The sequence below is a fragment of the Mycobacterium sp. genome, from assembly GCF_049647605.1.
Lineage (GTDB): Bacteria > Actinomycetota > Actinomycetes > Mycobacteriales > Mycobacteriaceae > Mycobacterium.
On record NZ_JBARXZ010000017.1, the window covers coordinates 1 to 56,308 of the forward strand.

A 56,308-nucleotide genomic window follows, 5' to 3' on the forward strand; every position below is an offset into this window, starting at 1 on the left:
GACGCCGAACGCTGCGCCGAGTACCCGATCTGGCTGCACACCTACAATCACCACCGCGGCCACACCGCACTCGGAGGCAAAACACCCGCTAGCTGTGTACCTAACCTCTCAAGTCAGTACAGCTAGATCGCGGCGAACAGTGCCGGATCGGCAACGATCACATTGGCCGGGACATCGCCGGACTGGGTCGCGGTGAAAGGCATCTCGAACCACTTGCCTTGGTTGCCGCAGTCGTTGGACGTGAACATATACCTCTCGGCACCTCGAAGGGTGCCATCTGGTAGCGGTTCGAGTGTTCGCCTCACCTCGATGGTCTCCTCCGGGGTGGGCGTAGACCCACATGTAATCCGGACTTGAGCGGCAGGGTAAACCCACCGTCCGTCGACAAACCGGAGAACAGCCGCCGCACCGGCGGCCTCCGTAGGGTTGGCGTCATCGAGGAGGGCTGCGGTGGCCACACATCCCGACGCCGTGCACATGGACCGGAAAGCCCACCAATTAACTGACGATTCGATGTCGCCGCTCAGCGGATAGTTCGAGCTGGTTTCGGCGCCTTCGTGGTCGAGCCGGTAGGTACCGGTTAGGGACGGGCCCGCCACCTCCCGTGGGGGCGGTGTGTGCTCACCAGCACCCGGGTCAGGCATTGCTAGGCCGACCGGCGCATCACCGGTGCGCACGGCCGCGTACGGGATCTCCGTGACGGCCCCCTGCAGGCCGCATTCACTGCTCACCACTGTGGCCCTCCACCGCCCGCTCAAGGACCCGTTGCTTTGGGGCTGCATCCACCAGGTGATCGAGCTGGTGTCGGTGCCCGTCTCATACCGATCAGCGATGATGAAACACTCTTCCCTTTCGTCATTGCGTTGGCGCTGCGGATCAGACACCCACCGGCCGTCCACGTATCGCATCGTCGTTCTGGCACCACTACGGTGGGGGATCTGCTGATTGTCGGCATCCAACTGCACACCAGACGCTGCACATTCAGCCTCATTGCAGCGAGTCTGAAACGCCCACCACCGCTCGGCCTGTTCGTCCGGCCCCGGGTTGGGGGAACCCTGCACAGTCTGCTGGCCGAAGTCGAAGTTCAACCGGTACGTGCCATCGAGTGTCACCCCGACTGGCAACGTCGCCACCGCCAATGTGTCTACAGTGTCCTCGATGGAGGTCGGCTGTATCAACCAAATAGTCCCCGCTGTGGCCACCGTGACCGCCGTGGCCGCAGCGCCGGCAATCACGCCACGACGTCGCCTCCGGTGTCGAAGCGATCCCGAAACGCCTGGAACATGCACTGCCGCGGGTGATCCGACCAACGTTGCACCCTGATCAACCACACCAGCACCAGACCGCAGGGCGTCTGCGAACTCCTCACAACTCGGATACCGATCCGCCGGCGACTTCGACAGCGCCCTCGTCAATACTGCATCCAGACCAGTGAGTTCCGGCCGCAGCGCGCTGATCTTGGGTGGCTGAGCGCTCAAATGCTGGCTAATCACTCCAACCGGATTCGAGTTCTCGAACACCGGGATTCCTGCGAGCAGGTGATACGCAGTCGCCGCCAACGCATACTGATCTGCCCGGCCATCAAGGTGTTCACCCATCAGCTGCTCAGGCGCCGCATACGCTACCGTGCCCACCGTCAAGTTCGTGGCCGTCAAACCACCGGGATCTGCGATTGGGCGGGCAATCCCGAAGTCAGACAGCAGGATTCTGCCGCGACCACTGTCGGGTTCTGACAGGAGAATGTTGGTCGGTTTCACGTCGCGGTGCAACAACCCGCGACCGTGGGCGTAATCGAGGGCTTCGGCGATCGTCGAGATGATCTCCACTGCCTCGGCGGCGGGCATGCCCGCCGGATACCGGTCACGCAACAGTCGCCCCGCATCGGCGCCCACCACGAGTTCCATCGCGATCCACAGTCGGCTCTCGAATTCTCCGCGGTCGTGCACACCCACGATGTGGGGGTGCCACAAGCTCGCCGCGAGGTCACCTTCGCGGGCAAAGCGCTCTCGGAACTCACGATCGCCGCTCAGCGACGCTGGCAGCACCTTCAATGCGTCGTGTCGCGGCAGGCGTGGATGCTGGACCCGATACACCTCGCCCATCCCGCCGGACCCCAATTTCTCGACGACCGTATATCCAGCAAAGACCGTCCCCGATGAGAGCGACATGGTTCGCATCGTAGATGACATCGCCCTTGTGGCACCGCCCCAACCCGCTGTGGCCAACTCCCGGCCGGACGGGCCAGATCATTGCTTACCGCAGCCGATGTGGGCCGGTCGGTCACTTCCGTACATCACCGCGACTAAAGCGGCCGTTCGTCTTGTGTGAATCCCTTTGTAGCTACCGTCGGTTGTGTGGATCTGCGGTAACTCGTCCGATGGCACGCACGCGGGGCTATCGTCGAGATCACCCAGATCGTTGGGATGCCTGACTTATAGAACTCATGCCGCTCGCCAGAGTTGGCCCAGAAGCACGGTGACGGTACCTGCGTGATGGGTGTGGCAGGCGATGAGGCACCGCGTGCCACGTGACGACACCGCGACGCGGGGCCAGGATGTTGCCGCCCGGTGTCTGGCACGATCGGTCGTCGTGCCGCTACCTCAGCTGGCTTGCATGGATGATGCCGACAGCGGGTGGAACCTCTATAAGCGCGAACATGCTGTGCGAGTGACACTTTCAAAGAGGTGAGGTCAGTGACAGCATGGTGATCGGAGTTGATGCCCACAAGAAGACACATGCCCTTGTGGCGGTCGATGGACTGGGACGCAAACTGGGAGAAAAAACAGTTGCCACAACCACCGCTGCTCACCGCGCGTCGGTGCGGTGGGCACGCATGTAGTTCGGCCCAGACCTAGTTTGGGGTGTCGAGGACTGCCGATCGCTGACCAGTCGACTTGAACACGACTTGGTGGCCGAGGAATTTTCGGCGGTTAGGGTACCTCCACATCTAATGAGCAGAACACGGGCCCCCTCGCGCGAGCGCGGCAAATCTGACCCGATTGATACCCTCGCGGTAGCTCGCGCCGTCCAGGGCGAACCTAACCTGCCGACCGCCAATTACGACCCCATTTCGATGGAACTACGGCTCCTGGTGGACCGCCGCGGCGACGTCGTTGCCACACGCACCCCTGAGATCAATCGACTACTAGTGCGGCAGGCGCTAGCCCGGCGACGTGAAAGAAGCCGCGGATATGCGGACAACCGCCGGAGGCAGTTGTGTGTTAATAATGAAGAGACATTAACAATGGTCCGCTCTCGACCTGAGGAGTGCTGATGGGCACCTACGATGAGGCCGCGCGTCCGGCAGCCCCAAATGTGGTCATGATCGTGCTGGACGACCTCGGCTTCGCCCAATTAGGCTGCTACGGGTCAGACATCCAGACACCGGCCATCGATCGTCTCGCTCGCAATGGACTCCGGTACAACCGCTTCCACGTCACCGGCCTGTGCTCACCGACACGAGCCTCATTGCTCACCGGCCGAAACCACCACTCGGTGGGGATGGGCTTCCTTGCCGACATCCCGACTGCCCACCCGGGCTATACCGGCAAGATTCCGGCCGCAGCGCCGACACTGCCGCGCTTGCTGCGGGATTCCGGCTGGAGCACGATGGCGGTCGGTAAGTGGCATCTCGCGCCGCGCGGCGAACGGACGAGTGCCGGCCCGTTCACCCGCTGGCCGCTGGGACTCGGGTTCGAGCGCTACTACGGCTTTCTGCTCGGCGACGCCAATCACTGGGACCCGCAACTGGTACGAGACAACACCTATCTCGACGGACCTGATGTGCGCCCAACCGGCTACCACTTGACCGAGGATCTCACCGATGAGGCGATCAGGATGGTGGTCAGCCAACAGCAGTCAGCACCCGGCAAGCCATTCTTCCTCTACTTTGCCACCGGGGCTATGCACTCACCACATCATGTGCACAAGAGCTGGGCCGACTCCTACGCGGGACAGTTCGACATCGGTTGGGACGCCTGGCGAGACGAGGTGTTCGCACGCCAGCTCGCCGAGGGCGTGGTGCCCGCAGGCACCACGCTCACCGAGCGACCCGATTGGGTGCCGGCTTGGACCACCCTCACCGCAGACGAACGCGCCGTGTACGCGCGGATGCACGAGGTATATGCAGGCTTTCTGAGTCATACCGACAGCCAGATCGATCGATTGATCCGAACGCTGGAGGACCTCGACGTCATGGACAACACGCTCGTTCTCATCATGTCCGACAATGGGGCCAGCGCAGAAGGGGGCGTTGCGGGAACCAGCAACGAACACCGATTCACGCATCGGGTGCCAGAGACAGCGGCCGACAACCTCCATCTCCTACCGGACTGGGGTGGCACGGCGGGATATCCGCACTATGCGTGGGGCTGGGCGTGGGCCGGCAATACACCTTTTCGACTGTGGAAGCGGTATGCGTGGCTGGGCGGTACCCGCGTTCCGCTGATCGTGCACTGGCCGCGCGGGATCGGCGATGGAGGCGCTGTGCGTTCACAGTTCGCGCACGCCATCGACGTCATGCCAACAGTCTTGGAGGCCTGCGGGGTTCGGCAGCATTCGCCTTCTGCCGAAGCTTCCGACAGCACCGTTCACGGGGCGAGCCTGTTGCCGACATTCAACGACGCGGCGGCGCCTGCGCCCCGATCGACTCAGTACTTCGAAGTCGTGGGTTCCCGGTCGATGATTGCCGATGGCTGGAAGGCCACGACGGATCACGTGGCCCAAGGTGTGATGGACGAGGAGGCGCTGCTGGAGGGTAGCCGGGACTTCGCCGCTGATCGATGGTCGCTGTTTCGGGCCGACGACTTCTCCGAAGCTCACGACGTGTCGGCGAATCATCCCGACGTGGTGGCGCGATTGACCGCCCTGTGGGCAGCCGAGGCCGCCCGCTATGACGTGCTCCCCCTGACTGATTCGTTGGTGGCACGAGCGGCGGAAATGGTATGGCCCGAATTCCCGCCTGGGCAGCGCGTGGTGTTGCGGCCTTCGGGCGGTCCGGTCGCCGATGAAGCACTGCCCTTGCTGTACAGCCGGCTGTTCGCTGATGTCGACGTCCCGTCCGGGGGTGCCAACGGTGTGTTGTTTGCAATCGGCAACTGGACCGGAGGGCTGGCGGCATTCGTCATCGAGTCCAGGCTGCACGTTGCTGTCGCAGCCCCGGGCGGCAACATCCGGGTGCGAGCCGATCGGCTGCTGGTGGAAGGACGCCACACCGCGGGCTGTCGGTTACACCGCCTCGACGGCGAGACCCGAGTGGAAGCGGTGATCGACGACATCGTTGTCGGCTCTGCGGTGGCCCCGGTGACGCTGCCCCATGTCTGGCAGCATGGCGGGACATCTTTGCTCTTGGGTCGAGACCGCGGCCTGCCGGTGTGCGAAGACTATCGACCACCCTTTGTGTGGAACGGTGGATTGCATGCGGTGACAGTGGAATCCGACCTGGAGTCGCTGCCAGACCAGGAACTACTCAGGGCCGCCCTCAAGTCTGACTGAAGCGACTCTTCACTGACGCAAAGCCTCCAGGGTTTCCGCCGAGGCGGGCGCACGGATGATCGCAGTGAGCGAATCGATGAGGTCGGACACGAACATCGCCGTGGGCGGCGCGTCGGTTGCGGTTGCCCGTTGTCGCTGGTGGTCGGCCACCGCATTCAGGGAACTTATGTAGACGAAACGAAGCCTCGCCTGGGCGACGGCTTCCGGGAGATGTGAAAGATGCTCCCAGATAAGCTGATTGAGACTTTGCCCGTGCTCGGTCAACGAAGGATCGGCCAAGATCCAGGCATACCCGCCTGGTTCGCCATATCCGTGAAACAGCAGTTGAGTAACCAGCTCGACATGTCGCTCCCCCCGCTCAGCACTACTCACCTGAGGGAGGATCAAGGCGGTAAGGAGGCGTCTGAGCTCTGCCGGGTGATCACCCGACACCGCCTGGTCGAGTATCCGTCCCCGGTCTTCGTTGATTCGTTCGAGACGATCTTCGAGTATGGCCTTGATCAGGTCGTCTTTGGAGCCGAAGTGGTAGTTCACCACCGCGGCGTTGCTTTGTCCGGCGGCGAGTCTGATTTCGTTGAGGCTCACCGCTGCGATCCCCCGGTCGGCGAACATCGCCTCCGCCACGGTGATGAGCTTGAGGCGTGTCGCTTCTCCGCTGCTGTTGCGGCCGCGCTTGCGCGCCTGTTCCCGAATGCGGTCCGACTCCGAGGGCATTGCCTGATGGTACGCATTTCCCAAGGTCCGTATATAATGAGTTCTCATTAGTTAATCGACGACAAGAAAGCTTGGGTGCGCAATGCAGGTGGAGCTGGCGTCCTTGGCACTGGTCATCGCTGTGTCGCCGGCCTCGGTGGTTCCAGCGATCCTGATGCTGCACACGCCCCGCCCGCTGGCTGCGGGATGGGCGTTTGCCGTCGGCTGGATGCTTTCTGTGGCGGCCACGACCTGGCTATTTGTCGGAATCGCCGGGCAATTGCCTGATGTCGGCGGTCCGCCGCCACAATGGATCCGACCCGCAACGATGGTGCTGGCGGTGCTCCTGATCATCGCCGGCATCGTCATCTGGATGCGCCGGGGACGCAGTGAACGTACGCCGGCCTGGCTGCGGGCACTGGACTCCGTCACCGCGTGGCGGGCACTGGCAGCCGCGCCGTTACTGGCGGCCATGAATCCCAAAGTGCTCTCCGCCTGCGCTGCAGCAGGTTTCAGCATCGGGGCCACCGCGCAGACCAGTCTGGCCCAGTGGGGTGACGTCACAGTTTTTGCGCTGCTCGCCAGCGCGACAGTGATACTGCCGGTGCTGAGCTATTCCATCTGGCGCGAGCGCATGAACGAACCCCTACGACGGCTCAAAGTCGCGCTGGAGCGCCATAATGCCGCCATCCTGGCGGTGGTTCTTTGTGCCGTGGGGCTGATGTTGTTGCTGCAAGCAGTGTGATGGCCCTGTCCCTGACGATGTGAAGGAAAGCCCATGTCGGTAACCAATTCTCACCGTCCAAGCCGACGGCTACTCACTCTCCAAAAGCTCATGCTGTTGGCGGCCTCGCGGTCTGGCGGTGTTCAGGATGTCGGGAAGACGCGCAGAATCACCCGATTGATGGAGTCGCGCCAGCGACGGGCGCGTGGAGTCCGGGAGTCCACCGATTCGGTGGCCGGCGTCCCTGTTCGGTGGTTCCGCCCGGACCGGGCGGACGCGGGCCTCATCTTCCACGTGCACGGCGGGGCCTTTGTCGCCGGTAGTTCCTTGGCGGCCCGTGCCCACACTGGGCTGGCTCGTTGCCACGGCGCGGAACTGGTGAGCGTCGACTACCGACTTGCGCCGGAGCATCCGTTCCCCGCGGCGCTGGATGACGTGTGGACGGTCTACTCGGAGGTGGCGCGCGACCGTCCTACCGTCATTGTCGGGGAGTCCGCCGGAGGTGGTCTGGCCCTGTCGCTGGCAAGGCGAGTGTTGGACCAGGGTGGTCACGCGCCGAAAGGTCTCGTAACCATGTTTCCCTGGGCAGACCTCACCAACAGTTCCGAAAGCTTCGTGCGGAATGAACATCGAGATCTGCTCTCCCGCAAAGGCCTTTCGCGCAGTGCAGTGGCCTATGCCGGTGACTGTGATCTGAGGATGCCTCTGGTGTCGCCACTCTACGGCTCCTTCGCCGACTTTCCCCCCACGCTGATCGTCGTCGGTACCCACGACTGTTTACTCGATGACTCCCGCGCCGTCTCGACTCGTATGCGTGCCGACGGAGTCGACACCACACTCATCGAAATACCCGGCGGATTTCATGGTTTCATCCTGTTGCCTGCTCCGGAATCACGAGAAGCGAGGCAGCAGATGTCGTCGTTCATAGGCTCAGCCCTAGGCGGCCGATGATTGGCACGCTGAGTAATGCCATCAGTGCATCTGAGCCGTCAGGCGCGATGCTACCGTCGCGCCCTATAGGCTCACGGCGTGCACAACGTGATCCAGGCCAGCGCTGCGTCGGCGGCGGCATTGACAGTGGGGCTGTCGGCCTATGCAGCGTTGATCTTCACCGGCATCGCGGTGGGGATCTACGACGCCCGCCGGCACCGCCGGGGCCGGGCGACCGCCGCGGCGGTCATGGTCGGGGTGCTGACCATATGCGGGCTGGTCATCGCGATCGTCAGCAGTGTCGTGTGAACCGTCACAATACGACGGATGTGAACACCCTACGGTTGTTGTGGCCCAATGGTTCTGAAAGCGCGTCCCGCGGACGGCGGCCGCGGACCACTCCAGGACGGTTGCCGCCCCAGCAGCAATGTTCATCTGGACAATTGCTGGGTGGGTCACCCGACTGCTCGGGGGACACCACCTGGGTGCACACTATGATGTGGCCCTTTCTGCAACAGTCTTCAAAGTCGAACTTGGCGTCTCCGATGTCGATCACGGTTACTACGCCGATCACACGCTGACCGTGGCCCGTCATCCCAGTGAGACCGATGAGCGGATGGTGGTGCGGTTGTTGGCGTTTGGGCTGCGCGCACACCGACTCAGCGACGTCGACGGTGAGTTGGCGTTCGGGGCGGGCCTGTCCACCCCTGGCGTACCGGACTTGCGGCTCGCCGACTACACCGGCCGGATCCTGGAGTGGATCAACGTCGGTCAGCCCGACGAACGCGCCATGGGCAAGGCGGCCAGCCAGGCCGACCAGGTACTGCTGTTCCCGTTCGCCGCCGGCGTGGCCACCTGGTGGCGCGCCGTTGGCCCCAAAGTGGCGGGGCTGCCGAACCTGTCGGTGGTGCAGATACCGCACGCACCGATACAGCAACTGGCTCAGACTGTCGATCGCCGGGTCTCGGCGCAGGTGATGGTGATCGAAGGTCAGGTGACGATGACCGTAGGCGGAGTCGACGTCACCTTCACGCCCGAGCCATTGGCGTGAACATCTGAGCCCGAGGTGAAAGTCGATGGCCTTGGCGCCATGGACGCTGACGTCATCATTGGCGGGGCGGGCCTGGCCGGAGCGGGTTACCGGTAAAGCGCTTTGAGCGGCCCTTGCCCGCCCTACCGTTCCATCGCCCCGATCAACGCTTCTGAGATCACGCCGGTTGCCTTCCTCAGCGCGGGAATGGCGCGAGCAATCGCATCCTTGCCGAAACGAGCCGAGGGGCCGGAAATGCCGATTGCCATGGGAGTCGGAGCACCTGGCACCGCCATCGCGACGGAGCGAACTCCGATCTCGAATTCCTCGTCGTCGATCGCATACCCGTCGGCGCGCACCCGCTCGACTTTCGCGAACACCGCGGAAAGGGTGGACGCACTGTTCTTGGTCGGTGCCGGAAGGCCAGACTGCGTGACCAACTTCAAAATGCGTGCATCGTCCAACTCGCCCAACACGGCCTTGCCCACACCGGACGTGTGAAGACTGACGCGCTTGCCGACGTCATTGTTCGTCCGCGTCAGCTTCGAGGACAAGACCTGCCCGGTGTAGATGACCATGTCACCGTCCAGCACTGCGAGACTCGCCGTCTCCGACAGTTCTTCGGCCAATGACGTCAGCACCGGACCGGCGACCGCGCCCAACTGACGATTCGCAACTTCACCAAGCCGAATCAGTCTCGGCCCCAAAGCATATCGGCGATTGGGCAGTTGGCGCACATATCCGATTCCGACCAGCGTGCGCAAGAGGCGGTGAATCGTCGGCGGCGGCAACGGAGACTCCGCCGACAACTCCGTCAGCGAGCACTCCCCTCCGGCACGTCCGATCAATTCCATCAACTCAAACGCGCGCTCGACCGACTGCACGCCGCCCGACTTCTCCGCCATGCGATCCACTCCCGGCCGACTACTTTCGTTCCATCCAACATCCTCGAAATCAGTTCCGCAATACGGAAGAAACGTCCGGGGAATACGCGCACAACGGTGTGTGCGTAGTACCCTCGCGCTAAACTCCACGATGTGGAATTCTGTCTTGACGGAAAGTTCCAGACCGGGAAGGGACACCAGTGACACGACGCCTCGACGATGCGGTGCTTGCCGACGTCGACCGCCGCCTCTCGGCTGCCGACGCTCACCTGATGTCCAGATACCCCGGCGACAACGGCCGTCGGCAGCCGATCCACACCGTCTACATCCCGGGCAACCGGTATTCGGCGACGATGCCCGCCGATTGGGGCTGCACCGCTCTCGCCGCCGCGCAGAACGCCGGCGGACTCGACGCCGTGGCCGCACTCGTCGGCGCGAGCAGTGGAACCGACTGCGAACCCGACACTCTCGCAGCCCTCGTCGAGAACAAGCTGACCACAGAGCCGATCGAAGACCTCCGCATCGACTTCGAGGACGGCTACGGCACCTTCGACGACGCGACCGAGGACGCCGATGTCGCACAGGCGATCGCCGCATTGCGGATCGCGCTCGACGCAGGTACCTCGACGCCGTTCGTCGGGACCCGCTTCAAATGCTTCGAAGTAGGCACCCGTGCGCGGGGACTGCGCACACTCGACATGTTCATCAGCGGACTCGTCGACTCCGGCGGCCTCCCCGACGGCCTCACGCTCACCCTCCCCAAGGTGACGTCCGTCGACCAGGTCGAGGCGATGGTTGTGGTCGCGGGTGCCCTCGAAGGTGCGAACGGATTGCCGGCCGGCCGCATCCGCTTCGAAGTTCAGGTCGAGACAGCGCAGGCCATTCTCGGCGCCGACGGCCGCGCACCCGTTGCCCAATTCATCCACGCCGGCCAGGGCCGCGTCAGCTCGCTGCACTACGGCACCTACGACTACTCGGCGTCTCTCGGGATCGCCGCCGCCTACCAGTCGATGGAACACCCGGCGGCAGACCATGCCAAGAACGTCATGCAACTGGCCGTCGCAGGCACCGGCGTCCACATGTCTGACGGCTCGACCAACATCCTCCCGGTCGGCGACCCTGACAACGTCGCCACGGCGTGGAAGCTGCACGCGCGCTTGGTCCGCCGCCACCTGGAACGTGGCATTTATCAGGGCTGGGACATGCATCCAGCCCAACTGGTCACCCGCTATCTGGCAACCTACGCGTTCTACCGTGGCGCCTTCGCGCCCGCAGCGACACGCCTGCGCAACTATGTCCACCGGCTCGACTCGACAGTCATGGACGAGCCCGCCACTGCCCGCGCGCTCGCCAACGTGATGTATCGCGGCAGCGTGTGCGGCGCCCTCACCGTCGACGAGATCGAGACAGCCCTCGATCTGCCCATGTCCACCGCGCGCGATATCGCGCTCGGCCGCCCAACCAGGAGCCACCAGTGACCACTGCGTCGTACTACACGCCCCGCGGCGGCCTGCCCCCGCAGACCGATCTGCTGACCGACCGCGCCATCGTCACCGAGGCCTACACGGTGATCCCGCGCGGCGTCCTCTCTGACATCGTCACCTCGGTGCTTCCCGAGTGGACCGATACCCGCGCCTGGATCATCAACCGACCCGTCGCCGGTGGTGCGACGACGTATTACCAGGCGATCGTCGAGGTCAAGCCGGGCGGCGGGGCGCAGCGGCCCGAGCCGCAACCCGAGGTGCAAAGCTTCCTGTTCGTCACCTCCGGTGCGCTCACCGTCGACGCGGCAGGCCAGACGCAGACACTCACCGAGGGCGGTTTCGCCTACCTGCCGGCAGGTACCGACTGGTCGGCCCGCAACAACGGTGATGCCGATGCCACCTTCGTCTGGATCCGCAAGCGGTACGAGGCCATCGCGGGCCACACGGCATCGGTCAAGTTCGGCAACGAGCAGGACATCGCACCGTCAGCCATGCCCGGGACCGACGGCAAGTGGCGCACGACGCGCATGCTCGACCCGCAGGACCTCGCGTACGACATGCACGTCAACATCGTCACCTTCGAGCCCGGCGGGACCATTCCGTTCGCCGAGACCCACGTGATGGAACATGGCCTGCTGATGCTCGAGGGCAAGGCCGTCTATCACCTCAACGGAGACTGGGTGGAGGTTCAGGAGGGCGATTTCCTCTCGCTGCGCGCCTTCTGCCCGCAGGCGTGCTATGCGGGCGGACCGTCGAACTTCCGTTACCTGCTGTACAAGGACGTCAACCGCCAGATCATGCTCTGAGACCTGTGGCGACGAAGCGACCGGGCATCTCAATGGTGCCCGGTCGCTTCTGTCCGCGGTCTGGGTGATCGCGGCGGCCTACAACTGAAACGGCCAGCCGATGACCTTCTTCTTGCGCGGTGTCGCGTAGGTACGCACCTTCGAAGTGGACAAGCCCATCCGGACCAGACCTTCGGCGATGGTGACCGCCGCGCGGACGCCGTCGACGATGGGGACGCCGGTTGCGGCCGTCACCTTCTCCTCGAGTTCGGCCATCCCGCCGCAGCCGAGACAGATCACTTCGGCGTGATCGTTCTCCACGGCTTCCCGTGCTTGATGGACGATCGCTTCGACCGCTCGATCTGGATCCGACTCGAGTTCGAGCACCCCGAGGCCGGACGCCCGCACCGACGCGCACCGGGCGTCGAGTCCCGCCAACTTGAGACGGTCTTCGATCAGCGGGACGGTGCGGTCCAGGGTGGTGACCACCGAGTACTTGTGTCCGAGATACATCGCCGTCGACGCGGCCGCTTCGGTGATGTCGACTACTGGGACGTCGAGCAATTCCTGCAGACCCTCGCGACCGTGTTCGCCGTAGCCGGCCTGGATCACCGCGTCGTACGGCTCGGGATACGAGGCGATCGCGTCCATGACGGCGATCGCCGCGAGATAGCTCTCGAAGTTTCCTTCGCACGAGTCCGCACCGAAACGCGGTGTGATACCGACGATCTCGGTACCCGGTGACGCGACACCGCGCGCCGACTCGGCGATCGCATCGGTCATCGACGCGGTGGTGTTGACGTTGGCTACCAGGATTCTCATCGCGCTCCCCTAGTGTGTGCTGGCCACGGCGATGGGCTCGCCGGAGACATCGTTGAACGGTCCACGGCGGTCTGCGACCACCAAATACACGATCGCACCGAGGCCAGCGCCGATGAACCAGGAGAATTCCGAGACGATGGCGAACGCCGGAACGAATGCCAGCAGCAGTGCCACCACCGCGGTAATGACGAGGGCGACTACGGCCCGCACATTGACACCCTTCGAATACTGGTATTCGCCGTCCACATCGGTCGTGAACAGGGCCAGAACGTTGATCTTGGAACGACGCACCAGCCAGTAGTCGGCCATGATGATGCCGAACAGCGGACCGAGAATGGCACCGAGCCCGCCGAGGAAGTAGTTGATGACGGCAGGGGTGTTGTACAGGTTCCACGGCAGGATCACCAAGCCGATGACGGCCGAGACAAATGCCGCGCGACGGAAGTTCAGGTGCTTCGGGAACAGGTTGTTCAGCGCATAGATCGGAGCGACGAAGTTCGCCATCAGGTTCACAGCGATGGTCAGGATCAGCAGGGCGAGCGCCGCTAGCACCAACAGCAGGGTGTTCGGCACTTCCTGAACGATGTCGGCGGGCGCTTCGATGATGCGTCCGTCGATGCGGAACTGGGCGCCGGCCAGGGTGATGACGATGCCGCCGAACACCAGCATGTTGAGCGGGATACCCCAGAAGTTGCCTTTCACGATGGCCCGCTTCGACGTGGCGTTACGGGTGAAATCGCAGAAGTTGAGGACAAACGTGCCGTAGATCGCGACCCACAGGCTGGCGCCGCCGATGATCTTCAACCACATGTCGATACCGGTCAGCGAGTCGGGCGTCGTCCACGCGATGGCCCAGTCGGCGCTGTTGAGCATCCAGATCGCGAGCGCGATCATGGTGAACAGAATGACCGGGCCGGCGAATGCCTCGTATTTGCGGATCATCTCCATGCCGTAGCTGACGATGACCACCTGGATCACCCAGAGCGCGATGAACGAGATCCAGCCGAGGGTGGACAACCCCAGGAAGCTGTTGGAGTCGAGGGTGGCGGCGGACGGGGCGAGCGCAATGATCATGATGCGCAGCACCACGGACGCAAGGTAGGTCTGGATGCCGAACCAGGCGATCGCGACCGCGCCGCGGATGAGGGCTGGGATCTGCGCACCGTGGGTACCGAACGAGATGCGGCTCATCACCGGGAACGGGACACCCGTCTTCTCCCCCATGAATCCGGACAGGTTGAGCAGGAGGAAGAGGAAGACGCCGCCGAGCCCGAGCGCCAGCAGAATCTGCCACCCGCCCAGACCGAGGGCGAACAGCCCGATGGCGAACGAGTAGTTGCCCAGGCTGTGTACATCGTTGGCCCACAGGGTGAAGATGTTGTATGCGCCCCAACGTCGGCCTTCGCGCTTGGTGGGCGCGAGATCTGCGTTGTACAACGACGGACTCACATCGGCGAACGCAGTTGCATCGTCACGATTGGAGTCGCCGATGAGCCCGGTGGACTCTGTGCTCATGGATACGCCTGTCACGGTCGGAGCGCCGACGCCGACGCGCCGCCGCTAATATTCCACTATGCGGAAATTAGATTCCACGGATTTGATAAGTAAGTCTCATTCCGACGCCACATGTCAAGGTTTTGGCGTGATTGACTGTGCCTACCCTCACATCTACTGTCGGCCATAGCGTGGAGTTCTAGTTCCACGATGAGGAATGACCAGGGACTAACGGAGAGCTCACCATGACCGCTGACGCCCCCGCGCAGTCGAACCAACCCGATTTCGATCTGGTGGTCCGAGGCGAACGCACGCTGACGACGGCGGGAATCGTCGCCCGCGAGATCGGTATCCGTGACGGTCGCGTCGTCGCGATCGAGCCGCTGGGCAGTGGCCTCACGGGCACCGAGATCATCGAACTCACCGACGAGCAGGTGATGATCCCTGGTTTGGTCGATACGCACGTGCATGTCAACGAGCCGGGCCGCACCGAGTGGGAGGGGTTCGACTCCGCTACCCGTGCGGCGGCGGCCGGCGGTGTGACCACGCTGATCGACATGCCGCTCAACTCGATTCCGCCAACGGTCAACGTCGAGGCACTCGAAGCCAAGCGCGCGGCGGCATCGGGCAAGACGCACATCGACGTCGGTTTCTGGGGTGGCGCGATCCCCGGCAACACCGACGATCTGCGCGGTCTGCACGACGATGGCGTGTTCGGCTTCAAATGTTTCCTGCTGCACTCCGGCGTCGACGAGTTCCCACATCTGGACGCCGATGAGATGGAAAAGGACATGGCCGTGCTGGCCGGCTTCGACTCCATGATGATCGTGCACGCCGAGGACTCCCGCGCTATCGACCGTGCGCCCTCGGCCGAGGGCACCAAGTACGAACGCTTTCTCGCCTCGCGGCCGCGCGGCGCTGAGAACGTGGCGATCGCCGAGGTCATCGAGCGCGCTCGGTGGACCGGTGCCCGTGCGCACATCCTGCACCTGTCGTCCTCGGACGCGCTGCCCATGCTCGCGACCGCCAAGCGCGACGGCGTCAGGATCACCGTCGAGACCTGCCCGCACTACCTGACGCTGCTGGCCGAGGAGATCCCGAACGGCGCGACCGCGTTCAAGTGCTGCCCGCCGATCCGCGAGGCGTCGAATCGGGAACTGTTGTGGCAGGGCCTGCTCGACGGCACGATCGACTGCATCGTCTCTGACCACTCCCCGTCGACCGTCGATCTGAAGGACGTCGAGAACGGTGACTTCGGCATCGCCTGGGGTGGCGTCGCATCACTGCAGCTCGGCCTGTCGTTGATCTGGACCGAGGCCAAGCGCCGCGGGATCAAACTCACGCAGGTGATCGAGTGGATGGCGGCCAACCCCGCCGCACTCGCCGGTTTGAACAACAAGGGCAAGATCGCCCTCGGCTACGACGCCGACTTCGCGATCTTCGAGCCGGAGTCCGCACAGGTCGTCGACGTGCACAAGCTGCATCACAAGAACCCGATCAGCCCGTACGACGGGCGCGCGCTTGCCGGTGTCGTGACGAGTACCTGGTTGCGCGGCAAGAAGATCGACTTCCAGACCCCACAGGGCCGGATGCTGCGCCGCGGCGGCGTGTAACGCACCTACTGGTGGTCGGCAGAACACCACGTCGGCACCGCCGTCGCGCAGAAAGGGAGCCTGCGCTGTCGTCGATGCGAAGATCGGCGTCTCGATCTGACCGGCATCGTGTACGTCGGAACGCACAATTGATCTATGGAACCCATCACTGAAGTCCACGACTACCCGTTGGTGCCGGTCGGTCGCGGACACATCGAACCGGCACCGCGGCGAGTACGGGGATTCATCGCCGGGCAGGTGGTCTTCGACACCACCAACGCAAAGTATGTGTGGGAGAACGCGTTCTATCCCGCCTACTACGTCCCGATCGCCGACGTCCACCGGGAACTGCTGGTCGACGAGGACCATCAACAGAAGGCCCAGTTCGGCCCGTCTCGGTTGTATTCACTGAACGCCGGTGGGCGGATCCAGCCGTCCGTGGTGCGCGTGTTCGACGACGACGGTGCCGGGCCGGCCGCCGGGTTGGCACGCTTCGAGTGGGACGCCATCGAGTGGTACGAGGAGGACGAGCCGATCGTCGGGCATCCCCGCAACCCGTACGTGCGGGGCGATGCACTGCGCTCGCACCGGCACGTCACGGTGGCGCTAGAGGGGGTGCTGCTTGCCGAAACGCACTGCCCGGTATTGCTTTTCGAAACGGGTCTGCCGACGCGCTATTACATCGACCGCTCTGACCTGGTGATGGAGCATCTGAAACCCAGCGATACCACCTCGTTGTGCCCGTACAAGGGCGTGACCACCCAGTACTGGTCAGCACAGACGCCTTCGCGGGTGCAGCCAGACATCGCCTGGGCATATGACCACCCGTTGCCGGAGGTCGCCCCGATCGCCAGGATGGTCGCGTTCTACAACGAGAAGCTCGACATCACCGTCGATGGCGTCGCACTGGCGCGGCCGCGCACACACTTCGCCTGAGCCTTCGTCCGGATGGATCGAACGCCGGGCATCCTCTCGTTCGGCGAGCAACTTGTGTCGGGGTTTCCCGTTGCGCTCGAGCGACTTTCGCTGTTTGTGGTGGGTCAGCTGGGCGCGCAGGCCGCGATGGCTGCGCCAGCCACCACCTCACTCCTTGTTGCTGGGCTGGCGGGTCACGGGTTTCCGGTCACCCCTCGCGCACATACAGCAGATTCCGATGGTCTGACTGTAGGAATCCGCGGCAGATTGGGGACTTGATAGCGATTTCCTTGCCACTGTCGAACTTTTTCACCGATTCAGCTTGCGCAGAGCGCGGATATCGACAATGGTCTTACTCAGACCGACGTGATCGGCGCCATGCCGCAGTCACGCCAGCACGAGGAGGACCCAGCCATGAGCAAGACCGGCAATTCCACCGTCGACGCGCCGGCCCGACCCGGCGGGCCGGATCTGAGCGCTTCCGCTCCCGTAGTCGAGATCGACCATGTCACCAAGCGTTTCGACAACTACGTCGCGGTCGCCGACGCACACTTCTCGATCGGCTCGGGAGAGTTCTTCTCCATGCTGGGGCCGTCGGGATGCGGCAAGACCACCACCTTGCGGATGATCGCCGGCTTCGAAGCCCCGACAGAAGGGGCGGTACGGCTACAGGGGGTCGACGTCTCCCGCGTTCCGGCCCACAAACGCAATATCAACACGGTCTTCCAGCACTATGCGCTGTTTCCCCACATGACCGTCTGGGACAACGTGGCCTACGGACCGCGCAGCGCGAAGAAGGGTGCGGCCGAGGTCCGCCGCCGTGTCGACGAGATGCTCGAGGTCGTCCGGCTGACCGACTTTGCCCGCCGTAAGCCCGCCCAGCTATCCGGCGGGCAACAACAACGTGTCGCCCTGGCGCGCGCCTTGGTGAATTACCCCAGCGCGCTCCTCCTCGACGAGCCCCTCGGCGCGCTCGACCTCAAGCTACGCCACGTCATGCAGTTCGAACTGAAACGCATCCAGCGGGAAGTCGGTATCACCTTCATCTACGTCACCCATGACCAAGAGGAGGCCCTCACGATGAGCGATCGCATCGCGGTCATGAACGTCGGCTCTGTCGAACAGATCGGCTCCCCCACCGAAATCTACGAACGCCCCGCCACCGTCTTCGTCGCCAACTTCATCGGCCAGGCCAACCTCTGGAACGGCCAGCAACGCACGGTCAACGGCAACCGCGCTGACTTCGCGGTATTGGGCACCACGCTGCCCGCCCGCTGCGGTGACACCAGGATCGAGAATGGGGGACGCGGCACGCTCATGGTGCGGCCCGAACGAGTCCGGGTTTCGATGTCACCGACTGAGGCGGACACGGCCAGCACCCCTGCGACCGTCGTCGATGTCACCTTCCAGGGCCCTGTCATTCGACTGAGCCTGATTGCTCCGGACAACTCCCCCATCATCGCGCACGTGACCCCCGAGGGCCCCGAAGCCGGCCTGTCGCTTCTGCGTCCGGGCGATCCCGTCTACGCCTCCTGGTCACCCGAGGCCTCCCTCATTCTGCCCGCCGCCGACATCCCCGCCGAGAGCGACCTGGACGAGAGCCTCGTGGAGTCGTGACCGTTCTCGGCTCACCGAGTGGTCGGCCAGACACCGGCTTCGTAGGAGAGCTTCAACAGCTTGAGGTACACCAGGGTCTCCACGGCGGAGACCTCGTCGATGGTGCGGATGGAGTCGTTGATGACCGACAGCAGATGCTCGCCGTTTCGGCAGATCACCTCGATCACGATGTCATGCACACCGGCAACCGCGACAGCAAAGGTGACCTCCGGGAGGGCGCTCAACTTCCGCGAGATCCGCTCGATGTCACCGTCAGCCTTGACCAGCAGCATCGATGTGTAGTGACCACGGGAGACGGGGTTGGTAACCGTGACGACCTGCATGTGCCCCTGCTCGATCAATCGCTGGACACGTTGCCGGACGGTCGATTCGGCTACTCCGACCTCTTTGGCGATGGCGGCGTAGGGCTTTCGGCCATCCGAACGCATCGAATCGACGATGGCCGCCGATATCGGGTCGAGTGCTGGGGTCGGCTCCTCGGTCATCCTTGGTCCTTTACTGCTGTCCGGCAAGGCATTCGGGATTCTAGGCGACGAATCCAATTGAATACTACTGACGTTGCGTTCAAATCAATAATTTCTGGTAACTATCGCACGGATTCCGTCGTTCAGAGTGAGGAAACCGAACATGTCGACGCTCGCTAAATCGCGCACCGAAAGGACGCAAGGACCCGTGCGAATAGGTTGGCGGCTCGGGCTGCTACCCGGGTCGGTGTGGATCGCCTGCTTCTACCTGGTGCCGCTCGGCCTCATCGCGGCGGCATCGGTGGCCACCCCAGATATCATCGGACGGCCCATATACGGCTGGTACACGGAGAGTTTCGGTCTGGTATTCCAACCGGACTACCTGCCGATCGTCGTGCGCACCTTCGCCTATGCCACCATCGCGACGGTACTGTGTCTGTTGATCGGCTATCCGTGTGCGTATGCGATCTCCCGGTACGGCGGCCGATGGAAACCGGTACTGCTACTGGCGATTCTGGTGCCTTGGCTGGCGGACTACCTCGTACGAATCTATGCGTGGGTCCAGATACTCGGCAGGGACGGCCCGATCAACGGACTGCTCGGCCGGCTCGGTATCGGGCCGCTGAACCTGATCGGCTCGCCCTACACGCTCAATCTTGGTCTGGTGTACAGCTTTCTACCGTTCATGATCCTGGCGGTCTACCTGGCCGTTGAGCGTCTGGACTACCGCCTCATCGAGGCCTCCGGCGACCTGTACTCGGGGTCGGTACGCACGTTCGTTCAGATCGTGGTGCCGAGTACCGCGGGAGGCATCGCCGCGGGATGTCAACTTGTCTTCCTGCTCAGTTTGGGCGATTTCGCGATCGCCCAGTTCCTCGGCGGGTCGACCTACATGATGGGAAATCTGATCCGCGACCAACTCGCAACCGCGGGCTCACTGCCATTCGGCGCTGCGCTCACGGTGACGCTGCTCGCGGGGATGCTCGCCTTCATGGCGCTCATTTATCTGCTCGCGGCCCTGGTGCGCGCCACGGCCAACCGACTGCGACACGGCGGGATGACCGTTGGCTAGCGGGGGCAGCCGCCGGATGCCCGGCTGGCTGCTGGCAATAGTCCTCGGGACCCTGGTGTTTCTCGATCTGCCCCTGGCCGTGATCGCCATCTTCTCGTTCAACTCCTCGAAGTCGCTCTCTCAGCTCGATGGACTGAGTTTCCGCTGGTATGAGCAGGCCGCCACCAATCCCGAAGTGATGTCCGCACTGGGGCTGAGCCTTGTTGTGGCGACCGCGTCCACTGCGATAGCCGTGGTGCTCGGCACAGGGCTGGCGTACGGATTCGCGCGCGGACCACGCCGCGTCACCCGGCCGATCGAAGGAGTGACGTTGTCCACGCTCATCACTCCCGAACTGGCGACCGCCGTGGGTCTGATGACATGGTTCACAACGCTGCGATTGCCCTTGTCCACGGTGACTCTGATCATCGGCCACGCCACGTTCACGCTGGTCTACGTGACCGTGCTCGTTGGGAATCGGATTCGCAGTCTCAATCCGGCTCTCGAGGAGGCTGCCAGCGACCTTGGTGCCGGACGTGGCAGAACCTTTGTCACCGTCGTTCTGCCGCAGCTGCGTTCGGCGATCATCGGTGCCGGCGTGTTGGCGTTTGTACTGTCCTTCGGCGACTTCGTGACCTCAGTTTTTCTGTCGGGCACCGAGGTTGCGCCGCTACCGGTGCGGATCTACGGAATGCTCCGCTTCGGCTTGACCCCCGAGATCAATGCCGTCGGCACCGTGATGATCCTCATCACCGTGCTGCTCGGTCTCGCCGGGATCTGGATCCAACGTTCGAAGTCCCGACCCAGCTCACAGTGAAATACCAGGAGACAACATGCATCAGTTGACAACTGCACGGACGAGTCGACGCAGATTTCTGTTCATGAGCGGTGGCGCCGCCGCGGGCCTGTGGCTCGCGGCATGCAGCAGCGGCACACCGGCTTCGGACGCGGAGCTGACGCCGCCCGAGCCGATAATCGACGGTGACCTCGCCTACTACGCGCCGACCGGCTACGTACCCGATGAGGTGATGTCGGCGTTCGAGCGTGAGTATGGGGTGTCGATCAACCAGACATACTTCTCGACCGTCGATGAGATGATCCAGAAGCTCGGGTCCGGAGCCGCCTACGACGTCACGTTCATGCCGTCCAACTTCTTCGCCCGCGCAACGGCAGCGAACCTGCTTTTGCCCATTGACCACAGCCGGATGGAGAACTGGAACGAGGTCTCGCCGCTGTTCCACAACCCGCCGTTCGAGCCGAACGCCAAACATCTCGCGGGGCCCTACGCCATGGGCGGTGTCGGGCTGGCATATCGCAAGAGCCGGGTCAACGGTCTCACCGGGTCGTGGAACGACCTCTGGGATCTGGCACCACAACTGAACAAGCGCACCTACATCTTCGACGACGTGACGGTGTCGATGACGATGGCGCTGAGCCGCCTCGGACTGCCCACCAACACCGACAGCGCCGACGATCTGCGCCAGGCCGCCGACTCGCTGATCGAACTGCGAAAGAACCTGGGCGGTTTCGGCAGCTCGGCTGGTGAGAAGCTGTCCAACGGTGAAGCCGACCTGTTGATGAACTACACCGGTGCCACGTTCACGACCATCAAGGATTCGTCGTTCGGCGACGACATCGGGTTCGAGTTCGGCAGGGAGACACTGGCATTCAACTCCGACTGCATGGCCATCCCGTCCAGCTCGAAGCACCCCGGAACCGCGCTGCTGTTCTGCGACTTCCTGTTGCGTCCAGACAACATGCGCAAGATCGTGGACTTCGTCGGGTTCCCGGTCGCCACCAAGGCCGGTGAGGCGGCATACGCGGATCTCATCAAGGGCTATCCGTTCCTCGTCTATGACAACAAGGTGCTGGCCGATCCGACTGTGTGGTTGGCGTCGCTGCAGCAGACACAGTTGACCAAGTGGACGCAGGCGTGGACTCGAGTCAAGGCCACCGCGTGAACGCGATCATTCATCCGGGGACCAGGGAACTTCAGGAAGTGATCCGGGAGGCGTATGCGCGCGTCGCCGCGGAGGAACCGCGACCGGCGTTCTCGTTGGCGGAGTATGAATCTCGGCGGCAGCGGCTGCAGGCCGAGGCCGCGAGCGCCGGTATCGACCTGCTGGTTCTCAGCTCGCCCGACGCGATGTGTTGGCTGCACGGCTATCAGTCCCGGTGGTATCGAGCTCAGTCCTCGTTGCGGTGGCAGCCGTTCCAGTGCACCGTGATGCACGTCGAGTCGGGAGCCATCGCCGTTTACGACGTCGAGCATCACCACTACCTGCTGCGACGCACCTCGGTCGCCGAAGATCTGCGCCTGGCAACCGACGATGACGGGACAGCGGTCCTGGATTTCACTATGGCGGACCTCAAGGCGCGGGGTTGGCTGTCCGGTCGGGTGGGTCTCGAGATGCACAGCCACGTCCCGAACCGAGCGACGAGCGAGGTTGTCGAGGCCGCGTTCGAACGACACGGCTGCCACGTCGTCGACGCCAGCGTGCAGACACGGGCGGTTCGGCTGATCAAGTCGGCCGCCGAGATCGAAATGATCGAGCGGGCCGCAGCGGTGTGCGACGCCGGACTGGTGAGCCTGCGCGATCAGGTGGTACCGGGAATGACCGAGAAACAGGCTTGGGCACTGATGGTTTCGGCGATGGCTGAGGCCGGTGGTGAACCAGCCGCGTTGCACGAGTCAGTGGTGGTTGGACCGATCGAGATGGGCCACGCGTATTCGTCGGACCGAGTCATCGCGCGCGGTGATGTGTTGTGCGCCGATCCCTGCGGTGTCGTCAATCGGTATCACGCCAACATCGAGCGGTGGTTTGTGGTCGGACAGGAGCCCAGTGACGAGCTGTATCGTCTCGCCGCGATCGAGGCCGAGGCATTTCGACTCCTGTGTGCGGGCGCCTCGGACGGGACCGCGGTCAACGACGTGACTGAACGGATCGAAGCACACCTGCGCGATGCGGGCATGTGGGGACTGCACAACTGGAATGGCGGCTATGAGATGGGGCTGTCCTTCCCGCCCGATTGGGTCGGCGAGTGGACCTTCACCGTCGGCGAGTCCACCGATGACGTCTTCAGGAAGAACGTGGTGACCAACTACGAGAGCATCGTGCTCTATCCCATGATCGACACCGTGGTGTTCGGGTCGACCGGCGCCCGCACGCTGTCGGGTCTCCCTCTCGATGTGGAGCGTGCCGGGTGAGCGAGGCACTCCGACCGGCCGACACCATTCTGCTGGGTACAACGTTCACCGCCGACCCGCAACGGCCCATGGCGCATGGTGTGGCAATGCGCGACGGCATCATCACCGCCGTCGGCAGCGCCGACGAACTCGCCGACCACACCGGCCCCGCCACCGATGTCGTCAAGTGCGGTGGACTGATCGCGCCGGCGTTCCACGACGCACACATCCATCTGCTCGAGGGTTCACTCTTCGATTGTGGGGTCAACCTCCATGACGTCGAACCCGCGCAGTACCTGGACGTGATCGGTGCGGCCGCGGCGCAGTTGCCGCCGGGGGCATGGGTGCGCGGCGGCGGATGGAGCATGGCGGCATTCCCCGCGGGCAGCCCCGATCGACGGTGGCTCGACGATGTTGTCGGTGGCCGACCGGCATATCTGACCGCACGCGACGGCCACACCGCCTGGGTCAGCACTCGCACTCTTGAACTCGCCGGAATCGATTGCAGCACCACAGATCCGTCGGGCGGCAGGATCGAGCGTGACGACGACGGTGAGCCGAGTGGGGCGCTGCACGAGACCGCGATGAAGCTTGTCGCCGGCCAGCTTCCGGTGATCACCGATGCCGAGTGGGCACAAGCGCTGGAGCTGGGGCAGCGATACCTGCACTCCCTGGGAATCGTTGGGTGGCAGGACGCCCGGCTGTCCCCGGAGATGCTGCGCGCCTACCTCGACGCGGAGTCCTCGGGCCGGTTGTCGGCGTACGTCGCCGCCGCGATGCACTGGAACCCCGCCCAGGGGACCGACCAGATCGACGGGCTGTTGCACTCGCGCCGCCTCGCCACCGGCTCGCTGGTGAGCGCGGGAATGGTGAAGCTCTTCGTCGACGGCGTGGTGGAGAACGAGACAGCCGCACTGCACCAGCCCTACGTCGCCACTCACTCGCACGGCGCACCACTGTTCAACGACGCCGAATTGCGCACGGCGATCGGCATCTGCGCGGACGAGGGTTTCAACGTCCACGTACACGCCGTCGGTGACGCGGGGACTACTAGAGCACTCGACGCGTTCGAGTCGGTCCGGCGCCAGTCGGTGAGGTACGGCCTGCGTCATCAGATCTGTCATCTGCAGGTCGTCGCGGACACCGATGTGCCCCGCTTCGCCGCTCTCGATGTCATTGCCAACGTCCAGGCGCTGTGGGCGTGCCGCGATGAACAGAACGTCAGCCTGTGCGCACCGCGGCTTGGTCCGGATCGATTTGAGCAGCAGTACCGTTTCGGCGACCTCGCTCGCGCTGGTGCACGATTGGCGTTCGGCAGCGACTGGCGGGTCAGCACGCCACAACCGTTGGCCCAGATCGAGGTCGCTGTCACTCGACAGCCACCGGGTGACCGCGTCACGGCCAAACTCGGTGCGGGGCAAGAAGTCAGCCTGACGACCGGTCTCCTGGGATTCACCCGTGAGGCCGCATACGCGGCGGGCATCGAAGAGCGAACCGGAACGCTGTCAGCCGGCCGAAGTGCCGACGTTGTCGTGCTCAATGTCGACCCGTTCACTGTCGCTCCGCACGACCTGGCATCGGTCCAGGCAGAGAGGACTGTCTTTCAGGGACGAGTTGTGTTCGAACGATAGGCGGACGAGGACACGGGCGCCGCCGACACGATCAGCACATTGACCGAACGCATTGTCGAGCGTCTGAGTGGCTGTCCGTTCCCCACTGAGCTGCCGATTTTTGCAGATGGAGTGGCGGTCGACGGACTACAGCCGACCGGAAAAGGCGCTGGCCACGAACGCTGTGGGGCCCGGTGGGAGCGCAGCGCTGAATTGATCGGCGTGCAGCCTTGGTTCGCCCGTTGCGCAGTGCCGAGGAAGCGCACCTTTGACTGGCAGAAGATCCTGCCGACGTTGACCTGGAGCGGAACGTCGCGACGGCGATTGGGGCCTCGTGGGGATTACACACGGCGGGTAAGAGCGCGGCCGACAGGCGGTGTGCCACTCGTCCAAGTTCTTCTGGCAGGCAACACGATTCACGACTCCGGTAAGGCAATCAACCGGATCCGATCAGTGGCGCCAGCGTGGCAACATCAGCTGTGGCCCCGTGCTTCTCACTTGCTCCCCGCAGGATCTTCGGGGGCTCAGCTGGAGGGCGAACGCGGCAGTTCACTCAAGGCTCCGGACGTGGGAATGGAGCACATCGGCCTTTACTCATGGACAGGATCAAGGCGACCGCGTCCTCCGAGTTGGCTGCCGGAGTCAGAACTTCTTGCAAGAGCAGGCCACGAAGCGCGGCAACGGCGACGGTCGCCATGCTCAGCGCATCCTTGGTGCGATACCCCTCACCTTCCGCGAGCGAGATCAGCACTGCGGTCAGGTCATCGAGCGAGTCGATGAACTCACGAAAGTCCTCTGGGCTGTATGCGGCGAGTCCTACGACATGAAAGAAGCCGCGGATACGCGACAGCTGCTCGGGGCGGGTGTAGGCCCGCCAGATAGCCACGACAAGGTCGTCAAAGCTGCCCTGCTGGGCGATCTTCACCAGCGCCGCGTTGTCACGAGATCGCTGCACCGTGAGCATCGCCGCCAGGACACCCGGGAGTGACCCGAAGTGATACCGCAGCAGGGCGTGGCTGGTGCCGACCCGGGCGGCGACCTCACGCAGTGAGACCTCCGGTGAGGGAAGATCCTCCCCGAAGGCGTCGAGAAGCCGAGCCAGAAGACGCTCACGTGCATCTCCCCCGCGTTCCGCGCTTGACATGACCACTCCCGTAGTTTATCCATTGGATAGCCATTTTCCAATGGATAATTCTGGTTGGGCTGCCGCACCGCGGGCCCGCCGGGTTGTGAAAGGTCCTTCGATGAGCTCCATGTGGCAAGGCTGCCTGGCCGATACCGACTATTTCGAAATGCGCTCCAGCGGTAGGTATGACTACGGCATCTGGGTGACCACACCGCCGGGCTACGATCGCGCCGAGGCGCCGGCGCCTGTGGTGTATGTGCTCGACGGGAACTTTGCCGTGGGCCTGACGGCTCCGCTGATCGTCACCCAGATGGACCCCATGCAACGGATTCAGCCCTACATCCAAGTCAGTGTTGGCTACGCGGGCGAGGAAGCTCAGGATTGGGATCGGCTGCGCAACAGGGACTTTGTGCCACCCGGCGAGCCCATCGCCGAGGCGCTCATCGATGCCGTGGAGACGGGGGTGGAAGTGGGTGCGCGAACACGCGAGGAATCCGACGCCTACCTCGCCGAATTGCGCGACACCCACGCCGATGTGTTCCTGGACTTCCTCACCACCGAACTGCATCCGCGGATCGAACACGACTACGGCACCGCCACCAGCGGTCACGGCCTGTTCGGCTATTCCTACGGCGGACTCTTCAGTCTCTACGCCTGGCTCGCCGGCACCAGCCTCTTCGAAAGCATCGGCGCGGGTAGCCCCGGCGTCATCGCCGCAGACAGTCAGATCTTCGCCCAGCTCGACGACCTGGGTGACAGTCAGCGTGCCGCCAAGCTCCACATGACCTTCAACGACCGAGAGATTCTCGGAGACCTGGCCGTCTACCAAAACCTCGCGACGAACACGGCCACCGTTCTGCACCGACTCATCTCGCGCGGCGAGGCGGTCACCAGCGAGATCCTGCACGAAACGCACGTCACTGGCCTGCAGGCCTCGTTCCTCAGTTACCTGAGGACCTGCCGCTCGTGAACTCCGCTGACCCGCACGGTAACCATTCAGACCATTGCCCCCGTTCCGCTCCGGCCGAAGTGGGCTATACCTGAGCCATGCCGCCGTCGATGCAGAGCTCTGCGCCCGTCATGAAACTGGACTCGTCCGAGGCGAGAAACAGTGCACCGTTGGCGATCTCCCCGGGAAGCCCCAGGCGACCCATCGGGACGAGGGAACTCATATCGGCTCGCAGAGCTACTGGATCTTGGCCGAAGTACTCTGCCTGCCCGTCGATGATCTGCGTGTCGATCGGCCCCGGACTCAGCACATTGACCCGAATGCCCCGGTCACCGAACTCTGCTGCCCACGTGCGCGCGTAGGAGCGCACGGCCGCCTTCGTCGCGCTGTAGACCCCCGCCCCGGGGAGCCCCTTGAATGCCGTGACCGAGCCCAGCAAAACGATCGAGCCGCCGGTGCGTAGCAGTGGCAGCGCCTTCTGCACGGAGAACAGTGTGCCGCGCGCATTGAGGTCGAAGGTGCGGTCGAAGTGTCCCTCGCTAGTTCTAGAGTCGCTTGCGCGTCAGGCGCCAGAGGTCGCACCTCGCCCCGCCTCCCGATTCGAATTCAACTGCGGGACAGCAGTTGGTATTAAAATGGCTCGGCCCACTCCGTGAGCCCGTCACTCACCGATCAGACGGCCGAACAATTGGCCCTGTTGACCAATGATTACCTGCGGGCAACTTCTCTTCAGCAGGAAGACCCACCGTCACTACATATTTCACACCGCGATCAGTTGATCGCATTCACCCACTCGGCAGAACCGTCCGCGAATTCTTGTTCCTTCCAAATCGGTACCCGTTCCTTCACCGCATTCACCAAGTCAGAGCACGCCCGAAAGGCCTCTGCGCGATGTGCCGACGCCACGACACACGCGAGTGCACATTCGCCGATGGCGAGATCGCCAACGCGGTGCACGACTGACAAGGCGATATCAGGGTGCTGAGACGCGATTTCGTATGCCACCTGCTGGATGATGTCCCGTGCGGTCGGATGTGCACTGTAGCGGAGCGCGGTCACCGACCTGCCTTCGTCGTGATCACGCACAATACCGTCGAAGGTGACGACAGCGCCGTCCGAGATCCCGACCACATCGTGAACCAACGCCTGCGCGTCGATCGGCAAGGTGCTCACCCCGGCGAGGACCACCCGAGATTCGGCGCGAGCGAACCGCGATGTCGAATCAGTCACGACGCAACACTCCTTGCTCGGGACCCGGGCGGGTCCAGGTTCCGGAACGGCCGCCGGACTTCTCGACCACGACGACGTTGGAGATTGTGGCCGCCCGGTCGACCGCTTTGATCATGTCGTAGACAGTAAGAGCGGCCACCGAAACCGCGGTCATCGCCTCCATTTCCACTCCGGTGCGCCCGAGGGTGGAAACCGAGGCTCGAAGGACTACGCGGTCGACCCCAATAGTGGCGTCGACCTCGACAGCAGTGATCAGCAATGGGTGACACAGAGGAATGAGTCGACTGGTCTCTTTTGCTCCCATGATCCCGGCCAGCCGTGCGACGCTGACTGCCTCTCCCTTGGGCAATGTTCCATCGGCGATCAACTCAATGACATCTGGACGGGTCAACACGGTCGCTTCGGCCACCCCTCGACGCTCAGTGACGGCCTTCTCGCCGATATCGACCATGTGCGCAGCACCGTCATCGCGCAGATGAGTCAGATGACCCGCTTCATCAGTCATTGATCCTCCAGAATTCGACAATGTCGCCTACGTCCATGCTCGTGCGCTCAGGCGGGATGAACACAAGGACGGTTGATCTGGCAAAAGCGTGCAGGAGGTGCGATGACGGGCCACCTTCAAATGTGATGCGACCATCTTCCCGCTGTCGGCCCCGACGCACTTGCAGGGTGCCGGCCGGCGAAGACGTCGCCTCCGCCAGCGGACCGCGATGCGCGGATCTGAACGCCCATCGTCCGCTGGCAGCCAGCAGCGCGGGGCGCAGGAACACCTCGGCGCTCACCAGTGCGCTCACCGGGTTTCCCGGCAACGCGACAACGGGTACGTCGCCACTGGCCAAGTGCGCGGTCCCGACGCCCTGGGGACCTCCGGGCTGCATGGCCACCGAGCCGAACTCGATGCCGCGCTGCTCCAGACAGTCCCGCACGACCTCATGAGCGCCCTTGCTGACGCCTCCGGCAGTGACGATCAGGTCCATCTCACCAAATCGAGAGTCCAACACCCGCAGCAGCTCGTCGGGATCGTCAGGAACAGACTCCTGGGTGAGGACCCGTACACCGACCGACGTCAGGAGCGAGGTGAGCATCAATGTGTTGGCGTCGAGAATCGACCCGGGACGGTCCGGAGCCCCGGGACGTCTCAACTCGGACCCCGTCGCGACAATCAATGCTGTGAGAGGCCGTTTCACGTCGAGTTGCTCGATTCCCGACGATGCCAACGCACCGACAAGCGCCGATGTCACCGGACTGCCCGCTGAAACGATTCTCTCGCCGCCGCGAATGTCGGATCCGCGCCGTCGGATGAATCTCCCCACCGGGCACGGTGCGCTGACGCGTAGCGTCGCAGTGTCAGCACGGTCCGGAAACGAGTCGAAATTGCTTTCCTCGATCGGGATTACGGCGTCGGCTCCGTCGGGAATCGAGGCACCGGTCATAACGGCCCACGCTTCACCGATCCCTATCAGTCCCGTGTGATCGCCGGCGGCCATGTGCCCAGTTACCCGAAGCTCTACGGGGCACTTCTCCGTGGCGGCGCGAACATCAGCCGCACGTACCGCGAACCCGTCCATCTGACTGTTGTCGAACGTCGGCATATCGAACTCGGCCACCAGGTCGGCTGCGAGCGTTCGGCGGGACCCGAACGCGATCTCGCGGACTGTGGCCCTCTCTACCGGGCGAGGAATGCCCATCATCAGTTCGGTAACTACATTTTGATGTTCTGAGACAGACCGTCTCGTGAATGTCATCTGCGAATCTCACCTGACTGCCCTGGTCGCTTGTTCATCCGCCGATGGCGCTCATCGAGCGTGCCGGCTGCACAAAATCAGCGCTGGCCAGGCCGACCGACTCCGAGCCGTGCGCTCGGGGTTTGCGCCACATCGCGTCAGACCAGTCACGCGCGATGTCCGCATCACTGCCACCACCGCGCATCACGGCGAGCAGATCTGTTTCCTCATGGGAGAACAGACACGAGCGCACCCGACCTTCGGCAGTGATCCTCGTTCGCGTGCACGCTGCACAGAAAGGCTCGGTAACCGAAGAGATCAACCCCACCCAGCCCAGTCTTGTTGTGTCCGTGTCCGCACCTGCCCTTCGCACCTCGAACCGTTCGGCAGGGGCTCCACCGCGGAGCTGAGGGTCGGGGGTGAGAGTGAAGCGCTTCGAGAGCAGTTCACGAATCTCGGACGCCGAGATCATGTTGTCTTCGCGCCAAGCCCTGTCGCCATCGAGTGGCATGTGTTCGATGAACCGCAGCTCGTAACCTCCCTGCAAGGCCCACTCGAGCAGTGCCGGCGCCTCGTGGTCGTTGATCCCACGCAACAGCACCGCGTTGATCTTGATGGGTCCGAATCCTGCCTCGTCGGCGGCTTGCACACCGTCGAGCACCTGACTCAGCAGCGGTCTCCGGGTGAGTGCGGCGAAGGTCTCCGGGTGAAGAGAGTCCAGCGAGACATTGATCCGTGTCACCCCGGCGTCGTGGAGCGTCTTGGCGCGGCGATCCAGACCGACCGCATTTGTCGTCATCGAGATCGGGAGGTCCGGACAATCCGCTCGAACGCGAGCAACGATGTTTTCCAGGTCTTTTCGTACGAGTGGCTCGCCGCCAGTGAGTCTCAGCTCCTCGACACCCAACTCGTGGTGTCCCACTCTCACCAACCGGGCGATCTCTTCGGCAGTCATCAGCATCTGCGGCGGGATCCACGGCATCCCTTCGGCGGGCATGCAGTAGCTGCACCGCAAGTTGCACTTGTCCACCACGGACAGCCGCAGGTCGGTGGCGACTCTTCCGAAGCGGTCGACCAGTCCAGCGCCAGACTGGTCATCGGCGGCCGACGGCAAAGTCTCTTCGGGGAGTTTTGAGCGGTTTCCGATCTTCAACACCATGGTCTCCTATCTCGAGAACGCTTTGAAGCCCGTGTCGCGGTGGCCACGAACCGCGATCGCCCGGTCGGCCGAGGTGGCAGTGGTCATCCCCCTGCGAAGGGGGGCAGCACGTCCAGATCGTCGTTGTCTTCGAGGATCGTGTTGCGCCTGGAGGCGATGCCGTTGACGAGAAAGGAACATCGAGCTATCACCGCGCTCAGATGAAGGTTCGCCGCAACCAGCGCCGTCTCGATGGTTGTCCCCCGCGGGACTTCCCAGGTCGTGCCCTCAGATCCGAATTCGGCCTTGGCGGCGGCAAAAAATCGCACATGAACCACGTCGGTTGGGACGGCGGCCGGCGGTGATGTGGTCATGAGATCAGAGCTCCAGGGTGAGCGACCGGCTCAGCGAGCGTGAGACGCAGACGTACATACAGTCGTTCTCTGCGCGTTCGTCGTCAGACAAGATGGAATCGCGGTGGTCAGGAACGCCGGCAAGCACGCCCGTCTCGCACGAACCGCAGGTCCCTTGACCGCACGAATTCGGAACGGTGATGCCTGCGCCCAGAAGCGCTTCGAGCGTGGTCTGGTCAGGGTTCACCGTCACGCGCTGGCCGGTCGACTCGACAACAACTTCGAACGGGGCTTCGAACGTGGGCATCTCGGTGATTCGTGGGATGAATCGCTCCACCGAAAGTGAAACCTGCTCGCGCCGTGCGATGTCCTCCATTTCTGCGATCAGGCCTTCCGGTCCGCATACGAAAAAATGCGCTTCCCTGTTCTCCGCTACGTACGCGTCCAAGTCGACCCGACCCTGCACTGACGACTCCGCGATGATCACCTTGTTTCCCAGCGCTTCGAGCTCACCCGTAAACGGCATGTGGGCGCGGTCCTTACCGAGGTAGAGGAGATTCCAGTCCCATCCCCCATGGCTTGCGGCCGCGATCATCGGAAGAATGGGAGTAATGCCGATTCCCCCGGCAACGAAGAGCGGCCGAGCGGAAGGTTCGAACCGGAAGAGGTTTGTCAGGCGACTGACTTCGACAACAGTGCCCTCGTGCAGCCTAAGGTGGACATGTTGCGAGCCTCCTCGGCCGTCTTCGGCGAGAGCAACTGCGATGCGCCATATTTCACGGTTCGACGGGTCGCCACACAATGAGTACTCGCGCACCAAATCGTCGCCATCGAGCCGAAGGACAATGTGGGCGCCGGGCGTCCATTCAGGTAGATCACCACCTTCCGGACGGCGGAGATCAAGCACGACCACATGGTCGACGCTGAATGAGCGTTGCTCGACTACGAGCTCCAACGGCTCGTCGAAGATTTGGAGCGTTTTTGGCATGGTGGGACTACCTTCTCGAATGTGTCATTGACTGATGGCGGCGAGCCGGGTTCGCCGCCACTCAGACACGCATCAGGCGTTGGCAGTGACCTCGATCTCGAATCGTTGACCCGGAAATGCCAGCGCGGGAACGCCCACTGCCGTCCATACCGGGCAGTGATCCGGCATGAGTGTGGCGAAGGTAGCCGTAACTGCGCCTATCGAATCGGAGTCGATCGAGTCTCCCCCTGCAGGGATGACGTGGTATGTGCGGATGTTGAACACGTCATCCCAGCTCGCATCACCTGCATCGAGCACAGCAGTGACATTGGCAAAGGCCTGTGCAACTTCGTCTTCGATCGATTCCGGCAGCGACAAGTCCGGGCGGTGTCCGGTCTGTCCCGCCATCTCGATCCGGCGCCCCGCCTTGTAGGCAGAGGCGACACGGAACTGCTCACGGATGACGTGGCCGGTGGTCCCTTCCGGCAGGATGATCTCGACGGGTGTCGACTTGGTGGAAGTGGTCATTTTCTGCGAGTCCTGTTCCTGATGAGCCAAATTGTTGAATGCGTTCTAGGCAGAGGCGGGTGCGGTGGTGTCGCCACAAGAATCGACATCTTCTTCCTGCAACTCAGAGACCGCGGCAGTTGAGCCGATCGAGATCGTGCCAGTGCCAGTGACATTCGAGTAGATGCCCAGACAAGCCCAGTCGCCGAAAGGCTCGACCAACCGGGTGTTGTGCTTGACGAGCGCACGTAGCGTGGCGCGGTCCAGAGGCAGTTCCTCGCGTGGCAGAGTCGTCATGATGCATCGGACGGTATTCATGATGACCGTCGAAGTCGTGTCGCCGAGGTGCAATTTCTTTCCAACCCAGCCGGATTCAACAAAACCGGACTCGCTGGTGTCGAGCACAAAATTGGGTCGATAACGACGAGCGTCGAACGTCGCATCGGGGTTGAGCGATCGGACATGTTCAAGGGATGAGGTGGTCATGATGTGAAGCGCACCCAGATCGTAGGACCGGCCCTCGGCTCCGTAGAGATCAAAATCGATCTGATGTTCGCCGTGCTCGTTCTCCGAGCCCATGCGAGCGAACGCATTGTCGCCGAGCATCGGATGCCAAATCATCTCCGCCTTGGTGCTCGGGACGTCCTCCATGGTCGAGAGATGTACCTCGATACCGAGGGCTTTGCTCAGCAGTACGTCGATGTTGTCGGAATCGCTTCGAGCCACGCTGCCATCGGGAAAGGTGATCGCGATCGGAGGGGTCTTCCCGCCGGCACGTGGTTCCTCGACATACGCAGCACGGAAGCTGAGAAGTTTCCCCCACTTTCGGGGGTTCTTAGCGTTGGCGAGCTTGCCCGTCGCGACTTCGACCAGCGCCCAAAGGTGGTCGCCGACCATACCTTTGTCATCCAGTTCGCACTCGGTGAGTTCTTCGCCGGTCATGGATTTGACTGGATAGCGGAAGATGCGTTGCACCCTCCCCACCACGGAAGCTGGAGTGTTCTCAACGTCACTCAAGTCAGACATGCAATACCCTCTCTCGCAGCGGCCAAGCGCCCTGACAGATCTGCGCGGATCCTAGAATGCAGGAGAAGGACCCATCAGAACGGCTCGGTTCAGAGTTGGATTGAAGCAACAACGCTTCGATCACGAAGCCGTGATCCTTCTCTCAGTCAGCGTGTTCCGCTTGGAGAGGTACGAGCCGTACTCTAACCCTTCGAATTCAAGTTCGCAGCGATTTTTCACAAACGTAACGCAGCGAGTTCGTGGAGCGATCCGCCCTGGAGTTTCCGATGGCGCAGTGCTATGACCGGCCACCGATGGTGGCTGCTCGAGCCGCCACCGGTCTGGCGCACCAGTTCCGAAGTGTCCGCATCTGCGAAGCCGCGGCCCAACTTCAGGCGCACTTGCCCAACGGTTTTCGCCCACCGGGCAAATCCGCCATTGACTCATTCGTCGAGCAGGTCCGACGAGCTGAGCTCTGGCTACGCAGCGAATCCGTGCCTTTCCCGGCGTCGGGGCGGTATCACGGCACGGTGAAACCGGCGGTCAGCGAGTTCCGGGCCAACTGTTCGACGACGCCCTGGTCGAGCCGCAGCGCCCGTTGTAGGGCCGCGTAATTCTCTGCGACATAGCCACCGAAGTACGCAGGATCATCGGAGTTGATGGTCACCAGTACACCGGCCTCCAGGAGTGCGGGCAGCGGGTGATCCGTCAACGCATCGACACATCTGAGTCGGACGTTTGACAGTGGACAGACGGTGAGCGGAACACGATCCTTCGCAAGTCGCTTGAGCAGCGTCGGATCCTCGACCGCCCGGATTCCGTGATCGACACGTTCTACACCGAGAACATCGAGCGCCTCCCAGACGTACTCTGGAGGCCCCTCTTCTCCTGCATGCGCGACTCGATGCAGCCCGAGTTGCTCGGCGGCAAGAAAGACATCCCTGAATGCGCCGGGCGGATTGCCCACCTCAGCGGAGTCCAGCCCGACGCCGTGGACCGCATCGGTGTGTTCGGCCAGCGCTTCCAGAGTCGCCATGGCTTCCGCAACCGGACGGTCACGCAGGAAGCAGGCAATCAACAGGACCGAAATGCCGTGTCGTCGACGAGCTGCCGCCGCCGCGTTGCTCAGTCCGGCGATTACGTCCCCGAGTGCAATTCCTCTGTTCGTGTGCGCCTGCGGATCGAAGAACATCTCAACGTGGGTGACGCCGTCGTGTGCTGCCCGGGCGAGGTAGGCGTTGGCCAAGTCCTCGAAGTCGGCCGGGGTTCGCAGTACGTCCATACAGGCGTAGTAGAGGGTCAGGAACGATTGCAGGTCGCTGAACTGATACGCGCGCTTCAACGCGTCGACACCGCTGTAGGGCAGCGTCACTCGGTTTCGTCGTGCGAGTTCAAACGCCAGTTCAGGCTCGAGTGTGCCTTCGACGTGCAGATGCAACTCTGCTTTCGGCAGGCTTCTGATCAGATCGATCATGCGTCGATTCCCTCTCCAACGTCTCGCGCACGATCACCGCGCCTCGCGCAACCGTGCTCTCCCCCCATTCCTCCGTCCTATCACCACCAAGAGCGTAGACGCGATGTGCAACTGTCCCGAGGACCTGCCCGCCGTGCTGCGTCAGAACAGCGGTGACCCAATGATTCCCATCATCATCCGGTCGACGTCAGCAGAGCAAATGATTGGCATCCGAAACGTGACCATGGGCTCGGTGGGCGCACTGATAGCGTTACCGCCATATCCGCGGTGGCACGTGCGGGCTTGGATCATGTTGTCATCGTCTTCCTGAGCCGGTGGCGACGTTTTGGGAGGACCTGAATATGGCTGAATTTGTCCGAGCTCGATCTGTGTCGCTGGCTGTGATCGCCGCTGCCGGACTCTTTGCGGTGCCTGTTGCAGGGCCCACGATCAGCGGCCTGGGTCCCATATCCGTCGCTGTGGCGGAACCGTCGGATGCCGTCTCGACTACCCCGAGGTTGGCCAGTGTCGACAATTTCCGGGACGTCGCCGGTCCGGGTGATGGGTACCCCTTGGCGTCGGGCCGGCACATGCGCAAGGGCGTGCTCTATCGTTCCAGCGCTTTGCGCCCCGACGACACCGACATGGCCACGCTCACCGGCCTGAAGCTGACCCACGACTACGACCTTCGCACCAGCGCCGAAATCGCCGACAGCCCGGACATCGTGCCGCCCGGTACCACCTACGTGCACATCAACATCATCGGCGACGAGAACCCCATCCCGACGCTGACCGAACTGGACGCCGCCAGCGCCCGGCAGTTGCTGATCGACCAGTACAGGGTCTTTGTCAGCGATGCCGGCGAGCGCGAGCGGTTCGGTCAGCTGTTTCGTTCCATCGCAGCCAATCCCGGCCCGCAGGTCTACCACTGCACCTCCGGAAAAGATCGCACCGGGTGGGCCAGCGCGGTCCTGCAGTCCCTGGCGGGCGTCTCATCCGAAGACGTCATGAGTGACTACCTGCTCACCAATGAGTACTCACGGGCGTCCATCGAGGCGGGTGCGGCCGCCGCCACCGAGGCTTACGGGCCTGAAGCCGGAGAGGGTACGCGGGTGATGCTCGGCGTCTTCCCTGAGGCGTTGCAAGCCTCCCTGGATGAGGTGCACGCCCGCTACGGCACCATGGACCGCTACCTCACCGAGGGCGTCGGCCTCGATGCCGCCACGATCGACGCTCTCAAGTCGACACTCACTGCCTGATCCGCTAGGGAGCCGACGTTCTCGGCTGGACCCAAAGTGCTTCTAGAGCATCGACGTTGGTGACATGAATGTGTCCGGGGAACAGCTTGGTGGTCAGGAAGTCATGGGTGTCCTGGTCGCGGTCTGCGCAGGCGTCGTGCAGGACGACGATCTGGTAGTCGCGGTCCATCGCTTCGCGCACAGTGGATAGCACAACTCCGCTTGTGCTCAACCCCGCCACGATGAGGGTGGCGACTGCCCGTTTGCGCAGTTGTTGGTCGAGGTCGGTTGTGTAGAACGCGCCGACTCGTGTCTTTCGGACAGTGATGTCGCCTGGCAGCGGATTTAGTCGGGCATGGATTTGAGTGGCGGGAGCGTCGACGTGCTGCCTCGAGCGTGGCTCACCAGCGGTCATGGCGGCGAAGGTGCTGGTCTCGGGGATCGCATCGAAATCGTTGTCGGTGAACGCAATCCGTACCCAGCCGACATATGCGCCGTGCTCACGAGCGCTCTCGACCGCGGTCGAGGCCCGGTCCAGCAGCGAGTCGGTGTGGGGTAGTTCGGCAACGATCCCATTCTGGTAGTCCATCACGAGCAACGCTGTGTTTCGGGGGACGAGGTTTGGTCGGTCAGGCATCTGTCGGAGCCTTTCGGTCTTGCGGTTTGGTGGAGGTGGCGATCCTGACCAGTGAGCGATCGAACACGGTGATGAGCAGGAACACCACGCCGATGCCGACGAGCAGCAGGGCGAGGTGGTGCATGCTGGTGGTGTCCGCGGCATCTTCGTAGAAGGCGCCTTGCGCGGCGGAGGAGACAATCGCGCCGAGATATCCAAACGTGCGCAGCAACCCAGCCGATGCACCGAGGTCATCGCGGTTGGCTTGCCGGTACACCGAATTCTGCAGGCCGAGGCTGTTGAGACCTTGCGGTATGCCGAAGAGCAGCGCAACCACGATGAGCAGCCAAACTGTTGTCGAGGAATGCAACGTCAGGAGCAGCGCGCAGCCGACAATCTGGGCGACCGCGGCGACGATGAGCTTGCCTCGTGGCGTCCGCTGATCAGAGACACCACAATTCCGGTCGCGAACAGCGGCAAGGTGGCCAGACCGGCCTGACTGGCAGATAGGCCGCGACCGGCTTCCAACCATTGGGTGTAGCCGTAGATGAAGCTGTAGGACACCAGGTAGGCCAACAGTGCACGTCCGTAGGTCGTGATGAGCGGAATGTTGCTGCCGAGTATTCGCAGATCGAGAAAAGGACGGGCGTGGGTGAGCTCACGCGCGATCAACGCTGCGGCTGCCACCATGGTGAGGACAAGCAGATACCAGTTCCCGGTGCCGGGCTGCATCAGAAACAGTAGTAGCGACACGAGAGTGCCGGCAAACAAGGCCATTCCGGGCAGATCGAGATCGGTAGGTCGCGCCGGACCGGTCCGCGGTTGCTGTTGTTCGATCGAGGATGTCGGTTTGGGGAAGCGGCGCGGACCCGGCGCATCACTCCTCGACGATTCGCTCGAGCAGGACCAATGCCTCGCTCACCACGGCCAATTCGGCCTCGGTGAGCTGTTCGTCAAGAGCTTTCGCCAGCCACTCCCGACGTGAGACGCGGGCCCCCTGGCCATACGCGCGTCCCGTGGGCGTGAGGTAGATGAGTTGCCGACGGCCATCGGTGGGGTCAGGCTCTCGGTAGACGAGATCCTTCTTCTCCAGGACCGCGACCGTCTCTGCCATCGACTGCGGACGCACCCGTTCCGCCCCGGCAAGCGCACTGGTCGAGGTAGGTTCCGCCGTTGCCGCTATCCGGGCGAGCGCCGACGCCTGCGCTGACGTCAGCTCGCCGACTGCCGAGGCGTCCTGCAGTTGCCGTCGCAGGCGTCCGACAAATACCCGCAGCGATCCCGCGACGGTCACCGCCGCAGCGGGAAGTGACCCAGAGTCCATATAGACAGGTTACCCTGTACAGGTATACCTGTCTATATGACACGGTCGCCTTGAACTTGAAACCGGCGTCCTGCCTACCTTGTTGGCTCATACCGCAGGGCGATTGCCCCGGAGCCAAATTCCGTTCGGGACATGAGCTTCAAGTCCAGATGCCTCGATAGTCCGTTGAGCACCGTCGCCCCGTGGCCCACCACCCTGGGGTGCACGATGAACTCGTACTCGTCGATCAATCCCAGCTCTGCCAACGCCGTCGGGAGCTGGACGCCGCCCGCGAGCAGTCCCTGACCTGGTGTCTGCTTGAGCTTCTGGACCGCTGTCGCCAAATCCCCGGATACGCGCTCGGCGTTCCAGTTCACCCGGTCCAGAGTGCTTGATACGACGTATTTTTTGGCCGCGTCGATGGTCCGGGCGAACGGTTCCATCCAGAGGTCCACCCAGTCAGGCAGTGTTCCCGACTGCGGCGTCGGCCGCCACGCCTCTTCCATCATGGTGTAGGTGACTCGGCCGAACAGCAGGGCGTCGGCTTGCTCGATGCTCTCGGCCGCGTGCCGATGCAACTCTTCGTCCGCGGGCATGTCGCGGTGATCGCAGCATCCGTCCAGCGTGACGTTGATGGAATAGCGAAGAGGTCGCATTTGATACTCCTGAAACGAATTTCGTGTTGTGCGCCGGCCTACGTCCGGTCTTGCGCCAGCCCGCCAAGATTCTTGAGCGAATTCTCCAGGTGCTGCCGATCGAACGGTGGGAACTCGATGTACTCGCGAATCGCCGCTGGGACTGCTGACCAGTCATAGGTCAGAGTGACCTCCGTCTGGTCGTCGCCGACCGGATCCAGGTCGTAACGCCAGGTCCAGCCGCCGAATTCGAGAGCCGCGTCGTCGGCACCTTGGCCCGGCAGCCACGCAATCGCGTGGGGCGGCTCGAAGACCTCGACCCGATTGGCCATCTCGTAGTGCAGGCCGTCGTAGTTCGTGTGGAACATCGCCATCCGAAAAACCTGCCCGACCTCGGACAACTGCTTGCCGTCAAGCGACTCCCGCACCCAACCGGTTCCGTCGATCGCCTGATGAGTGGTCGGGTCGGCCAACACCGCGAACACGGTGCCGGCGGGCGCGTTGATAGTCCGTTTGATGATCATGGTTTCGTCAGTCATGACGGTACTGACCGTCGCCGAATCAGAAACTCATCGAGACTAGAACGCATAGACGTCTTCGATGCTGACGAACATCCCGCGTCCGGTGCGATCGTTGGTGAACAGAGTCCCGGTCGCGTCGGGATAGATCGTCCAGTTTCCTCGGTGGTAGGTCGTGCCGTACTCCATGGTGGTGGTGGGATTGTCGACGGCAAGGTTGGCGTCCTGCCATTCGAGGGTTCCATCGCCTGTTGTCACAGCCTGGAATCTCGCGCCGGGCTGGGTGAACGCACCCTGACAGACCACTGCATCCTGGCCCGCGTCGGCGATCGTGGAATCCGGTGTGACCGCGCACAGAACCCGGCCGGATTGCGTCACGTAGTTGTCAGCCGAAGCGACAGGTGCGCCGATCAAGGCGGCGGCGACGGCAACAACTGCGGGTGCAAGTAGGTACTTCACGATGCGGCGCTCCTCGGCTTGATCTCGGGTTCTTACCCGGCCCAGTGTTCTGTTCCGCCCTCCTCGATTTCTTGGCGGATTCTTGTCGCCGCCCTATGCCCAGGAATCTTCGCTCAGCGTCAGAGCGAGCAGTTCCTCGCGCGCCGAGGCCAACTCGTCGGCTCTCAGATATGGGCTTCCGTCGATCGCGGCCAGGCCCTCAGCGGCGGTGCGGACCACCATGCACAGCCCCGGCGCCAAGCCATCGGCGGCAAACACTTCCCGCCACGCCTCGGCATCGCGTGCGAAGACGTCGTCGATGCCCGGAGTGTGCCCGAGGCCGTCGAGCAGTGAGGTGGGTGCAAACACCCGCATCGCGGTTCCGCTGTCGCCGGTGAGGGTCCGCACATAGGCTCGCATGAACTTGCCCGGCCTGTTGTCCGCCAGGTCGATTCGTCGGTAGACCTCGTCCCAGACACGTTTGGCCACGTCTTCCGCGACCGCCAGAGCCAGTGCATCGCGACTGGGAAAGTGATGCAGGAGACCACTTTTGGATACGTTGGAGGCCCCGGCGATCTCGGCCAGACTGACACCGGATCCTTTTTCGGAGAACAGCTTTTCGGCCGCATCGAGGATGGCCCGTCTGGTCCGTTCCTTGTCACGGCTGGCTGTTGGCTCAGTGGGTGCCATGGGTGTCCTTGTTCTGGCCGACTTCAGATGGAATCACGCGCCATGCCACGATAGCCGCCAGCACCAACAGTCCCGCGGCCACGAACGACGTGACCTGCATGGCCTCGACAAACGCCTGCTTGGCCGCTGCCAGGAGTCCATTGTCGGCGCCGGTACCGAAGTGATTGTGTGCTGTGGCCAACGAGTTCTCCACGGCAGCGCGAGTCGGTACATCGAGGCCGGCCGGGATGTCCAAACGCGCGCGGTACAGCGCGGTCTGCATCGACCCCAGGATCGCGATGCCGAGTGCAACTCCCAATTCATAGGCGGTTTCGGAGATGGATGCCGCGGCGCCGGCGCGTTCGCGCGGCGCCGTGGTGACGACTGCGTCCGTGGACAATGTCATCGCCACGCCTACGCCAAGGCCCATGACGGCCAGGGAAATCGCAACACCGATGTAGGAAGGCAGTTCTTCGGTCAGGCCCAGCCCCGCCAGACCGAGCCCAATGGTGGCCAGGCCCAGGCCCAGCGCCCTTCCCTGCCCCAGCCTCGCCGACAGCAGTCCGACAAACGCGATCACCAGGACCATCGGAATGGTCACCGGCAATTCGGCAACACCGGCCTTCAACGGACTGAAACCGCGGACCAACTGCAGATACTGCGAGAAGAAGAACAGCACCCCGCTGAATCCGAAGATCGCCAAGGCTGTCGAGACCACCGCACCCGAGAAGGCCGGCACGCGAAACAGCGTGAGGTCGATCAGCGGAACCGCGACCTGACGCTGGCGCCGGAGGAACGCCGCACCGGCAAACACACCCACGACAAGGGACAGTGGGACCTGCCAATCCAACCCGGCGCCGACGGCATGCTTGATCGCAAACACCACCGCGACGATGGTCACCACCGACAGGACAGCCGAAAAGACGTCGACCGGGCCCGCATTCGGGTTCCGGGATTCGGGCAGGAGGATCCACCCGGCGACGACGATGATGACCATCAGTGGGACATTGATGAGGAAAACCGAACCCCACCAGAAGTGTTCGAGCAACGCACCACCGACGAGCGGGCCGAGAGCTGCCCCGACACTGGCACCTGCCGCCCACACCGCGATCGCCCGCGTGCGTTGCGCCGGATCCTCGAACATGTTGCGCACGATCGACAGCGTTGACGGCATGATCGTTGCCCCGGCAACCCCGAGCAGTGCTCGCGCCACGATCAACATCTCCGGCGTCCAGGCCAGTGCCGCAAATGTCGACGCCAGGCCGAAGGCGACGCTACCGATCAGCAGCAGCCGTTTGCGACCGACACGGTCCGCGACGTTGCCCATCACGACCAACAACCCAGCCAGCGCAAAGGAATACACGTCGCCGATCCACAGGATCTGGGTCGCCGAAGGAGCCAAGTCGGCCGTCAACGCAGGCACCGCCATGTACAAGACCGTGGCGTCCACGCTCAGGACGACGACCCCAACGATGAGCACGGCCAGCGCTACCCATTCGCGCTTCCCGGCCCGCTGTTCACTGCCCACTTCGGGCGAACCAATCACAAGAATCAACATAACAGACCATTCGGACTGTTAAAAAGGCCGGACGGTCTGCAGATGTCGAGCATCTGTTCGGGGCGTGAATCCAACTCCGACACTTCCAGGCAAGCAGCCAGGTACCGCGGAGATGTAACGCATGCAGATTCCCGGGCTACTGGTCGAGCGTTGGCACCGTACTCACCCGAGGTCGCCACCAACGGGGCCACGATTCGTCACGCGCACCAATTGACCAGTGGCATAGCTGATTACCACACCCGCATCGGTCTCAGGCGCATTCCACGGTGAGTCCGGCCGCGGACAGCTCCCCCAGGGCCGGCGCCCCCAACGCCGAGTCGGTGATCAACAGGTCGATGTCGAGCAGGTCCCCGTACTGGACGCCGCTGACGGCGCCCACCTTGCTGTGGTCTGCCAGCAGAATCCGTCGATGGGCACAGGCCAGCATCCGCCGCTTGATTGCCGCCTCAGATTGGTCGGGAGTGGTCAGTCCGCGCTGCACGCTGATGCCGTTGGCTCCCATGAACGCGATGTCGACATTGATCTCCGCGAGGGCACGCGCCGCCCAGTCGTCCACCTCGGCGAATGTCGTGGACCTGACCCGGCCACCGAGGGTGTAAACCGTCAACTTGGGGCGGGTCAACAACTGCACCGCCAGCGGCAACGTATTCGTGTAAACCGTGAATTCCCGGTCACCGGGGAACAATTCGACCAACTGCGCGGTGGTGGACCCGGCGTCGATGAGGACACTGCCCCGGTCGGGCAGGTGTGCCAGCGCCGCTCTGGCGATCCGGGCCTTCTCGGACAGGAACCCCGTTCGCGTCTCGACGGCGGGTTCGTAGGACAGGTATGTCACCGGTACCGCACCGCCGTGCACCCGCCGTAACAGTCCTTGGCGCTCGAGCGCGATGAGGTCTTTCCGGACGGTTTCACCGGTGACATTCAACTGGGCCGCGATGTCAGCGGCCTCGATCCGACCATCGCGACGCAGCGTCTCCAGAATGTGGTGCTTGCGTTGGTCCGCATACAGGGTGCGGGCAGCGTCCTTGTCGTCAGAACCCATACCCGGCCTTTCTGGAGAACGCTGTCTCGACGTATTGTCTCCCACCCGACTCACCGAACCGGTCCGGGTCACGACGGTGGTTGAGCCGCCAGCTCGGTGAGCGTGATCGGCGTAGCGCCCGCGCTACCCGGCCTGGGATCAACGGTGGTGGCCGCCAGACACGCGGACCTACCCCAGGCGATGGCCCGCGCCAGACGAGTTTTCGGTTCGGCCTCGTCGACCAACCATCCCGCCAGCAAGGCGTCGCCGGCACCGGCGGTGTTGACCGGTATCAGAGGTGGCCCCCACCCGTGCAGCACCTGGCTGCCGTCGGCATAGAGAGCGCCGTCGGCACCCAGGCTGATGAGCAACTGTGCACCGGTGCGGGCTGACAGCGTTTTCGCTTCCGCGGCAAGCTGTTCCAGTGAACCTGCAAACTGACCGGCGGAGGTCACTTCGGCCAGTTCCTGGCGATTCGGCGCCAGCAGGTCGGCCCCGGCGCACAGCGCGGCGGCCAATGCATCTCCGGAGACATCGACGGCACACTTGGCTCCCTGGCCGTGGACCAACGCGATCATCTCCTCGATGAACTCACTACCGACACCGGGTGGCAGTGATCCGCAGATTGCGACCCACAGCGGGATCACTGCGTGCTCCTGGGCGTCGGCAAGGGCCAACGCGATCTCGCGCAACAGCGCCCGCTGCTCTGAGTCACGCAGTGGTGCACCGGGGCCGTTGAGCTTGACGGTGCCGCCGCCGGGATGCAAGGCCGTGGTATTGACCCGGGTCTCACCGGATTGCCGGGTCACCCGGTGGTCGACGCCGTCGTCGTCGAGCAACTCCACAAGCGCACGACCCGTGGCCCCGCCCGCAGGAAGGATCGCACAGGTCGGGACGCCGACCGTCGCCAGAGCGCGCGACACGTTGACCCCCTTACCGCTGGCTTCCAACGTGGATCCGATGGCACGGTGAACATCCGACGCGCTCTCCGGCACGACGGCGAACGTGTACGTCAAGTCCAGGCCAGGGTTCGGCGTGACGGTGATGATCACCTGCGGCCCTTGGCTTCTGAGGGACCCGCCGCCAGGGCCCCGAGAATCCGGACGACCTGATCGCTGATCGCTTCACGCGCCGGGAGCAGGTACTTCCGTGGATCGACAACACTCGGGTGCTCCGCCAGGTACCCGCGGACGGTCCGGGTGAAGGCCACGTTGAGGATCGTCCCCACATTGATCTTGACCATGCCGGCCCGCACCGCGGCGGTCAGGGTCTCATCGGGCACTCCGGACGAACCGTGCAGGACCAGTGGTACCGAGAGTTTCTGCGCCAGTTCACGAATCAACGCAATATCCAAGTCCGCGGTGCGATCCACCATCGCGTGCGAGCTGCCCACCGCAACAGCGAGCCCGTCCACCGCGGTGGCCGCCACGAATGCAACCGCTTCGTCGGGATCGGTGCGAATCCCGGGAGCATGGGCCCCCTCCTTCCCGCCGACCTCACCGAGCTCGGCTTCGATCCAGATCCCCTTCCCGTGAGCCCAGATGACTGCCTCACGGGTTTTCGAGACGTTGCTCTGGTAGTCGAGTTTTGATCCGTCGAACATCACCGAGCTGATGTGGTGGTCAGCAGCCTGGTGGAGCAGCTCGACGTCCTCGATGTGATCGAGGTGTACCGCAAGCGGCGCCGAGGAGGCACGGGCCACGGCGGTCGCGGCCGCGGCGACCGGGCCCAACCGACGATGGTGAAACTTCACCGCGTTCTCGCTGATCTGCAGGATGGCGGGTCGCCCGGCGAGCTCGGCGGCGGTGGCGATCGCTTCAGCGTGTTCGAGGGTCACGACGTTGAAGGCGGCAACGCCCAGACCGTCGCGACGCGCCGGACCGACGATGCTGGCAGTGCTGACAAGAGGCATGAGTAGACCTGTCCGGTGAAGTGGCTATGAGGTGACGACCGTGCGCGGGGCGCGGGGCATCTCCGCATACGAGGCGAAGGTTCCGTTGGCGCGCCCGGCCAGTAGCGCGGCTCCGCGCGCACCGGCCTCTGCCGCGCCGGTGCGCCACAGCCGGCCCAGGACTGCGGCTTTGGCACGCATCAGAGCGGCACTGTTGCACCAGCCGCCGGTCACGACCAGCTCACCACGCGGTCCGGTTGCCTCGCTGATCGCGTCGCTGAGGGCACTGGCCTCAGCGGTGACTGTCTCGACCGCTGCCCGCCAGACGTCACCGGCGGCAGCGGAGCCGGAGTATCGGGGAGGGACTCCATCTTCTGCGATGGTGACCTTGGAAGCCGCGGGGACCGCTTCCAGTGCCGCGCGGTCCAGTTTCGCGAGCTCACTGTGGTCTGCCCCGAGGTGGGCCATGACCTGTTGCAGGATGAGTCCACCCTGGGTAGCGCCGAGCACACACCATCTGTCTTGCACCGCGTGCCAACCGATGGTGACGCCCGCGGCGGTGAGTGCGGTGATGGCGCTGTCGGGCAGGCCCGCCGGGATCGTCCGCAGCAGCGCTTCGGCGGTACCACAAGAATCCAGTTCATCGTTGTCCCCGAAGGCGCCCGCCCCGATGACCGCGGCCTGATGGTCGTGACCGGCGACGGTCAGTATGGCGCCGCGGATTTCCCCGAAAGGATGATCAGACCGAACCTGACCGAGTGGGGTTCCTGCGGTGACGAGCTCCCCCAGAAGGGTTTTCGGCGCCCGGGACCACTCCAGAGCGGCGTCCCACGGTGTTGCCGACTCGAGATCCAGCCAGCCGGTCCTGGAAGCCAGAGAGAGTTCGGAGGCCGGCCTGCCACCGAACTGACGGACAATCCATTCGGCGATGTTGTAGCGGCGTACCGCGTCGCGGGTCTGCGGTGCGTTCTCGTAGAGCCAACGGTGCTTGGTCAGACTCCATTGTGTCCACAGTGGCAGCCCCGTTCGCAGCGAGAACTGCGCGCCGCCGAGTTCCTCCACCAGGTTCTCCAACTGCGCTCTGTCGCGACTGTCGTGCCAGGCGATGACCGGGGCCAGCGGGGTGTCCTGTGCGGTGACCAGCACCCCGGCTTCGGCCATGCTGGCCACCCCCAGCGCGGAGACCGTCGCGCCGGGGCACCCATCCAGCGCCCCCCGCAGTGCGCGCGTGGCCGCCTCGGCAATGGCGTACGGGTCGGCTTCGACACCGGCGCTGGTCTCCGTCCAGGCGGTCGGGGCACGGCCGTGCGCAACCTCAGTTCCGTCTGCGGTCATCAACACTGCCTTGACTGAGGTGGTCCCGACATCCAAACCACATAACAGCGGGTCCACCACGTCGATCCTCCTCGACATCCGGATGGACGGCGATGCGCCCCGGTGCCACGAGTTGGTTTTAGTTGCCTTTACTTGCATATCATTGGTCGCACGACGGGCGGATGTCAAGACCACCTTCCGCAGCAGTTCCCGACACCCAACTTCACGGTTGCGTGGCGCAACCATGAAGGTCTACTGTCCAAGAAGGGAGTCGACACACCGAACACTGCAGGAGCCGTCACATGACATCACAACCGGCGCCGGAGGAGTCCCTCCACGGCGCATCGAAGATCTTCGTGATCGGCGGTACCGGCGCCCAGGGCATTCCGATCGTGCACGCGCTGGTGTCGGACAAGAAATACTCCGTGCAGATACTCAGTCGTGACGCCACCTCCACTCGAGCCAAGGAACTCTCGGCGCTGGACAATGTATCGATCCTCGAAGGCTCGTTCACCGACGAAGACTTGCTACGTAAGGGTTTTCGCGGTTGCGACGGCGCGTACGTCAACATCGACGGCTTCAACACCGGAGAGAAAGCCGAACTCTATTGGGCCATCCGCGCCTATGAGATCGCCGTGGAAGAGGGCATCAAGTTCTTCGTCTACGGCAACTTGGACTACGCGCTGAAGAAGTCGGGGTACGACTCTCGATTTCGCACCGGCCACTACGACGGCAAAGGCCGCATCGGTGAATGGATCCTGTTCCAAAACAAGGATAATCGCGACCGGATGGGAGCAGCCGTCTTCACGTCAGGTCCGTATATCGAGATGACGATCTCGCCGCTGACCCCGATGACTCCCTCCATCGAAGACGGGGTGGTGACGTGGCGAGTCCCGCTGGGCGACGGAGCGGTGCCGCACGTATCCCTGGAGGATTGCGGCTACTACGTGCGGTGGCTCTTTGATCATCCCGATCGCGCAACCGGCATGAACCTGGAAGTCGCCATCGAACATGTCGGGTACGGACAGCTTGCCTCGGCATTCGAAAGGGTCACCGGCCACCCCGCAAGATACATCGATACTGATCTCGACACTTATTGGAAAGGGGCGATTCTCGGCCGGATCGCCGACACCCCTGCGGGATACAACGCAGACCCCGAAGACCCCAGCACGATGAGCTTTCGCGACAACTTCACCGGCTTCTGGAACCTCTGGAAACACTCAGTGGTGCAGCGCGACTACAAGCTGCTCGACGAGATCCACCCGAACAGGATAAAAACGGTCGAGGAGTGGCTCCGCAGAGAGGAGCAGCGGGGGCGTGAACGGGGGAAAGGCTCCCTCTGGGACCGACTGCAACCCAAAAACTGGGACGCACAGTCGCCGATCCTCAAGGGCACCGCTGACGGAAGACGGGGAAAGCCCTAACTGCCCGGAAAGAGCACCGTCAGTCCAGCGGTGTGGTGTCCGTTGCGCCGGGTCCGGCAATCGGGTGGACACTGCGCCCCACGATGTCGTCACCGCAGTACGCGCACACCATCCGGTGTCCAGCGGCATGGCCGCAGTCGTGCTCCATGATCACCGGCGGACCGTTGGGTGCCAGGTAGCGGTCTCCCCAGGCCATCAGGGCACTGATGACCGGGTACAGATGCAGGCCTTTTCGGGTGAGCCGGTAGTCGTTCCAGTCCCGGGTGTCGGCGTAAGGCACTTTCTCGACGATCTCCAGGTCAACCAGCTTGTCGAGCCTGTTGGTGAGAATGTTCTTGGCGATACCGAGGCTACGTTGCAACTCGGCGAATCGGTGTGGTCGACGCAGCAATTCACGAACGATGAGCAGCGTCCAGCGCTCTCCGACCACCTCCAGCGATCGCGCCACCGAGCAGTTCTGCCCGACGTAGTCATTGTTGAGGGCCACACCACCACACTACTTGACAAGTTTTGTCACAGGACCAACTTGAGCACTCGTCGATCCGGACCGAACAACGACTCGAGGCGGATCCTGATCAGTCGAATAACCCTGTCAGATAGTTGTATTGAGAAGCAGTCGAGGCGAATCAGGAGGTCCCGCTGACCGCAGGAGGTGCAGCGATGAGGAACCCTGAGTTGCATGACACAACTCAGTTCCGACATGGGCACGGACCACACGGCCTGGTCGTCTCGCAGCTCCGACGGTGGCCGTAGGGTCAGAGCATGCCTCTTTTGCTGCTGTCCCTCGGGGTCGGCGCCGTGCCGGAGTTCATCGCGACCCACGTGCACCGGCCCGCGACCGAGGTTCGGATCGGCTATCTCAACGACGCCGCGCTTCCCCACGTAGGTGAGAACTTCGTGGCCGCCGAACGCGACCAACTCGCCGCACTCGGATACTCACTGATCGACGTGACCGCGGGTGACTACGACCAGGCTGCGGCCTTCTCGGCGGCACTGGACACCATCGATGCCCTGTATGTAGCCGGCGGCAACACCTTTGCGCTGCTCGCAGCATTGCGCCGCAACGGCACCGCCGATGTGCTGACCCAGAAGGTACACGCGGGTCTGCCCTATGTCGGTTTGAGTGCGGGCTCGATTGTCACGGGCCCGAGCATCGAACCCGTCTCTCTCATGGACGATCCCACCTGCGCGCCAGACCTGACCGACCACACCGGACTCGGGTTGATCGACACGGTCATCATTCCGCACGCCGACGGGGCACTACCGCCGTACCCGCCTGCCCTGATTGCTCAGATCAGGCAGACGTACGAGGCCGCGTATCCCCTGACCCTGATCAACGATGACCAAGCACTCCTCGTCGACAACAGTTCCTCGCCACGGCTGATCTCCTCCCCCTGAGGCTCCCGATGGCAGCCGCCGGCGACCTCAGGGTCCCCGACAGCCGACCGCTACGGCTGTAGCCTGGCGACCGTGAATTCCTTCCGCGTGCCCTCGTCTATTGCACTCACCGCCTGTGCCGCGTCGCTGGTCCTGACGCTCGCTGCGTGCGGCTCCGATACGGACACCGCGTCGACCAGCACCCCCTCCGTCGCACCTGTGGTCACCTCATCGGCTACCGAATCCGCGAACAGCGGCTGCCCAACAGCAGCGCCCGAAGCCGGTGCCGAACCCGAATGGACACTGCCCGGAGCCACGGGCAGCGTTGCGGTCACCGGATCCACCGACACAGCCGCACCGCTCATCAACGTCACCGGCCCCTTCAGCGTGCCGGAAACCCAGGTGCACACCCTCCAAGCCGGCGACGGTCCGGTGGTCGCGGACACGGCCGAAGTCTCGGTTTGCTACATGGGCGTCAACGGGCGTGACGGTTCCGTCTTCGACAGCAGCTACGAACGGGGCACCCCGGTCGAGTTCCCCCTCGACGGAGTGGTGCCAGGCTTCCAGAAGGCCATCGCCGGACAGACCGTCGGTTCCACCGTGGCGGTGGCCGTGACCTCCGCCGACGGCTATCCCGACGGGCAGCCCGCCGCCGGAATCCAGCCGGGTGACACGCTGATCTTCGCGATCAAGATCCTCAACGCCTCGAGCTAGGTCGCCTCTCACCGAGAGAAGACCGGAGAGCCGGCCCGAACCGGGCCGGCTTTTCTATGCCGGCGGCGCGCCCGGACCGAACATCGGCGGACCGGCCGGAGCCGGAGCACCGGGCGCCGGTGCCGGAGCACCCGGACCGAAGACCGGTGGCTGGTCATACCACCCAGGAGGCGGCGGGCCACTCAACGGGTGGTAGCCCTCCGGCAGCGGCGGCCCGCCAGCTTGAGTTTCGGCCGAGGAACGCTCCCCCGGCGCCGACGTCGTGGACTCAGGGGCAGTCATCGAAACGAATCCCGGCGGCAGCGGCGGTGCCTCACCCGCACCCGGCGGTGGAGGCGCAGGCACGCCGCCCTGAGTTCCAGCAAGGGCGCCCACCGGATCGCCGCTGCGCGCCGCCCGCCAGATATCGCCGAGATAGCCGAACGGGCTGCCCGAGTTCCCCTGGCCGTAGGCAGGGTTGGCCATTTCCGGCACCATGGGCGGCCCCACGGGTGCTGGTGGCGGCATCGGGTCCCCCGGCGCGGGCGGCGGAACCGGCTCGGCCGCTGCCAGCCCAGCCGTGGTCAATGCGCCACCGGCGACGATCGCGCATGCCGCCACAACCCTGACAGCAGCGGCGGTGAGCATGCGGTGCTCTCGTTCGGTCATAGGGATCGCGGGTGTCCTTTCGTACGGAGCCGGTGAGGCCCCTCTGCAAGGATGGCAGGACCCGACCTGCCCGCAAGGCTAGCGCCTCCGGTGCAGTGCGTCAGGCCATCGACCTCGTACTCGATTGCTACATCGCACCGGCAACCTCTGATGTTGCATCGGCCCGACGCCCAGGACTGTGTTCCACATCACAACCACTATCTCGGCTCCGCTTGGTCACACTGTTCGACCCCCGCGACACTCACGGCAACCGGGTGGCGACGCGCCACGAGCTGGCGCGCCCACAAACGATCTTTGCCCACGATCCGGGGGCCGCCGACAGCAAGCGGTCCTTCGAGACCGTCACCCCACTGGCGTCGGCTCTCGCTCTTCAGGTGGACCGCCGATTCGGCGCCGAACAGCTGGCTGAAGTCGCCGCGACCCTGTCCGGTTTGCGAGGCCCCACCCTGGTGGCCTGGAAACACGAATCCATCGCCGCGATCATCTCGCACCTCGGCCCCGTCGAACCCACCCCGCCGCCCGTCTGGCCGGAACGGCGGTTCGACATGGTGTACGTACTCATCCGCAACGGCACTGGCTGGCGCTTCACCCAGGTACCCCAGATGTTGCTCGCCGGTGACCAGGCTGCACCGACCGGCTGACAGGCCGGAAGGAATCTGCCGGGTCGATCCCTGTCGCAGGCATCGACCGTTCATCATGGACGGCATGGAGTCGACCCGGGTGGATCGGTGGCTGTGGGCGGTGCGGTTGACCAAGACCCGACCCGATGCTGCTGAAGCGTGCCGCGGCGGACACGTGCGGATCAATGACCGCCCGGCCAAACCATCGACATCGGTGGTACCCGGCGACACGGTGCGGGCCCGGGTGGGCGACCGCAACCGCATCGTCGAGGTCGTCCGAGTGATCCAGAAACGGGTCGGCGCGGCCGACGCCGTCACGTGTTATCTGGATCGGACGCCGGCCCTTCCGCCCACGGTGGCAGTGCCGATCGCCGTCCGTGACCGCGGTGCCGGCCGCCCCACCAAACGGGACCGCCGGATGCTCGAAAAGTGGCGCACGAACCCACTGTGATCAACCGGTGATCCGCTTCGTCCACCTGATGACACTGCTGGGTGTCATCGCGGTACCCGCACTCGGCTGGTTCATCGCCGACTGGTCCGGTGCCACCACCTTGGCCGTCTACTGGTTCGAGACGGTCGCCGGGTGCTTGTTCATCGCAGCACGGATCCTGTTGCACCGGCGTTGGAACCCGCGGCGCGGCCATTTCGACTACAACGCCGCCAACACGAACCGCCTCAGCGGGCAGTCGATGTCGTTCTTGTCGGGGTTCCTGCTCGTGAGTCTGGCCTTCAGCGCGGCCCATGGATTGTTCCTCGGGGCGATCCTGTTTCTGTTGAATCACAACGACGTTGGTGAGCTCGCCCATATCGATTGGGGCAGTGTCGGTATCGCATGCCTCAGCGTGCTGGCGTTCTTGGCCGTGGACTTCCTCGTCGACTTGTCCACCTTGGGCACCTGGTCGTTCTGGCAGATGGAACAGACCGGAAATCATGCGCTGAGTCGCGTCATCGTCGTCCATCTGACGCTTCTACTCGGTTTTCTGGGGGTGGCGTTGACCGGCGCGGCAGACGCATTCTTCGGAGTGTTCGTGGCGCTGAAGAGTATGGCTGCGCTGAGTCATGTGGTACCCCAATGGGACCCGGCGACCGCGCCGAAATGGCTCAGTGGCGTGATGAACCGGGTTCCCAACGTCCGCCCCGGAGAGACCTTCGAGGATTTCTGGGCCAAAGACCGCGCCGCCGAAACCTCGCGGCGCGCGAAGAACGAACAGCCCTGGGATCAACGATGCCGGTAGTCGGCGCTGGCCGCGTTATCACGTTGGGCGACTACATCTGTCAACCGATCCTGCAATTCTGCGGTGATCAGTGTCCACGCATCCGAGCCGAGTACCAGGCGCCGTGGCGGCCGGTCTGCGTCGGCAGCTCGAATAATCCCCGCAACCACCAGCACCGGATCATCGGTCGCGTCAGCTGCACCCACCGGAGGCCGGTCGGCTTCACCCCCGCGGTAAGGCTCACTGAGCGGTATCGGTTCTGCAGCATCAAAGAATCCGGTCCCGACCACACCGGGTTCGATCAGGGTGGTGTGAATGCCGAACGGCTCGACCTCCACCGCCAGCGCGTCAAAGAACCCTTCGATCCCCCACTTTGTGACGTGGTAGAGCGAGAATGCCGGAAAGGTCATCTGACCGCCCATACTCGACATCTGCATCAGCTTTCCCCCGCCCTGGCTGCGCAGCCGCGGCACCACCGCACGCGCGAGCTGGATCGAGGCGGTCAGGTTGGTCGCGATCATCGAGTCGATGTGCGCATCGCTGAGATCTTCGGCCACGCCGAACACCCCGTACCCCGCGTTCGAGACAACAACATCGATACGGCCGAGCGTGTCGAATGCCTCACCGACCACCGCGCGAACCTCCGCGGTGTCGGTCACGTCCAGGCGGCGCCGCCACAGCCGATCGCCGTGCACCGCGGCGAGGTTGTCGAGCTGGCCCGGCTGACGCAGGGTCGCAGCCACCGTGTCACCGCGCGTCAGTGCTTGCTCGACGAGTTCGCGACCCATTCCGCGGGATACGCCGGTGATGAACCATGTCTTGGCCATTGTGGTCCTTACTGTGTTCGCTTCATCGATCCTGACGTTCGGTCCAACCAGTCACCGCGGGTGAACAGTCCATCCACGACATGAGGGTTTCGTTCAATACCCATACGGGTTCTGCATGCCTAGGCTGAGCAAGTGTCCGAGGTGACCATCGAAGGTTTACGTGTCTGTCGTGAAATCGCTCAGCAAGGTTCGTTCACTGCTGTGGCCCGTTCGATGGGCTACTCACAGCCTGCGATCTCTCGGCAGGTGGCCGCAATGGAAGATGCCGTCGGGCACCGGCTGTTCACCCGGGAGGTCCGCGGAGTGACCCTCACCGACGCCGGCTCAATCGTGGTCGAACACGCGGCACGCATCTTAAACGGCGTCACGGCGTTGCGGCACGACCTCGACAGCCTCGGTGATCAATTCGCCGGCCGAATCTCAGTAGGGGGATTTCCCGCTGCGATGTCAGTCCTGGTTCCCCACACCGTGGCTCGCCTGGGTCGCGATCATCCCGGGTTGACGTTCACCCTTACCGAGGCGTCGACACCGGCCTTGTTGCGCGACGTGCATCGCGGCCGCATCGACATCGCGGTAATCGCCGTCGGGGACGGCCTGCCCGAATACGACTTGGTCGGCCTTGCCACCCACCGGGTGTACGGCGGCGGCCTCTGCGTGGCAGTACCCAACGGTCACCGCCTGGCGGGCGCGAGCCAGGTCCCGGTCCGTGATCTGAGTGAGGAGCCCTGGATTGCCGGAACCGGGTCCGCCGGAGACCCACAATTTGCGGCGTGGCCGACACTGCACGATCCGGAGATTCGATATCGGGTGCGCGGGTGGCCGGCTCGACTTGGGCTGGTCGCGGCCGGACTGGGGGTATGTCTGATCCCGGTGATGGCTGCCCGATCGGTGCCCGACGGGGTCACCACGGTAGGAGTCGAGGATCCGACGTGGCCTGGGCGCCGCACCCTGGCCGTCACAGCGCTGCAGCCCACCGAACCGGTGCTGGTGGTGGTGGCCGCACTACGTGGCGCCGCAGCTGAGCTCGCGCAAGAGACGCGCTGACGTCATGGTGCGGGCGGTGCCGGCGCCAGTGGCATCGGCGGCATGCCCGGTAGCGGACCGAGCCATTCACCCTGAAGCGGCGCAGTCGACGACTCCGGCGCCGTCAACGACACGGTTCCCGGAGGTAGCGGCGGCGAAGCGCCGGCTCCGGGCGGAGCGCCCGACGCCTGCACCGGTGGGACAGTGAGCGCGCCGAGTGGGTTGTCGGCATGGAAGCTGCCCACATGTCGCCGAGATAGCCCAACGGCTGATCCATCGAACCCTGGCCGTAGACCGGATCTGGAATCGCAGGTACCGGCGGCGGCCCGGGAACCGGCTCCGCGGCCGCCGGGCCGGCGAGTGCTGAACTCACCAGGAAGACGCCGGCCAGGATGGCAGTCGTGGCAACCACTGGGGACCTCACTGGCCGTCCTCCTTCGATAACGTGACTCTGGTATCAGCCAGGCTAACGTGTCCCCGGCCCGCACTCACCTGCGAACGGGGCGACGGTAGATGAGTTTGTCGAACTCCCGACCATATTCGTCGACTGCGACCACGTCCATCTCACTGACCAACACACCGGGCCGCACGTCGACCCGGATGAACGCGTAATTGCGGTAACGCACCCGCGACCAGGCGACACCTTCGGTGTGTTTGTCGCCGTCGGCGGTCCAGACATAGCCGTTGGGCACAAACGTGTCTGGAAGTTCGTGCCCACGAAAGCTTTCCAGCTCTCCCGGCTGGAATGAGTATCGGGGCCGACCTCCGGAAACGACGGTGTAGTACACGGTGCCCTCGGTTTCGGGATACACCGTGGCCTGATCCGCGGCAACCCGTGTCGGGCTGCCGCCCCTGATCGGATCGCTGCGCTCGAAGACGTGGTTGTGGCCTTGAAGGACCAAGTCGACCTGGTACCGATCGAACAGCTGACACCAGGAATCCCGCACGCCGCCGTCGCTGGCGTGCGCCTCGGTGGTCGAGTACGCGCAGTGATGGAAGAAACACACGATGAAGTCGATGTTCGGGTCGGTGCGGTGAGCCGCCAAAGTGCTTTCCACCCAAACATTTTGGGCACCATCCGAGTACCCGGTATTCGCCGTGATCTCGTAGGAGACATCGTTGGCGTCCAACGACAGCACCGCAACATTGCCAAATGTGAAGGAGTACACCGAAGGACAGCCGGCCGGACCATTGCCGGGAAAATCCAGCCGGGTGACATGTCCGCCGTAGCCGCGCATCGGATATGCGGCTTCCATGTCATGGTTTCCGGTCGCGAACATCCACGGCGTGGCCGATGCACTGGCTTCGATCGAGTTCAGGTAGACATCCCAGACATACGGGTTGAACTTGTCGAAGCCGTGTGGCAAACGACCACTCGACGGCACGAACATCGCCGGCTTACCCGCCCCACTCGGGTCGGCGTAGGCGATATCCCCCGCCAGCACGTGAAAGTCCGGCCGAGCCGCGATGATCTGGTTCAGCACGTTGTCGGTGTGCGCCACCCCGGGATCGTTGTCCGGCTTGTAGTAGCTGCTGTCGTAGTCGCCGCGGCTCAACCCGGGAGGCTGCGTCGGGGTGTCATCGGTGCCCTGATCCCCCATCATGGTGAATCGGAACGAGCCCAGCGCGGCTCGTGTGCTCGGCATCGCCGTCGACGCCGACCGGACATCGCTGACAAATCCGTCCTCGGTGCGCCACCGGTAGAAGTGTGGTGTGTGCCCGGCCAGCCCGTCCACCGGAGCGTGCAGGTAGAACTGCTCGGCGGCCAGCACCCCGGAGCCGCTGTCCGGGATTTGGGTGACCAGATTGCGCACCTCGGCCTCGACGGTGGCCCCGAGCTGCGGCGACGGACCGTGGTCGAGAAACACTTTGAGCCGGCCGGGGTTGCGCGACAGCTGCGCCGAGAGCCTGAGTTGACTGGCCGCTTCCGCCCCGAAACCGACCCGCCGGTTGGCGACCGCCAGCGGTGCATCCTGCGCGTAGGCCCGATGCCCAAACGGCGACAGGCCCACCGCCGTGACCGCCGCTGC

59 protein-coding genes and 3 pseudogenes (1 of these 62 cut by a window edge) are annotated in these 56,308 nt (G+C 63.8%); 26 read left to right on the forward strand and 36 right to left on the reverse strand.

Annotation, left to right across the window (positions count from 1 at the left end; all coding sequences use genetic code 11):
• Positions 1-126, forward strand: a pseudogene (locus WBB07_RS01905) (IS481 family transposase); the annotation flags it as partial.
• Here WBB07_RS01905 and WBB07_RS01910 read toward each other — a convergent pair.
• Entirely contained in the window at positions 123-2,168 is a 2,046-nt protein-coding gene (locus WBB07_RS01910; protein ID WP_526304213.1) for a serine/threonine-protein kinase, read from the reverse strand. The pseudogene WBB07_RS01905 and the gene WBB07_RS01910 sit on opposite strands and share 4 nt — an antisense overlap.
• A gap of 533 nt (positions 2,169-2,701) precedes the next feature.
• On the opposite strand from WBB07_RS01910, the pseudogene WBB07_RS01915 reads away from it, so the two are divergent.
• Both WBB07_RS01915 and WBB07_RS01920 read left to right on the forward strand, forming a co-directional pair.
• A pseudogene (locus WBB07_RS01915) lies at positions 2,702-3,154 on the forward strand (IS110 family transposase); the annotation flags it as partial.
• 119 nt (positions 3,155-3,273) lie between these two features.
• Positions 3,274-5,493, forward strand: coding sequence for an arylsulfatase (locus tag WBB07_RS01920; protein ID WP_526304215.1), 2,220 nt, complete (start codon positions 3,274-3,276; stop codon positions 5,491-5,493).
• A 9-nt stretch (positions 5,494-5,502) separates the two neighbouring features.
• On the opposite strand, the gene WBB07_RS01925 is transcribed toward WBB07_RS01920, so the two are convergent.
• On the reverse strand, positions 5,503-6,207 hold the full coding sequence (locus tag WBB07_RS01925) for a TetR/AcrR family transcriptional regulator (protein WP_526304217.1): 705 nt from the start codon (positions 6,205-6,207) through the stop codon (positions 5,503-5,505).
• Positions 6,208-6,289: 82 nt separating this feature from the next.
• Between WBB07_RS01925 and WBB07_RS01930 the strand changes: the two genes are divergently transcribed.
• From WBB07_RS01930 to WBB07_RS01945, 4 genes are all read left to right on the forward strand, one after another.
• Positions 6,290-6,931 (forward strand): GAP family protein, encoded by a 642-nt coding sequence (locus WBB07_RS01930; RefSeq protein ID WP_526304219.1) that lies wholly within the window; start codon positions 6,290-6,292, stop codon positions 6,929-6,931.
• Between the two features lie 159 nt (positions 6,932-7,090).
• Positions 7,091-7,861 carry an alpha/beta hydrolase gene (locus tag WBB07_RS01935; protein ID WP_526304221.1) on the forward strand — a complete coding sequence of 257 codons (771 nt, stop codon included), beginning with the start codon at positions 7,091-7,093 and terminating at the stop codon, positions 7,859-7,861.
• Positions 7,862-7,939: 78 nt separating this feature from the next.
• Positions 7,940-8,149, forward strand: a complete 210-nt coding sequence (locus tag WBB07_RS01940; protein ID WP_526304223.1) for a hypothetical protein — start codon at positions 7,940-7,942, stop codon at positions 8,147-8,149.
• A gap of 190 nt (positions 8,150-8,339) precedes the next feature.
• A complete protein-coding gene (locus WBB07_RS01945) occupies positions 8,340-8,891 on the forward strand; it encodes a YaeQ family protein (RefSeq protein ID WP_526304225.1) in 552 nt (183 codons plus the stop codon).
• 122 nt (positions 8,892-9,013) lie between these two features.
• Here the strand turns inward: WBB07_RS01945 and WBB07_RS01950 are convergent, their stop codons facing one another.
• Positions 9,014-9,775, reverse strand: coding sequence for an IclR family transcriptional regulator (locus WBB07_RS01950; RefSeq protein ID WP_526304227.1), 762 nt, complete (start codon positions 9,773-9,775; stop codon positions 9,014-9,016).
• Positions 9,776-9,954: 179 nt separating this feature from the next.
• Here WBB07_RS01950 and WBB07_RS01955 point away from each other — a divergent pair, with 179 nt between their 5' ends.
• Both WBB07_RS01955 and WBB07_RS01960 read left to right on the forward strand, forming a co-directional pair.
• Positions 9,955-11,232: a DUF6986 family protein gene (locus WBB07_RS01955; RefSeq protein ID WP_526304229.1), complete on the forward strand. Its 1,278-nt coding sequence runs from the start codon at positions 9,955-9,957 to the stop codon at positions 11,230-11,232.
• Positions 11,229-12,044 (forward strand): bifunctional allantoicase/(S)-ureidoglycine aminohydrolase, encoded by an 816-nt coding sequence (locus tag WBB07_RS01960; RefSeq protein WP_526304231.1) that lies wholly within the window; start codon positions 11,229-11,231, stop codon positions 12,042-12,044. Before WBB07_RS01955 ends, WBB07_RS01960 begins: the two co-directional genes overlap by 4 nt.
• 78 nt (positions 12,045-12,122) lie before the next feature.
• On the opposite strand, the gene WBB07_RS01965 is transcribed toward WBB07_RS01960, so the two are convergent.
• Both WBB07_RS01965 and WBB07_RS01970 read right to left on the reverse strand, forming a co-directional pair.
• Positions 12,123-12,845 (reverse strand): aspartate/glutamate racemase family protein, encoded by a 723-nt coding sequence (locus WBB07_RS01965; protein ID WP_526304233.1) that lies wholly within the window; start codon positions 12,843-12,845, stop codon positions 12,123-12,125.
• Between the two features lie 9 nt (positions 12,846-12,854).
• Entirely contained in the window at positions 12,855-14,360 is a 1,506-nt protein-coding gene (locus WBB07_RS01970; RefSeq protein WP_526304235.1) for an NCS1 family nucleobase:cation symporter-1, read from the reverse strand.
• Between the two features lie 224 nt (positions 14,361-14,584).
• Here WBB07_RS01970 and allB point away from each other — a divergent pair, with 224 nt between their 5' ends.
• The 3 genes from allB (at position 14,585) to WBB07_RS01985 (ending at position 18,463) form a co-directional block, all read left to right on the forward strand.
• Positions 14,585-15,952, forward strand: a complete 1,368-nt coding sequence (allB, locus tag WBB07_RS01975; protein WP_526304237.1) for an allantoinase AllB — start codon at positions 14,585-14,587, stop codon at positions 15,950-15,952.
• Between the two features lie 135 nt (positions 15,953-16,087).
• Positions 16,088-16,867, forward strand: coding sequence for a DUF427 domain-containing protein (locus WBB07_RS01980; protein ID WP_526304239.1), 780 nt, complete (start codon positions 16,088-16,090; stop codon positions 16,865-16,867).
• A gap of 393 nt (positions 16,868-17,260) precedes the next feature.
• Positions 17,261-18,463: an ABC transporter ATP-binding protein gene (locus WBB07_RS01985; protein WP_526304241.1), complete on the forward strand. Its 1,203-nt coding sequence runs from the start codon at positions 17,261-17,263 to the stop codon at positions 18,461-18,463.
• Between the two features lie 11 nt (positions 18,464-18,474).
• Here the strand turns inward: WBB07_RS01985 and WBB07_RS01990 are convergent, their stop codons facing one another.
• Positions 18,475-18,948, reverse strand: coding sequence for an Lrp/AsnC family transcriptional regulator (locus WBB07_RS01990; RefSeq protein WP_526304242.1), 474 nt, complete (start codon positions 18,946-18,948; stop codon positions 18,475-18,477).
• A 142-nt stretch (positions 18,949-19,090) separates the two neighbouring features.
• Here WBB07_RS01990 and WBB07_RS01995 point away from each other — a divergent pair, with 142 nt between their 5' ends.
• The 5 genes from WBB07_RS01995 to WBB07_RS02015 all read left to right on the forward strand — a co-directional run bounded on the left by WBB07_RS01995 (position 19,091) and on the right by WBB07_RS02015 (position 24,796).
• Positions 19,091-19,999, forward strand: a complete 909-nt coding sequence (locus tag WBB07_RS01995; RefSeq protein ID WP_526304244.1) for an ABC transporter permease — start codon at positions 19,091-19,093, stop codon at positions 19,997-19,999.
• A complete protein-coding gene (locus WBB07_RS02000) occupies positions 19,992-20,795 on the forward strand; it encodes an ABC transporter permease (protein WP_526304246.1) in 804 nt (267 codons plus the stop codon). Before WBB07_RS01995 ends, WBB07_RS02000 begins: the two co-directional genes overlap by 8 nt.
• A 64-nt stretch (positions 20,796-20,859) precedes the next feature.
• Positions 20,860-21,939, forward strand: coding sequence for a polyamine ABC transporter substrate-binding protein (locus tag WBB07_RS02005; RefSeq protein ID WP_526304248.1), 1,080 nt, complete (start codon positions 20,860-20,862; stop codon positions 21,937-21,939).
• On the forward strand, positions 21,936-23,186 hold the full coding sequence (locus WBB07_RS02010; RefSeq protein ID WP_526304250.1) for a M24 family metallopeptidase: 1,251 nt from the start codon (positions 21,936-21,938) through the stop codon (positions 23,184-23,186). Before WBB07_RS02005 ends, WBB07_RS02010 begins: the two co-directional genes overlap by 4 nt.
• A complete protein-coding gene (locus tag WBB07_RS02015) occupies positions 23,183-24,796 on the forward strand; it encodes an amidohydrolase (RefSeq protein WP_526304252.1) in 1,614 nt (537 codons plus the stop codon). The genes WBB07_RS02010 and WBB07_RS02015 overlap by 4 nt, the downstream gene beginning before the upstream one ends.
• Positions 24,797-25,328: 532 nt before the next feature.
• Here the strand turns inward: WBB07_RS02015 and WBB07_RS02020 are convergent.
• On the reverse strand, positions 25,329-25,919 hold the full coding sequence (locus WBB07_RS02020; protein WP_526304254.1) for a TetR/AcrR family transcriptional regulator: 591 nt from the start codon (positions 25,917-25,919) through the stop codon (positions 25,329-25,331).
• A 100-nt stretch (positions 25,920-26,019) separates the two neighbouring features.
• Here WBB07_RS02020 and WBB07_RS02025 point away from each other — a divergent pair, with 100 nt between their 5' ends.
• On the forward strand, positions 26,020-26,871 hold the full coding sequence (locus tag WBB07_RS02025) for an alpha/beta hydrolase (RefSeq protein WP_526304256.1): 852 nt from the start codon (positions 26,020-26,022) through the stop codon (positions 26,869-26,871).
• 64 nt (positions 26,872-26,935) lie between these two features.
• Here the strand turns inward: WBB07_RS02025 and WBB07_RS02030 are convergent, their stop codons facing one another.
• From WBB07_RS02030 to WBB07_RS02080, 11 genes and pseudogenes are all read right to left on the reverse strand, one after another.
• Positions 26,936-27,343, reverse strand: a complete 408-nt coding sequence (locus WBB07_RS02030; protein WP_526304386.1) for an SDR family NAD(P)-dependent oxidoreductase — start codon at positions 27,341-27,343, stop codon at positions 26,936-26,938.
• Positions 27,344-27,621: 278 nt separating this feature from the next.
• Positions 27,622-28,023: a molybdenum cofactor biosynthesis protein MoaE gene (locus WBB07_RS02035; protein WP_526304388.1), complete on the reverse strand. Its 402-nt coding sequence runs from the start codon at positions 28,021-28,023 to the stop codon at positions 27,622-27,624.
• Positions 28,024-28,072: 49 nt separating this feature from the next.
• Positions 28,073-28,585, reverse strand: a complete 513-nt coding sequence (gene moaC, locus WBB07_RS02040; RefSeq protein WP_526304257.1) for a cyclic pyranopterin monophosphate synthase MoaC — start codon at positions 28,583-28,585, stop codon at positions 28,073-28,075.
• The gene (locus WBB07_RS02045) at positions 28,578-29,324 is read right to left on the reverse strand and encodes a molybdopterin molybdotransferase MoeA (RefSeq protein ID WP_526304390.1); all 747 of its coding nucleotides are present in this window, start codon (positions 29,322-29,324) and stop codon (positions 28,578-28,580) included. The genes moaC and WBB07_RS02045 overlap by 8 nt, the downstream gene beginning before the upstream one ends.
• A 21-nt stretch (positions 29,325-29,345) precedes the next feature.
• A pseudogene (locus tag WBB07_RS02050) lies at positions 29,346-29,828 on the reverse strand (MoeA family protein); the annotation flags it as partial.
• 34 nt (positions 29,829-29,862) lie between these two features.
• Positions 29,863-30,963, reverse strand: coding sequence for a GTP 3',8-cyclase MoaA (gene moaA, locus WBB07_RS02055; RefSeq protein WP_526304259.1), 1,101 nt, complete (start codon positions 30,961-30,963; stop codon positions 29,863-29,865).
• An 86-nt stretch (positions 30,964-31,049) separates the two neighbouring features.
• Positions 31,050-31,319 carry a MoaD/ThiS family protein gene (locus WBB07_RS02060; RefSeq protein WP_526304261.1) on the reverse strand — a complete coding sequence of 90 codons (270 nt, stop codon included), beginning with the start codon at positions 31,317-31,319 and terminating at the stop codon, positions 31,050-31,052.
• 4 nt (positions 31,320-31,323) lie between these two features.
• Positions 31,324-32,286: a PDR/VanB family oxidoreductase gene (locus WBB07_RS02065; RefSeq protein WP_526304263.1), complete on the reverse strand. Its 963-nt coding sequence runs from the start codon at positions 32,284-32,286 to the stop codon at positions 31,324-31,326.
• A gap of 72 nt (positions 32,287-32,358) precedes the next feature.
• The gene (locus WBB07_RS02070) at positions 32,359-32,793 is read right to left on the reverse strand and encodes a Rid family hydrolase (protein ID WP_526304265.1); all 435 of its coding nucleotides are present in this window, start codon (positions 32,791-32,793) and stop codon (positions 32,359-32,361) included.
• Between the two features lie 45 nt (positions 32,794-32,838).
• Positions 32,839-33,798 carry an MOSC domain-containing protein gene (locus WBB07_RS02075; RefSeq protein ID WP_526304267.1) on the reverse strand — a complete coding sequence of 320 codons (960 nt, stop codon included), beginning with the start codon at positions 33,796-33,798 and terminating at the stop codon, positions 32,839-32,841.
• A 499-nt stretch (positions 33,799-34,297) separates the two neighbouring features.
• Complete coding sequence (locus WBB07_RS02080) at positions 34,298-35,251, reverse strand: adenosine deaminase (protein ID WP_526304269.1); 954 nt, start codon at positions 35,249-35,251, stop codon at positions 34,298-34,300.
• Positions 35,252-35,592: 341 nt separating this feature from the next.
• Here WBB07_RS02080 and WBB07_RS02085 point away from each other — a divergent pair, with 341 nt between their 5' ends.
• Entirely contained in the window at positions 35,593-36,489 is an 897-nt protein-coding gene (locus tag WBB07_RS02085; protein WP_526304271.1) for a tyrosine-protein phosphatase, read from the forward strand.
• A gap of 4 nt (positions 36,490-36,493) precedes the next feature.
• On the opposite strand, the gene WBB07_RS02090 is transcribed toward WBB07_RS02085, so the two are convergent.
• The 13 genes from WBB07_RS02090 to WBB07_RS02150 all read right to left on the reverse strand — a co-directional run bounded on the left by WBB07_RS02090 (position 36,494) and on the right by WBB07_RS02150 (position 46,677).
• The gene (locus tag WBB07_RS02090; protein ID WP_526304273.1) at positions 36,494-37,105 is read right to left on the reverse strand and encodes a cysteine hydrolase family protein; all 612 of its coding nucleotides are present in this window, start codon (positions 37,103-37,105) and stop codon (positions 36,494-36,496) included.
• Positions 37,098-37,454 (reverse strand): hypothetical protein, encoded by a 357-nt coding sequence (locus WBB07_RS02095; protein ID WP_526304275.1) that lies wholly within the window; start codon positions 37,452-37,454, stop codon positions 37,098-37,100. The genes WBB07_RS02090 and WBB07_RS02095 overlap by 8 nt, the downstream gene beginning before the upstream one ends.
• A gap of 2 nt (positions 37,455-37,456) precedes the next feature.
• On the reverse strand, positions 37,457-37,816 hold the full coding sequence (locus WBB07_RS02100) for a hypothetical protein (protein WP_526304277.1): 360 nt from the start codon (positions 37,814-37,816) through the stop codon (positions 37,457-37,459).
• A gap of 145 nt (positions 37,817-37,961) precedes the next feature.
• On the reverse strand, positions 37,962-38,408 hold the full coding sequence (locus WBB07_RS02105) for a MarR family winged helix-turn-helix transcriptional regulator (RefSeq protein ID WP_526304279.1): 447 nt from the start codon (positions 38,406-38,408) through the stop codon (positions 37,962-37,964).
• A 74-nt stretch (positions 38,409-38,482) separates the two neighbouring features.
• Entirely contained in the window at positions 38,483-39,043 is a 561-nt protein-coding gene (locus WBB07_RS02110; RefSeq protein ID WP_526304281.1) for a dihydrofolate reductase family protein, read from the reverse strand.
• 38 nt (positions 39,044-39,081) lie between these two features.
• The gene (locus WBB07_RS02115) at positions 39,082-39,561 is read right to left on the reverse strand and encodes an SRPBCC family protein (RefSeq protein ID WP_526304283.1); all 480 of its coding nucleotides are present in this window, start codon (positions 39,559-39,561) and stop codon (positions 39,082-39,084) included.
• A gap of 39 nt (positions 39,562-39,600) precedes the next feature.
• Positions 39,601-39,999, reverse strand: a complete 399-nt coding sequence (locus tag WBB07_RS02120; protein WP_526304285.1) for a hypothetical protein — start codon at positions 39,997-39,999, stop codon at positions 39,601-39,603.
• 93 nt (positions 40,000-40,092) lie between these two features.
• The gene (locus tag WBB07_RS02125) at positions 40,093-40,668 is read right to left on the reverse strand and encodes a TetR/AcrR family transcriptional regulator (RefSeq protein ID WP_526304287.1); all 576 of its coding nucleotides are present in this window, start codon (positions 40,666-40,668) and stop codon (positions 40,093-40,095) included.
• Positions 40,655-42,193: an MFS transporter gene (locus tag WBB07_RS02130; protein WP_526304289.1), complete on the reverse strand. Its 1,539-nt coding sequence runs from the start codon at positions 42,191-42,193 to the stop codon at positions 40,655-40,657. Before WBB07_RS02130 ends, WBB07_RS02125 begins: the two co-directional genes overlap by 14 nt.
• 262 nt (positions 42,194-42,455) lie before the next feature.
• Positions 42,456-43,247 carry a DeoR/GlpR family DNA-binding transcription regulator gene (locus WBB07_RS02135; RefSeq protein ID WP_526304291.1) on the reverse strand — a complete coding sequence of 264 codons (792 nt, stop codon included), beginning with the start codon at positions 43,245-43,247 and terminating at the stop codon, positions 42,456-42,458.
• 68 nt (positions 43,248-43,315) lie between these two features.
• Positions 43,316-44,278, reverse strand: a complete 963-nt coding sequence (locus tag WBB07_RS02140; protein WP_526304293.1) for a 1-phosphofructokinase family hexose kinase — start codon at positions 44,276-44,278, stop codon at positions 43,316-43,318.
• Complete coding sequence (locus WBB07_RS02145; protein ID WP_526304295.1) at positions 44,275-45,138, reverse strand: class II fructose-bisphosphate aldolase; 864 nt, start codon at positions 45,136-45,138, stop codon at positions 44,275-44,277. Before WBB07_RS02145 ends, WBB07_RS02140 begins: the two co-directional genes overlap by 4 nt.
• A gap of 24 nt (positions 45,139-45,162) precedes the next feature.
• On the reverse strand, positions 45,163-46,677 hold the full coding sequence (locus WBB07_RS02150; protein ID WP_526304298.1) for an FGGY-family carbohydrate kinase: 1,515 nt from the start codon (positions 46,675-46,677) through the stop codon (positions 45,163-45,165).
• 56 nt (positions 46,678-46,733) lie between these two features.
• Here WBB07_RS02150 and WBB07_RS02155 point away from each other — a divergent pair, with 56 nt between their 5' ends.
• Positions 46,734-47,855, forward strand: a complete 1,122-nt coding sequence (locus WBB07_RS02155; RefSeq protein WP_526304300.1) for an NmrA family NAD(P)-binding protein — start codon at positions 46,734-46,736, stop codon at positions 47,853-47,855.
• A gap of 19 nt (positions 47,856-47,874) precedes the next feature.
• Here WBB07_RS02155 and WBB07_RS02160 read toward each other — a convergent pair whose 3' ends face one another.
• Entirely contained in the window at positions 47,875-48,342 is a 468-nt protein-coding gene (locus tag WBB07_RS02160; protein ID WP_526304302.1) for a winged helix-turn-helix transcriptional regulator, read from the reverse strand.
• 275 nt (positions 48,343-48,617) lie between these two features.
• On the opposite strand from WBB07_RS02160, the gene WBB07_RS02165 reads away from it, so the two are divergent.
• Positions 48,618-49,253 carry a Type 1 glutamine amidotransferase-like domain-containing protein gene (locus WBB07_RS02165; protein ID WP_526304304.1) on the forward strand — a complete coding sequence of 212 codons (636 nt, stop codon included), beginning with the start codon at positions 48,618-48,620 and terminating at the stop codon, positions 49,251-49,253.
• Between the two features lie 72 nt (positions 49,254-49,325).
• A complete protein-coding gene (locus WBB07_RS02170; RefSeq protein ID WP_526304306.1) occupies positions 49,326-49,946 on the forward strand; it encodes an FKBP-type peptidyl-prolyl cis-trans isomerase in 621 nt (206 codons plus the stop codon).
• A gap of 54 nt (positions 49,947-50,000) precedes the next feature.
• Here the strand turns inward: WBB07_RS02170 and WBB07_RS02175 are convergent, their stop codons facing one another.
• Entirely contained in the window at positions 50,001-50,594 is a 594-nt protein-coding gene (locus tag WBB07_RS02175) for a hypothetical protein (RefSeq protein ID WP_526304308.1), read from the reverse strand.
• A gap of 212 nt (positions 50,595-50,806) precedes the next feature.
• Here WBB07_RS02175 and WBB07_RS02180 point away from each other — a divergent pair, with 212 nt between their 5' ends.
• From WBB07_RS02180 to WBB07_RS02190, 3 genes are all read left to right on the forward strand, one after another.
• The gene (locus WBB07_RS02180; protein WP_526304310.1) at positions 50,807-51,235 is read left to right on the forward strand and encodes a hypothetical protein; all 429 of its coding nucleotides are present in this window, start codon (positions 50,807-50,809) and stop codon (positions 51,233-51,235) included.
• Between the two features lie 64 nt (positions 51,236-51,299).
• A complete protein-coding gene (gene hslR / locus WBB07_RS02185; RefSeq protein ID WP_526304312.1) occupies positions 51,300-51,665 on the forward strand; it encodes an Hsp15 family ribosome-associated heat shock protein in 366 nt (121 codons plus the stop codon).
• A gap of 28 nt (positions 51,666-51,693) precedes the next feature.
• Complete coding sequence (locus WBB07_RS02190; protein ID WP_526304392.1) at positions 51,694-52,449, forward strand: DUF6498-containing protein; 756 nt, start codon at positions 51,694-51,696, stop codon at positions 52,447-52,449.
• Here WBB07_RS02190 and WBB07_RS02195 read toward each other — a convergent pair.
• Positions 52,434-53,255, reverse strand: a complete 822-nt coding sequence (locus WBB07_RS02195; protein ID WP_526304314.1) for an SDR family oxidoreductase — start codon at positions 53,253-53,255, stop codon at positions 52,434-52,436. The genes WBB07_RS02190 and WBB07_RS02195 overlap by 16 nt on opposite strands.
• A 141-nt stretch (positions 53,256-53,396) precedes the next feature.
• Here WBB07_RS02195 and WBB07_RS02200 point away from each other — a divergent pair, with 141 nt between their 5' ends.
• A complete protein-coding gene (locus tag WBB07_RS02200) occupies positions 53,397-54,299 on the forward strand; it encodes a LysR family transcriptional regulator (RefSeq protein WP_526304394.1) in 903 nt (300 codons plus the stop codon).
• Positions 54,300-54,402: 103 nt separating this feature from the next.
• Here the strand turns inward: WBB07_RS02200 and WBB07_RS02205 are convergent, their stop codons facing one another.
• Positions 54,403-54,702: a hypothetical protein gene (locus WBB07_RS02205; protein ID WP_526304316.1), complete on the reverse strand. Its 300-nt coding sequence runs from the start codon at positions 54,700-54,702 to the stop codon at positions 54,403-54,405.
• 64 nt (positions 54,703-54,766) lie between these two features.
• Positions 54,767-56,308, reverse strand: the 3' portion of a protein-coding gene (locus WBB07_RS02210; RefSeq protein WP_526304318.1) for a metallophosphoesterase family protein. The gene runs 162 nt beyond the window's last position; only the last 1,542 of its 1,704 coding nucleotides appear in the window; its start codon lies beyond the right edge, outside the window — the gene reads right to left on this strand; it ends in the stop codon at positions 54,767-54,769.

What these genes read in the sequence shown, in the direction of transcription:
- WBB07_RS02135 (WP_526304291.1), bottom strand. Translation starts at nt 43,247, where the DNA reads ATGGGTTCTGACGACAAGGACGCTGCCCGCACCCTGTATGCGGACCAA.
- allB (WP_526304237.1), top strand. Translation starts at nt 14,585, where the DNA reads ATGACCGCTGACGCCCCCGCGCAGTCGAACCAACCCGATTTCGATCTG.
- WBB07_RS01935 (WP_526304221.1), top strand. Translation starts at nt 7,091, where the DNA reads ATGGAGTCGCGCCAGCGACGGGCGCGTGGAGTCCGGGAGTCCACCGAT.
- WBB07_RS01925 (WP_526304217.1), bottom strand. Translation starts at nt 6,207, where the DNA reads ATGCCCTCGGAGTCGGACCGCATTCGGGAACAGGCGCGCAAGCGCGGC.
- WBB07_RS02025 (WP_526304256.1), top strand. Translation starts at nt 26,020, where the DNA reads ATGAGCTCCATGTGGCAAGGCTGCCTGGCCGATACCGACTATTTCGAA.
- WBB07_RS02190 (WP_526304392.1), top strand. Translation starts at nt 51,694, where the DNA reads ATGACACTGCTGGGTGTCATCGCGGTACCCGCACTCGGCTGGTTCATC.
- WBB07_RS01910 (WP_526304213.1), bottom strand. Translation starts at nt 2,168, where the DNA reads ATGTCGCTCTCATCGGGGACGGTCTTTGCTGGATATACGGTCGTCGAG.
- WBB07_RS01950 (WP_526304227.1), bottom strand. Translation starts at nt 9,775, where the DNA reads ATGGCGGAGAAGTCGGGCGGCGTGCAGTCGGTCGAGCGCGCGTTTGAG.
- WBB07_RS02165 (WP_526304304.1), top strand. Translation starts at nt 48,618, where the DNA reads ATGCCTCTTTTGCTGCTGTCCCTCGGGGTCGGCGCCGTGCCGGAGTTC.
- WBB07_RS01965 (WP_526304233.1), bottom strand. Translation starts at nt 12,845, where the DNA reads ATGAGAATCCTGGTAGCCAACGTCAACACCACCGCGTCGATGACCGAT.
- moaC (WP_526304257.1), bottom strand. Translation starts at nt 28,585, where the DNA reads ATGACTGATGAAGCGGGTCATCTGACTCATCTGCGCGATGACGGTGCT.
- WBB07_RS02150 (WP_526304298.1), bottom strand. Translation starts at nt 46,677, where the DNA reads ATGGTTGCGCCACGCAACCGTGAAGTTGGGTGTCGGGAACTGCTGCGG.
- WBB07_RS02075 (WP_526304267.1), bottom strand. Translation starts at nt 33,798, where the DNA reads ATGTCTGACTTGAGTGACGTTGAGAACACTCCAGCTTCCGTGGTGGGG.
- WBB07_RS02195 (WP_526304314.1), bottom strand. Translation starts at nt 53,255, where the DNA reads ATGGCCAAGACATGGTTCATCACCGGCGTATCCCGCGGAATGGGTCGC.
- WBB07_RS02090 (WP_526304273.1), bottom strand. Translation starts at nt 37,105, where the DNA reads ATGCCTGACCGACCAAACCTCGTCCCCCGAAACACAGCGTTGCTCGTG.
- WBB07_RS01920 (WP_526304215.1), top strand. Translation starts at nt 3,274, where the DNA reads ATGGGCACCTACGATGAGGCCGCGCGTCCGGCAGCCCCAAATGTGGTC.
- WBB07_RS01995 (WP_526304244.1), top strand. Translation starts at nt 19,091, where the DNA reads ATGTCGACGCTCGCTAAATCGCGCACCGAAAGGACGCAAGGACCCGTG.
- WBB07_RS02060 (WP_526304261.1), bottom strand. Translation starts at nt 31,319, where the DNA reads ATGACCACATCACCGCCGGCCGCCGTCCCAACCGACGTGGTTCATGTG.
- WBB07_RS02105 (WP_526304279.1), bottom strand. Translation starts at nt 38,408, where the DNA reads ATGGACTCTGGGTCACTTCCCGCTGCGGCGGTGACCGTCGCGGGATCG.
- WBB07_RS02065 (WP_526304263.1), bottom strand. Translation starts at nt 32,286, where the DNA reads ATGCCAAAAACGCTCCAAATCTTCGACGAGCCGTTGGAGCTCGTAGTC.
- WBB07_RS02100 (WP_526304277.1), bottom strand. Translation starts at nt 37,816, where the DNA reads ATGCAGCCCGGCACCGGGAACTGGTATCTGCTTGTCCTCACCATGGTG.
- WBB07_RS02085 (WP_526304271.1), top strand. Translation starts at nt 35,593, where the DNA reads ATGGCTGAATTTGTCCGAGCTCGATCTGTGTCGCTGGCTGTGATCGCC.
- WBB07_RS02115 (WP_526304283.1), bottom strand. Translation starts at nt 39,561, where the DNA reads ATGACTGACGAAACCATGATCATCAAACGGACTATCAACGCGCCCGCC.
- WBB07_RS02125 (WP_526304287.1), bottom strand. Translation starts at nt 40,668, where the DNA reads ATGGCACCCACTGAGCCAACAGCCAGCCGTGACAAGGAACGGACCAGA.
- WBB07_RS02145 (WP_526304295.1), bottom strand. Translation starts at nt 45,138, where the DNA reads ATGCCTCTTGTCAGCACTGCCAGCATCGTCGGTCCGGCGCGTCGCGAC.
- WBB07_RS02155 (WP_526304300.1), top strand. Translation starts at nt 46,734, where the DNA reads ATGACATCACAACCGGCGCCGGAGGAGTCCCTCCACGGCGCATCGAAG.
- WBB07_RS01990 (WP_526304242.1), bottom strand. Translation starts at nt 18,948, where the DNA reads ATGACCGAGGAGCCGACCCCAGCACTCGACCCGATATCGGCGGCCATC.
- WBB07_RS02080 (WP_526304269.1), bottom strand. Translation starts at nt 35,251, where the DNA reads ATGATCGATCTGATCAGAAGCCTGCCGAAAGCAGAGTTGCATCTGCAC.
- WBB07_RS01980 (WP_526304239.1), top strand. Translation starts at nt 16,088, where the DNA reads ATGGAACCCATCACTGAAGTCCACGACTACCCGTTGGTGCCGGTCGGT.
- WBB07_RS02070 (WP_526304265.1), bottom strand. Translation starts at nt 32,793, where the DNA reads ATGACCACTTCCACCAAGTCGACACCCGTCGAGATCATCCTGCCGGAA.
- WBB07_RS02110 (WP_526304281.1), bottom strand. Translation starts at nt 39,043, where the DNA reads ATGCGACCTCTTCGCTATTCCATCAACGTCACGCTGGACGGATGCTGC.
- WBB07_RS01970 (WP_526304235.1), bottom strand. Translation starts at nt 14,360, where the DNA reads ATGAGCACAGAGTCCACCGGGCTCATCGGCGACTCCAATCGTGACGAT.
- WBB07_RS01930 (WP_526304219.1), top strand. Translation starts at nt 6,290, where the DNA reads ATGCAGGTGGAGCTGGCGTCCTTGGCACTGGTCATCGCTGTGTCGCCG.
- WBB07_RS02175 (WP_526304308.1), bottom strand. Translation starts at nt 50,594, where the DNA reads ATGACCGAACGAGAGCACCGCATGCTCACCGCCGCTGCTGTCAGGGTT.
- hslR (WP_526304312.1), top strand. Translation starts at nt 51,300, where the DNA reads ATGGAGTCGACCCGGGTGGATCGGTGGCTGTGGGCGGTGCGGTTGACC.
- WBB07_RS01985 (WP_526304241.1), top strand. Translation starts at nt 17,261, where the DNA reads ATGAGCAAGACCGGCAATTCCACCGTCGACGCGCCGGCCCGACCCGGC.
- WBB07_RS02005 (WP_526304248.1), top strand. Translation starts at nt 20,860, where the DNA reads ATGAGCGGTGGCGCCGCCGCGGGCCTGTGGCTCGCGGCATGCAGCAGC.
- WBB07_RS02020 (WP_526304254.1), bottom strand. Translation starts at nt 25,919, where the DNA reads ATGTCAAGCGCGGAACGCGGGGGAGATGCACGTGAGCGTCTTCTGGCT.